Consider the following 44471-nt stretch of genomic DNA (forward strand, 5'->3'; position numbering starts at 1 on the left):
CCCCTCGGCACGGAGGGGACCGGGGCCGTCGTCGTAGGGGGATCAGGCCGCGGGGGCCACCGCGGCGGCCTGCGTCAGGCGGCCGTCGTTCATCGTCACCGTGCGGTCCATCCGCTCCAGGTGCGCGTGGTCGTGCGTGACGAGGACGGTCGCCGTCGCGCGCTCCCGGGTGAGGGTGACCAGCAGGTCGAGGACGGCCGCGCCGCGCTCGTGGTCCAGGGCGCTGGTCGGCTCGTCGACGAGGAGCACCGCGGGCTCGTTCATCAGGGCCCGGGCGATGTTGACGCGCTGGCGCTGGCCGCCGGAGAGCTGGTGCGGGCGCTTGTCGGCCTTGTCGGACAGGCCGACCGCCTCCAGCAGCTCCAGGGCCCGGCGGCGCAGCTGCCGCGAGGGCCGGCCCGAGAGGTGGGCCATCACCTGGAGCTGTTCGGCTGCGGTCAGCGAGGCCAGCAGGTTCGGCTGCTGGAAGACGATCCCGATCCGCTCGCGGCGCAGCCGCGCCTTGTCGGCGGCGCCGAGCGTCGCGGTGTCCTCCCCGGCCACCACGACCCTGCCGGAGTCCGGGGTGACCAGCGTGGCCGCCACCGCGAGCAGGCTGGACTTGCCGGAACCGGAGGGTCCGACCACCGCCGTGAGGGTGCCCGCGGGAACCTCCAGGTCGACCGCGTCGAGGGCGGTGAGCCGGGTGTCGCCGTCCGGGTAGGTGAGCGTGACGTCGTGCACGAGCAGGGTCATCGGGCGCTCCCGAGGGCGGTCAGCGGGTCGACGGCGGTGATCCGCCGGATGGACAGGGCCGCCCCGACCACGCCCAGCGCGATCATGACGGCGGCGGGCACCAGGACGGTGGTGATGTCGAGGACGAAGGGCACGGCGCCGCCGCTGATCAGCGCGCCGAAGCCGACGGCGAGCCCGCTGCCGAGGCCGGTGCCGAGGGCGAGCATGACGACGGCCTGGCCGAGCGCGTCCTTCAGCAGGTACGGCGTGGACGCGCCCAGGGCCTTGAGGACGGCGACGTCCCCGCTGCGCTGGATCGTCCAGACCGTGAAGAAGGCTCCTATGACGAGGGCCGAGATGGCGAAGAGGAATCCGCGCATCAGCTGGAGCGAGCCGTTCTCGGCCTGGTAGGAGCCGATGGCACCGAGTGCCTCGTCGATGGTCTGGCTCTTGCTGGCGGAGGCCTTGTCACCGGCCGCCCAGTCCACGCCGTCCCCGCCGTCGAGGGCGACGACGGTGGCGAGGGTGTCCAGGGACGTGCCGGGATTGCCGATGCGCTGCCAGTCGCCCAGGTCCATCCAGACGACCGGGGTGTGGCTGTAGGAGGCGGTCCCCGAGACGGCCCCGACGACGAGCTCCAGGGGGCCGATCTTGAGCTTGGAACCGGCGCGCAGGCCGCCGAGCTCCTCGGCGGCCTTCTCGCTCAGGACCACCCGGCCCTGCGTGAGGGCGTCGGCCCCGACGCCCTCCTTCGGGGCGAGCCGACCGGTCGGCTCGACGCCGAAGACCGAGACGGCGGCCGTGCGCCCGCCCGAGAGCGCGTTGGTGGTGCGGATGCCGAGCGGGTCGGCGGCCCGTACGCCGGGCTGCCCCCGCCAGGCCTTCCAGGCGCTCTCGGGGAGCTGGGAATTGGTGAAGGACACCTTCTGGTCACCGGCGGGCGCGGCGAAGGCGAGACGGGTGGCGGGCAGGCCGGTGATGGCCGAGATGTTCTCCCGGGCCAATCCGGCGGTGAGCCCCGACAGCAGGCCCACGAGCAGCGTGATCAGCACCACGACCGCACCCATCAGGGCGAAGCGGCCTCTGGCGAACCGTAGATCTCTCCATGCGACGAACATGCTTCCCACCTTGGTCTTCGGCGTGGACACAAGGCATCGCGCCACGGTAGCGATCCTCGTGTCGAAGGGCGGAAGGAGACATCAAACTTTTGGTTGACCGGGGCCGGGCGGCGGCGACCTACGCTGGTCTGGCCATGGAATCCGCCCGTACCACCCGCCGTTTCCGGCCTTCGCGGCCCGCGCCGACCGGCGCCGACGCCCCGACCGCCGCCACCGGCCGCTCGCTGACCCCCGTCTCGCGGGTGCTGCGCCTGTGCCTGCACGCCCTGCTGTTCGGGCTGCTCGCCCTGGCCGCCGGGCGCGCCGTGACCGGTTCCGCGCCCGGCGCGGGGTGGGTGGTCGCCGCCTGCGCGCTGCTGGCCGTCCTCTACGTCGCCGGGGTACGGGCGCCCGTCGTGCACCGCTCGCCCGGCGCCGGGGCGCTCTGGCTCGCCGGGCTCGGCGCGGCCTGGGCGGGGCTGCTCGTGGTCTCCCCCGACGGGCTCTGGATCGCCTTCCCGCTGTACTTCCTCGAACTGCACCTGCTGCGGCTGCGCTGGGGGGTCGCGGCCGTCGCGCTGACCGCGTGCGCGGCGATCGCGGGCTTCCTGGGCCACAGCAGCACGGTGACCCCCGGGGCGTTCCTGGGGCCGCTGATCGGGGGCGCCGTGGCGGTGGCGACCGTACTCGGCTACCAGGCGCTGTACCGGGAGAGCGAGCGGCGCCGCGAGCTGATCGAGGAGCTGATCACCACCCGGGCCGAACTGGCCGCGGCCGAGCGCGGCGCGGGCATCCTGGCCGAGCGCGAACGCCTGGCCCGGGAGATCCACGACACCCTCGCCCAGGGCCTGTCCTCCATCCAGCTGCTGCTCCGCGCGGCGGAGCGCTCCCTCGGCGAGGCCCCACCGCAGGCGGGGCGGGACGCGGACGAGGTGCGGGACGCGGGCGGGGGCCGGGACGCGGGCGGGGACGACGAGGGCCGGGCCGCGGCGCTCGGGCACATCGCCCGGGCCCGGGAGGCCGCGCAGGACAACCTGGCGGAGGCCCGGCGCTTCGTCCGGGCGCTGAGCCCGCCCGACCTGGAACACGGGTCGCTCGCCGCGGCCCTGGAGCGGCTGTGCGTCGGCGCCCCGGGGGTGCGGGCCCGGTTCTCGCCGAGCGGGAGCCCGACGGAGCTGCCGACCCCGTACGAGGTGGCCCTGTTGCGCATCGCCCAGTCCGCGCTGGCCAATGTGGTCCGGCACGCGGGCGCCGGCCGCGCCGAGATCACCCTCACCTTCATGGACGCCTCCGTGACCCTGGACATCGTCGACGACGGCCGGGGCTTCGACCCCGCCGCGACCGGGGGCGGCGGCGACGGGGGCGGCTTCGGGCTCCCCGCGATGCGTTCGCGCGCCGAGACCCTCGGCGGCACCTTCACCGTGGAGTCCGCGCCGGGCCAGGGCACCGCCGTGGCCGTCACCCTGCCCCTGCCCGTGGAGGCCCCCCGATGACCATCCGGCTGCTGCTCGCCGACGACCACCCGGTGGTGCGGGCCGGGCTGCGCGCGGTCCTGGACACCGAGCCCGGTTTCGCGGTCGTCGCGGAGGCCGCGACCGCCGAGCGGGCCGTGGAGCTGGCCGCTTCGGAGCCGGTGGACGTGGTGCTGATGGACCTCCAGTTCGGCCCCGGGATGCACGGATCTCAGGCCACGGCGCTGATCACGGCCCGGCCGGGCGGCCCGCGCGTGCTGGTCCTGACGACGTACGACACCGATGCGGACATCCTGGCCGCGGTCGAGGCGGGCGCCTGCGGCTACCTCCTCAAGGACGCGCCGCCGGAGGAGCTGGCCTCGGCCGTCCGCACGGCCGCGGCGGGCCAGTCGGCGCTGGCGCCCGCGGTGGCGCTGCGCCTGATGGACCGGATGCGGACCCCGGCCGAGGCACTGACCAAGCGGGAGCTGGAGGTGCTCCAGCTGGTCGCCGACGGGCTCTCGAACCAGCAGATCTCCAAGAAGCTGTTCCTGAGCCAGGCGACGGTGAAGTCCCACCTGGTGCACATCTACGCCAAGCTCGGCGTGGACTCGCGCACCTCGGCCGTGGCGGCGGCCGGCGCCCGCCGACTGATCCGCACGCCCTGATCCGCACGCCCTGCCCCGGGCGCCCTGCCCCGGGCGGCGGGCGGCGGGCGGCGGGCGGCGGCTCAGGCCACCCAGTGCGGGCGCTCGACCGCGGGGGCCAGCGGGACCCCGTCGTGCAGGGCCGTGGCCAGCCGCCGCACGGCCTCGTCCAGCCGGTCGGCGGGGAGCGTGTAGGGGATGCGCAGCCGGTGCTCGAAGGTGCCCGGGTCCACGCCGAAGCGGGCGCCGCGGCCGATGTGGACCCCACCGGCCCGGGCCCGTTCGGCGAGGGCGGAGCTGACCGGTTCGCCGAGGTCCACCCAGAGCGAGAGCCCGCCGGGCGGCAGCTGCCAGCTCCACTCCGGGGCGTGCCGCTGGAGCGAGGCGACCAGCGCGGCGCGCTGTTCGCGCAGCTGGTCGAGGCGCTCGGGCAGCGACCGGTGCAGTCCCTCCAGCAGCGGCAGCGCGACGAGCTGGTCGAGCACGGAGCCGGTCATGTCGGCGCAGACGCGTACGGCCGTCAGCTCGGCGATCAGCTTGGCGCTGGCCCGGATCCAGCCGACCCGGAGCCCGCCCCAGTGCGTCTTGCTGAGCGAGCCGATGGTGACCACGTGGTCGGCGCCGCCGCGCGGGGCGAGCGAGGCCAGCGGCCGCGGCGCCGGTACGTCGAGGGCGATGTCGGCGATGGTCTCGTCGACGACCAGCCAGGTGCCGGTGCGCCGGGTGGCGGCGAGCAGCCGCAGCCGCTGTTCCTCGGGCATCAGCGCCCCGGTGGGGTTCTGGAAGTCCGGGATGACGTAGGCCATGCGCGGCACGGTCTGGCGCAGGGTGGACTCGGCGATCTCCATGTCCCACCCGGCGTCGGAGACGGCGATCGCGGCCGTGCGCAGACCGGCGCGGCGCAGCGCGTCGAGGGCGTTGGCGTAGGTCGGGTTCTCGGTGACCACCCGGTCCCCGGCCCGGCACAGCAGGCTGGTGACCAGCGCGAAGGCCTGTTGGGCGCCCGAGGTCACCAGGATCTGTTCGGGGCGGGTCGCCAGGCCGCGGCGGGTGAAGCGGTCGGCGACGGCCGCGCGCAGGTCGGGCAGGCCGAAGGGGTGGTAGCCGGGGCTGCGGGCGAGGGCGGGCAGCCGGGGCGCGGCCCAGGCCAGGGCGTCCGCCAGGCTGCCGTCCGGCGCGCCCATGGCGGCGATGGCCAGGTCGATGCCGGGGTCGCCGTCGGCGCTGTAGCCGCCCCCGCCGAGGAGGGCGTGCGCGCCGACCGGGACGTGCCCCTCGGGCAGTTCGGTCCAGGTGCCGGAGCCGCGGCGGCTGCGCACGTACCCGCTCTCGCGCAGCAGGTCGTAGGCGCTGGAGACGGTGGCCCGACTGGCGGCGAGGGCCTCGGCGAGGTCGCGTTCGGCGGGCAGGCGCACGTGCAGGGCGATCCGGCCGTCGAGGATCAGGGTGCGCACGGCGTCGGCGAGGCCCCGGTAGCCGGGGCGGGCGCGGACGTCCGCGGGAAGCAGGGCGGCGAGCTGGCGGCTGCCGATGGCCCTGTCCGCCGTGTGGACCACTCGCTCGTTCGCCATGCCAACCTCCCCTGATTGGCTCTGCCTGCCAGGCCAATCGAAGTCCAGACTCTCGGTATTGGCCCCTGATTGGCAAGGACGTACCGAAAATGCTGACCGACCGTGACGAACGCGCGCTGCTCCTGGCCACCGAGGAGCGGATCTCGGCGCCCTTGCGGCTGCGGGCCGCGCTGGCCGCCGTACGCGCCCTCCTGCGCCCGACCCGCCGGGGCGCGGGGGGAGAATCGCAGGCATGTCAGACTCCCCCGCCTCCGCGGCCGTTCCGGCTCGCCCCGGCCCTTCGCCCCGCGCCGCGTCCCGCCCCGCGCCCCTCCGCCCACCGCTCGTCGACCCCGCAGGCCCGGTGATCGCGGGCCTGCTGCTCGCGGCGGGCGGCGGGCGGCGGCTCGGCGGGCGCCCCAAGGCCCTGCTGCCCCACCACGGCCGACCGCTGGTCGAGAACGCCGTGCGGGTGCTGCGCGAGGCGGGCTGCGCCCCGGTGCACGTGGTGCTGGGGGCCGCCGCGGACGAGGTCCGCGAGCGGGCCGACCTGAGCGGCTGCGTGGTGGTCGACAACCCCGACTGGGCGGAGGGCATGGGCTCCTCCCTGCGGGTCGGGCTGGCCTCGCTGGCCGGGACGGACGCGGTCGCGGCCCTGGTCTCCCTGGTGGACCAGCCGGGCATCGGCGCGGTCGCGGTGGCCCGGGTGCGCGCGGCGTACCGCTCCCCCGCGAGCCTGGTCGCGGCGGCGTACGCGGGCGAGCGCGGCCACCCGGTGCTCTTCGGGGCGGACCGGTGGGCGGACATCGCGGCGACGGCGACGGGCGACAAGGGCGCCCGGGTGCACCTGTCGCGACACGCCGACGAACTGGTTCTCGTGGAGTGTGCGGACGTGGCCGAGGCCTTCGACATCGACACGCCCCCCGACCTGGCACGTCTGGGTTGAGCGGGGCGTGACCGCCGTGGCACCGAGGGCCACCGGAGATCGGAATCTGTCGACCCGGAGAATCTCGACATCAACAAACCATTGAACTTCCACCATGAGGAAATTACTATCCACTGGTCAGAAGCGCCCTGAACCACAGACGGCGCCCGCGACCGTTTCACGGAACTCTCTCCAGTCCGCGGCACTGCGTGCCGCATGCGCGAGCATTCCCCCGCGGCCGCCAGGCACCGCCGCTGAAGGAGTGACAGTTATGTCCGCACCAGCGCCGTCCCCGCTGGCCATCGTCGACGCCGAGGTCCTGCCCCGGCAGGACGAGGTCCTCACCGAAGCGGCCCTCGCCTTCGTGGCCGAGCTGCACCGGCGGTTCACGCCCCGCCGCGACGAGCTGCTCGCCCGCCGCGCCGACCGGCGCGCCGAGATCGCCCGCACCTCCAGCCTCGACTTCCTCCCGGAGACCGCGGGGATCCGCGAGGGCGACTGGAAGGTCGCGCCGGCCCCGGCCGCGCTCAACGACCGCCGGGTGGAGATCACCGGTCCCACCGACCGGAAGATGACCATCAACGCCCTGAACTCGGGCGCCAAGGTCTGGCTCGCGGACTTCGAGGACGCCTCGGCTCCCACCTGGGAGAACGTCGTCACCGGCCAGCTCAACCTGATCGACGCCTACGAGCGGAAGATCGACTTCACCGACGCCCGCACGGGCAAGTCGTACGCCCTCAAGTCCGCGGAGCAGCTCGCGACGGTCGTCATGCGCCCCCGCGGCTGGCACCTCCAGGAGCGCCACCTCCAGATCGACGGCCGCCCGGTCCCCGGCGCCCTCGTGGACTTCGGCCTCTACTTCTTCCACAACGCCCAGCGGCTGATCGACCTCGGCAAGGGCCCCTTCTTCTACCTTCCGAAGACGGAGTCCCACCTGGAGGCGCGCCTCTGGAACGAGATCTTCGTCTTCGCGCAGGACTACGTCGGCATCCCGCAGGGCACGGTCCGCGCGACCGTCCTCATCGAGACGATCACCGCCGCGTACGAGATGGAGGAGATCCTCTACGAGCTGCGCGACCACGCGGCCGGCCTGAACGCGGGCCGCTGGGACTACCTCTTCTCGATCGTGAAGAACTTCCGCGACGGCGGCGGCAAGTTCGTCCTGCCGGACCGCAACGCGGTGACGATGACCGCCCCCTTCATGCGGGCGTACACCGAGCTGCTCGTGCGCACCTGCCACAAGCGCGGCGCGCACGCCATCGGCGGCATGGCCGCCTTCATCCCGTCCCGCAAGGACGCCGAGATCAACAAGGTCGCCTTCGAGAAGGTCAAGGCCGACAAGGACCGCGAGGCGGGCGACGGCTTCGACGGTTCCTGGGTCGCCCACCCCGACCTGGTGCCGATCGCGATGGCCTCCTTCGACGCGGTGCTCGGCGAGAAGCCGAACCAGAAGGACCGGCTGCGCGAGGACGTCTCGGTCGCGCCCGGCGAGCTGATCGCGATCGACTCCCTGGACGCGAAGCCGACGTACGAGGGCCTGCGCAACGCGGTCCAGGTCGGCATCCGCTACATCGAGGCGTGGCTGCGCGGCCTGGGCGCCGTCGGCATCTTCGGCCTGATGGAGGACGCCGCCACCGCCGAGATCTCGCGCTCGCAGATCTGGCAGTGGATCAACGCGGGCGTCGTCTTCGAGAACGGCACCCTGGCCACCGCCGACCTGGCCCGCGAGGTCGCGGCCGCCGAACTCACCGCGATCCGCGACGAGATCGGCGCCGAAGCCTTCGCGAACGGCAAGTGGCAGCAGGCCCACGACCTGCTCCTCCAGGTTTCCCTCGACGCCGACTACGCGGACTTCCTCACCCTCCCCGCGTACGACCAGCTCCAGGGCTGACCCACCCCGGCCTCGACCGAACTCGCACAGCGGCCGATTCCAGCAGCTCCGCCCCCTCCGCACGAGAGGGGGCGGAGCTGTTTTCGCGAGCGGCGCACGGGATTCAGCAGTACGGGGAAACCCGCCTCGGATATCATGGGGCGGCGCTCGACCCCTCCGCGTTCGTGGAGGGTGTGCACGTCGCGGTTCTCCGGAAACGGGACGGCCCCGGTTGGGGTCCCCCTTCCATCCGGCTCCTCAAGGAGATGCATCGCATGGAACCCGTCAAGCACATGCCCGCCCGGCGCACCTGGATCTGCGACCTCGCCATCGGCATCGCCGGTGGCCTGGCAACGGAACTGGTGCTCTGGGCCGGACACGTCGCGGCGTCGCTCGCCGGTCTCCGGTGAGCAAGGCGGCGGGCCCTCGAGGCCCGCCGCCTCATGATCCCTCAGAATCCGAAGAGATCCTTCTGATCGCCGTCCTCCAGGGCCCGCTGCCGCTTGGTCAGTTGCGCCTTGCGAGCCTTGACCATGCGCTCGAGACGCTCCTCCGCGGACAGTGCGGAGACGGAGGGCCTGAGCCCCTGATCGTCGACGGTGCCGACGAGTTCCCGCAGGTACTTCCGGGTGAGGCGGTCGGTGGAGTAGATCACCGTGCCGCGGCTCGCCCGGGTGAGCAGGACGTGGTAGGCGTTGCGCACCCGTCGGGCGAACTCGGCGGGGTCCGAGGGCAGGCGGGGATCCATCGAGCCCGGGCGCTTGGACACGCGCAGCCCGGTCTCCTTGTCCTTGGCCGAGGCCAGCCCCTTCGTGAACACCCAGGCGCCGTCGCGCCAGACCATGTCGTCGCCCATGATGACGCCGCACCAGTCCCACTCCAGGCCCTGCGCCGTGTAGACGCAGCCGACCTGACCGATCCCCTGCGGCCGTACGCCCCAGTACTTCGCGGGGGGTTCACCACCGGCGTACCTCGCCCGCTCCCCCTTCGCGTTCCAGGGGCGCTTCCACTCACCGATCCGGACGTCCTCGTGGAGTGCTCGGGTCTTCGGGTGCGGCTCGCTCCAGGGCCAGGCGTAACCGGCCACCATCCTCGCCGTGGCCCCGTAGTGCTCTTCCCTCAGGACGATGTCCTCGAGGGCCTCGACGCTGTCCGCCAGCTCGACGTGCATCAGCCCGTCCGGCGACCACAGTTGCGGTGAGTCTCCGGAGATGCCGAGCAGATCGAGCACCCAGTGTCGGTAGGTGTCACTGCCACCGCAGCGGAACTCGGTCTGCAGGTCGTAGATGTCGGGCACCACGTTGTTGCGCCGTGAAGCGTCCGCGATCAACGCGCTGTTGCCGACTTCGCCGCGCCGGAGCGACTGGTTCTCGTCGAGCAGGAAGACCGTGATCCGTGCCGCTTGGATCAACTCGTCCACCTGCGGCTTCTTCCCACGCTGCTCGGCCTTCCAGTGCTGGCGTTCCGACTTCGCCCGCATCCGGTGCGCCTCGTCGCAGATGAGCAGGTCGAGAGGCGGCTCCGGAGCGTCCACGAAGTTCAGGAAGTAGACGAGTTGCTCCTCCGTGAGCACGTCGTCCCTCTCGAAGAGCCCTCTCAGCGCTCCGTCGAAGGCGTAGGAACCGGTGGCGTAGCGAGCTTTCAGCCCCAGGCTCGTGAAGTGGCGCAGCAACTGCAGCCCGATGGCGCTCTTGCCGGTACCGGCCCCTCCCCGCACGAGGAACACCGCTTGGCCCGCACCCGTCTCGTTCGAATCCATCGCCCTTTGCACGGCACGAACGACATCGCGCCACACCGTCCGCTGCTCACCCCTCAACGTGAAGGTCGTATCGGTGCCCTCGGAGAGGGCCACCGCCTCCAGCAGCGGAGCGTTGCGCAAACCCATCGAACGAAGAAGGCGCTCGGCTGCCGGTGCCCCGCTCTCCCGGTCGAACCGGTCGCGCACCTCCTCCAGGAGGTCCTGGCGCGTCTCGTCCGTGAAATAGAGGGCGTGCGCACCCCGCGGTGTACCCGGGGCGAGTAGGGCGTTCACCGATTCGTCGCTCGCGTTGTGCAGGTAGGTGAGCCCGGCGTAGGAAATGCTGAGTTCCCGCTTCGCCGTGTCCGCGGAGAAGTAGTCGATGATCTGCCGCACCTGAGCACTCGGGTGCTTCTTGGCACTCTTGAATCCGGGAACGACGACCTTCTCCGAACCCTCGGCCGGGGATACCGAACTCCACCGCTTGAGCTCCACGACCAGCAGCGAATCCTCGCGGGTTTCGGGTCGCGTCCCCACCAGAATCACATCCGCGGGATCGGCCACTCCGTCCGGTCGGCATTCCACGAACATGTGGACTCCGCCGTATCCCGCTCCCACCAGTTCCTCGGCGAGCCTGACGAGGCTCTCCTTCCAGGCGGCCTGTTCTCCCGGGGACGCTTCCTTCTTCTGGAACTCGATCCAGCGGGCGGCCATGTGCGGAAGGAGCCGACCGCGGGCATGCAGTCGCAGCAGGTGGTCGGCGGAGAGTTGGAGCAGGAGCACGAGCAGGTCCCCCAGGGCACGAGAAATCCCGTGCGGTGGGAGCCTGTCCGAATCCGGAAGCCCGTCGGTCCGCGATGACCCGGCGATCATAGAACGGCCCGTGCTGCCGGCGACCCGGCATCCCTCATTCCGGGGATCAGGCACCGCGATAGTCTTGACACCGACATCCACGCGGCCCGCCGGGCTTCCGCTCCGCGCTCTCGGAGTTCCGAGGGCGCCAGGAGTTCCGAAGGACATGCCCCCACCCGCACGACCACTTCGTGCTGCCTGGGGGCTTCCTTGCTGTTCCGCGACTCTGCTGCCGCGGTGGCTGCCGAGATTCTCGCAAGCTCGCTGTATTTCCGGCTGACCGAGCAGTTCGTCCACGTCCACGGCCACAAGCCGGGCGCCGGTGAGATCCGATCGTGGGAGCGCAGCATTCCGACGGTCGTCAACGCGCTCAACGACGCCGGGCTCGGCCAAGTGGAAGTGCTGATCGAGTACGGACTGCCGCTCACCAGCAAGCGCGCCGACATCGTCTTGGCGGGACGACACCCGAAGACCGGTGAGCCCTCGTACCTGGTGGTCGAGCTCAAACAGTGGAGTCAAGTCGCGCCCGATGACGACGACCCGATGCTCTGCCACGTCGACGCCTACCGGCAGCCCCAGCTCAATCCCATCGAGCAGGTCCGCCGGTACTGCCGATACCTGACGGACTTCAACGGCGCGCTTTCCGGGCACCCCGAGCGTCTCCAGGGCATCGCGTACCTGCACAACGCCAGCGAATTCGGGGCAGCGGGCCTGACCGAAGTGGGCGAGGACCCGTACGGACGGCTCTTCACCGGTGAACGCCGGGGCGCCCTTCTCGCCCACCTGCGCGCCAGCTTTTCACCCGCATCGGGAGCTTCGGCCGCTGACGAACTCCTCGCGGGTCGGATCCAGCCGTCGACCCAACTGATGCGGGTCGCCGCCGAGGAGGTCCGCGAGCGCGAGCGGTTCGTCCTCCTGGACGAACAGCAGATCGCCTACCGCACCGTGCTCGGCGCCGTGGAACGGGCGAAGCGGTCCGATCACAAAGAAGTGGTCGTCGTCACGGGTGGCCCCGGTACGGGAAAGAGCGTGATCGCGCTCTCGGTCCTGGGAGAAATGTACCGACGTGGCTTCACCGCTCTCCACGCCACCGGTTCGCAGTCGTTCACGAAGACGATGCGAAAGGTGGCCGGGGCCAGGAAGCGGGAGGTTCAGGAACTCTTCAAGTACTTCAACAGCTTCATGACCGCCGAGAAGAACAGCCTGGACGTCCTCGTCTGCGACGAGGCACACCGCATCCGGGAGACGTCCGCGAATCGCTACACCCGTGCCGAGCACCGGAGCGGGCGCCCGCAAGTGGCCGAGTTGATCGATGTGGCACGGGTGCCGGTCTTCCTGCTCGACGAGCATCAGGTCGTACGCCCGGGCGAGATGGGGACCGTCGAGGAGATCCGTGCGGCAGCCGGGGCCAAGGGGTTGAAGTGCCGCGTCGTCTCGTTGGACAGTCAGTTCCGCTGCGGCGGCAGCGATGCCTACCTCCAGTGGGTGGTACGGCTGCTGGGCCTCGAACCGGGTGGCCCCGTCCGTTGGGAACCCGATGACAAGATGCGCTTGCTGGTGGCCGAGACTCCGCAGGAGATGGAGTCGTTCCTCGCCGCACGACGTACGGAGGGCTACGGCGCACGGATGTCCGCCGGATACTGCTGGAGATGGACCACGAAGACGGTACCCGGGCAGCCCCTGCCCGCGGACGTGGTCATCGGCGACTGGGCACGCCCGTGGAACGTGTACGGGGACCGGTCCGTCGACGGTGCGCCGCCTGCCGCACTGTGGGCGACCGACCCCGCTGGATTCGGGCAGGTCGGCTGCGTCTACACCGCGCAGGGCTTCGAGTACGACTGGAGCGGAGTCATCATCGGGCCGGACCTGGTGTGGCGCGGGGATCGTTGGATCACCGACCGGTCGGGCTCGAAGGATCCGGTCTTCAAGAGGGCCACGCCCGATGGAGATGTCGACCGCCTGATCCGCAACACGTACAAGGTCCTCCTCACCCGGGGCATGATCGGGACGATCGTCTACTCCACCGATGCCGAGACCCGGGCCCGGCTCCACGCACTGGCCGGGTCTGCGATCACCTTCGCCAACGCATAGCCAACGCCGTGCGGCGTGCCCCCGGAAGTTCCGGCTCCGGGGGCATGCCCACACCCGCCGACCAAACGTACGGTCGGGCGTTACCTCATCGTAATATGCGGCTACCTAGCGGTAACAACGTGTGGCGTGTCACCTTTCCGGTTGCCACCGGCCGGCGGTACCCCCACTTACGCAGCCATACACCGGAGTTGTTCCCGACTTCGGCGTGGCCGACCGCAGGAGTTCCGCAGTGATCGGATTCCGCACCGTCAGCAAGAACCCGACCGGGAGTCGTGTGCGACGACTCGCCGGGGCCTCGCTCGTCCTTCCGCTCGCCGTCGGCGCGCTGTTGGCCGGTGGAGCCGGTACCTCCGTCGCCAGCCCCGGGGCCGGGCCGACCGCCGTGGTCTCCATGGGCGACAGCTACATCTCCGGCGAGGCCGGGCGCTGGAAGGGCAACAGCCTGACCAACAGCGGCAGTCGGACCGGCACCGACCGCGCCTGGGTCAGCGGCAGCAGCTACGACCCGGCGAAGGTGTACGGCGCCACCGCCGGCGGGTGCGACCGTTCGGACTCGGCCGAGGTCCGCAGCGCGGGCCCGATCGCCGACGTGGCGGTCAACCTGGCCTGTTCGGGGGCGGTCACCGACAACGTGTTCCGCGCCTCCAACGGCGGCGTGCCCTTCAAGGGCGAGGCCCCGCAGGCCGATCAGCTCGCCGGGGTGGCCCGGACCAACGACGTCAAGGTGATCGCGCTGTCCGTGGGCGGCAACGACCTCGGTTTCGCCGACATCATCAAGGAGTGCGCGTACGACTTCGTGCTCTGGGGCTCCTACTGCTACGACGACCAGCAGGAGGTGGTCAACGGGCAGATGGACGCCGTCATGGCGAAGGTCGGCAAGTCCGTCGACGAGATCCGTGCGGTGATGCGCACCGCCGGGTACGCCGACTCCTCGTACCGGATCGTGCTGCAGTCCTACCCGTCGCCGATCCCGCGCGGCGCCGAGAACCGCTACACCCAGAGCGACTGGAGCCGGCTGAACACCGGCGGCTGCCCCTTCTGGAACAAGGACTCCGACTGGGCGCGCGACTCGCTCGTACCGCAGATCGCGGGCCGCCTCAAGGCCGTCGCCGCCGCCAAGGGCGCGCAGTTCCTCGACCTGCGGGACATGATGCAGGGCCGCGAGGTCTGCGCCAAGGCGAGCAAGCAGGTGACCACGGCGGCGCCCGCCTCGGCGAAGACGAGCGAATGGGCGCGCTGGATCGACAGCAGCGAGACGCAGGGTCCCATCCAGGAGGACATGCACCCGAACTACTTCGGGCAGTTGGCCGCCGGACGCTGCCTCGCGCTGGTCTACGCGCAGCCCGCGAGCGGCAACTTCGGCTGCCGCAACACCGCCGGGGGCGACCAGAGCGGGATGTACCTGACCCCGGCCTCCTGAGCCGCGGTTCCCTGAGCCTGGGCCTCCGGAGCCGCTCACGCATACGGCGGTGCGCACGCCACACCCGCAGTGGGTGGCGTGCGCACCGCCGTACGTCCGCTCAATGCGCCGGGACCGCTTCCGGGGCCGCGGCGTGCGCCACGCCCTTCTTGTTGCCCAGGTGATTGAAGGCCAGGTTGAGCGCGATGGCCACCACGCAGCCCGTGCTGATCCCGGAGTCGAGGACGACCAACAGGTCCTTGGGGAAGGCGTGGTAGAAGGTCGGGGCCGCGATCGGGATCAGGCCGATCCCGAGGGAGGCGGCGACGATCAGGGCGTTCTCGCCCTTCTCCATGGCCGCGCCCGCCAGGGTCTGGATGCCGCTGGCCGCGACCGAACCGAAGAGGACGATGCCCGCGCCGCCGAGCACCGGCAGCGGGACCAGGGCGATGACGGACGCCGCCATCGGACACAGGCCCAGCAGGATCAGGATGCCGCCGCCGGCCGCGACGACGAACCGGCTGCGCACCTTGGTCATGGCGACCAGCCCGATGTTCTGGGCGAAGGCGCTGCACATGAAGCCGTTGAAGAGCGGGCTGATGGCGCTGCCGAGGGTGTCGGCGCGCAGTCCGCCCTCGATGGTCCTCGCGTCGGCGGGGCGCCCCACGATCTTGCCCAGGGCCAGGATGTCGGCGGTGGACTCGGTCATGCAGACCAGCATGACGATGCACATCGAGATGATGGCGGCGACCTGGAACTGCGGGGCCCCGAAGTGGAACGGGGAGGGGAAGCCGACCAGGTCGGCGTTCTTGATGGGGGCGAAGTCGGTCATGCCGAGCGGGATCGCGATCAGCGTGCCGACGACCAGGCCGAGCAGGATGGCGATCTGCTGGAGGAAGCCGCGCAGGAACTTGCGCATCAGCAGGACGATCACCAGGGTGGCCGCGGCCATCCCGATGTTCTCCATCGAGCCGTAGTCGGTGGCGGTGCGGTTGCCGCCCTGGGACCAGTTGAAGGCCACGGGCAGCAGCGATACGCCGATGAGGGTGATCACCGTGCCGGTGACGACCGGCGGGAAGAAGCGGACCAGCTTCCCGAAGTAGGGGGCCGCGAAGAAGCCCAGCAGACCGGCGACCATGATCGCGCCGAATATGACGGGTATGGCGTCCGCGCCCTCCCCCTTGCCGATCGCGATCATCGGGGTCACACCGGCGAAGGAGACGCCGTTGACGAAGGGGAGTTTGGCGCCGATCTTCCAGAACCCGAGGGTCTGGAGGAGGGTGGCGAGTCCTGCGGTGAAGAGCGAGGCGCCCATCAGGAAGGCCGTCTCGGTCGGGGAGAGCCCGACGGCCGGACCGACGATCATCGGCGGGGCGACCACGCCGGCGTACATGGCGGCCACGTGCTGGAGACCGCTCGTGAACATCTTCAGCGGAGGCAGGGTCTCGTCGACCGGGTGCTTCTCCTCCGCTACTGCGACTGCGTCTTTGCGAAACCTGGGCATTGCGGCCACGGCTTCCTCCGGTCGGTTAAACACGTCGGCAGGGACGTGGGTGTCTTGGAGGTGGTGCGAAAGCTGTGCGAGTCGAGCCTGTGAACCTGTGTGGAGTTGTGGGGGGGGTGGCGTGGCGGAGGGCTGGAGGTGCCGTGGCAGTGGCGCGGGGTGCGCGCGGTGGGGAGAGCGGAGCGAGTGGCACGAGTCACCGTCCCCGGGGGCGCCGAAAAGAGAAGGCGGCACCACCCGGGAGCGGCTGCCGCGGACCCCGCTCGGGTCCGCGGCGACCGGTCGGGGGCCGTCCCCCCCGACCGGACTCCGTGGGATCAGGCCTGCGCGGAGATCCGCGCGAGGCGCTGCGCCTCTTCACGGGTGGACACCGCGATGGCGTCCTCGTCCGCGAAGAGCAGTCGGTTGTTCTCGACGATCTGCTTGCCGTTGACGAACGAAGCCGTCACCGGGGCCGCGGCGCCGAAGACCAGCGCGGTGACCGGGTCGGCGATCGAGGAGTGCAGGAAGGTGCTGAGGTTCCACATCACCAGGTCGGCGCACTTGCCGACCTCCAGCGAACCGATGTTGTCGGCGCGGCCGAGGACCTGGGCGCCACCGTAGGTACCGAGGCGCAGGGCCTGGCGCGCGTTGAGGGCGCGCTCGCGGTGGACGGTGTTCAGGCGGTTGATGAGGAGCGCGTTGCGCAGCTCGGTGTGCAGCTCGCCCGACTCGTTGGAGGCGGTGCCGTCCACGCCGAGGCCGACCGGAACACCGGCGGCGAGCATGTCCGGGACGCGGGCGATGCCCGCGGCCAGGCGCGCGTTGGAGGACGGGCAGTGCGCCACACCGGTCTTGGTACGGGCGAAGGCGGCGATGTCGGAGTCGTTCATGTGGACGCTGTGCGCCATCCACACGTCCTCGCCGAGCCAGCCGGTCGACTCGAAGTAGTCGGTCGGGCCCATGCCGAACAGTTCCTTGCAGAACTGCTCCTCCTCGACGGTCTCCGAGCCGTGCGTGTGCATGCGCACGCCCAGGCGGCGGGCCAGCTCGGCGCCCTGCTTCAGCAGCTCGGTGGAGACCGAGAAGGGGGAGCAGGGGGCGACGGCGACCTGGGTCATCGCGTCGAAGGAGGCGTCGTGGTACTTCTTCACGGTCGCCTCGGTGTCGGCGAGCGCGCCTTCGAGGGTCTCGACCGCGTGGTCCGGCGGCAGGCCGCCGTCCTTCTCGCTGCGGTCCATCGAGCCGCGGGCGAGGGTGAAGCGGACGCCCATCTCGGACGCGGCGCGGATGATCGAGCCGGAGAGGTCGCCGGAGCCCTTGGGGAACACGTAGTGGTGGTCCATGGCGGTGGTGACGCCGCCCTTGGCCATCGCGGCGAGGGAGCCCTGCGCGGCCGTGTACGTCATCTGCTCGTCGATGCGCGCCCAGGTCGGGTACAGCGCGACGAGCCAGTTGAAGAGGTTGTGGTCGGTGGCCAGACCACGCGTGATCCACTGGTAGAAGTGGTGGTGCGTGTTGACCAGACCGGGGGTCACGAGGTGCCCGGTGCCGTCGATCCGACGGACGACGTTCTCGAGGTTCTCGGGGGCCTTGCCCGCGCCGATGGACTCGATCTTGTTGCCGGCGACGACGACGTGGCCCGAGGCGTACTCGGTGTCCTTCGCGTCGACGGTCGCGATCGCACAGTTCTCGATGACGATGCGCTCTACCGCGCCGTCAATGGCTGCCGATGCTGCCATGGGACTTCCTCGTGCTTTCAGTGGCGGTACGGGCACGGCAAAGCCCAGGGTTTTGAGTGCCGGAGCCGGGGGCCTTGACAGCTGACAGTACTGCCGCCCCGTGTGGTGCGTCCGGGTGCCGATTCAGGAAGTTGAAGGGTGTCGCGCGGTCCCGGGGCCACTGCGGAGCCCCGGGACGCGCGTGCCGCGTCAGAGGTTGGTCATGTCCACGGGGATGCGGGCGTCGACGCCGTCCCGGAGGACCGTCGCCTCGATCAGACCGTACGGGCGGTCCGCGGCGAAGTAGACCTCGTTGTCGTTCTTGAGGCCGAAGGGCTCCAGGTCGACGAGGAAGTGGTGCTTGTTCGGGAGCGAGAAGCGGACCTCGTCGATCTCCGAACGGTGGTTGATGATGCGCGAACCCATCTGGTACAGGGTCTGCTGCAGCGACAGGGAGTAGGTCTCCGCGAAGGCCTGCAGCATGTGCTTGCGGGCCTCGGCGTAGGACTTCTCCCAGTTGGGCATCCGCTGCTCGTCGTCCGACCAGTTGAAGCGCCAGCGGGCGGACACCTGGGTCGCCAGGATCCGGTCGTAGGCTTCCTTGAGGGTCGTGTACTTGTCCTTCACGTAACCCCAGAACTCGGAGTTCGTGGAGTTCATGACGACCAGGTCCTTGAGGCCGGAGATGACCTCCCAGTTCTGACCGTCGTACGTGATCTGGGTGACCCGGGTCTCCTGGCCCTCACGGACGAAGGAGTGGTTCACCTCGTCGGAGCCGATGAACTTCGAGTTGGCGTCCGAGGTGGCGATCCGGCTCCAGGAGTACTCCTCGATCCGGATCCGGGCCTTCTTGATCGGCTCCTGGCTGTTGACGAACCAGCGCGCCAGGTGGATGCCGAACTGCTCGGCGGACTCGATGCCGTACTCCTTGGCGAACGCGTACACCGTGTTCTTGGTGGTGTCCGTCGGAAGCACGTTGGCGTTCGAGCCGGAGTAGTGGACGTCGTCCATGTCGCCCGAGAGGGCGACCGAGACGTTCAGGTCCTTGATGTGGTGGGTGTCGCCGTCCCGCGTGATCTTGACGACGCGGTTCTCTGCTTTGCCGTACTGGTTCTGGCCCAGAATCGTGGCCATGACTAGCTCCCTCGGTAAACGGAGTAGCCGAACGGGTTGAGCAGCAGCGGTACGTGATAGTGCTCGCCCGGGTTGACCGCGAACGTGATGGTCACCTCGGGGAAGAACGCACCGCTGTCCCTTACGCGGGGGGCGTCCTGCTGCGCCTCGGCTTGCTTCTTTGCGAAGTACGTCTCGGTCTCGAAATCGAGGCGTACGTGGGTGGTGCCCTCCGGCAGAGCCGGCAGGTCCTTGCAGCGGCCGTCCGCGTCGGTGGCGGAACCGCCCAGGGCGGTCCACGCGCCGTCGAGGCCCGTGCGGGCCGACAGGGCGATGGCCACGCCTTCGGCGGGGCGGCCGATGCTCGTGTCCAGGATGTGCGTGGACACGGAAGCGGTGGTGTCGGTGCTCATGCGCTCTCTTCCTCGGCGAGTCGGGTCAGGCGGATCCGGTTGATCTTCACCAGTTCGCCGCGGGCGATCTCTCGCTCCTGCTCCGGCGAGTTGGCGATCCGGGTCTTGACCGCGTCCCGCATGAACTCACCGGTCGCACCGGTGGCGCAGATGAGGAAGACGTGTCCGAACTTCTCCTGGTAGGCCAGGTTCAGTTCGAGCAGCTCGGTCTTCAGCTCTTCGGAAGCTCCGGCCATCCCCCGCTGTTCGCGGGCGGAGGTCGGGTCACCAGGCTTCGGCCGGCCGATCGGCGCGTGTCCACCCATCGCCTCGCCCAGGTCCTCGGCGGTCAGCTCCGCCATGGCGGACTCGTTGGCCGAGAAGAGGGTGTCGACGGTGGCGAAGGGGCGCTGGGCGAGCATCTTGCTCCCCCAGGCCGAGCTGGCGCACACCTCGTGCAGCTCAGCCGTGGCCGCGCTGTCGTCCAAGGTGTTGATCCGGGTGAGACCCGGGGTCGGACTCGAAGTCACGGTAGGCCTCCGTGGCCTTGTTGCTTAACGGGCTGGGCATAGCTAACGCCCTCGACAACACGGCGTCAACACTTTGTTGAAACTTCCCGTACACAAAAGCCGCCGCCCGGGTGAATAGGGCGGCGGCTCGTCACCGTGGGTCAGGCGACGTTCACTCCGGGGTCGGCTTGCCGGCCGCTTTGGGAGGGTTCGACTCCCTGTTCAAGTAGTTGTAGACGGTGAAGCGGCTGACCCCGAGGGCGCCCGCGACCGTCTCCACGCCGTGCCGGACCGAGAAGGCGCCCCGCGCCTCCAGTATCCGCACGACGTCCTGCTTGGTCTTGCGGTCCAGCTGCGCCAACGGTACGCCGTGCCGGCGCTCCAGCGCCGACAGGATGTGGTCCAGCGAGTCGGACAGCTGCGGGAGCCGTACGGCGAGCAGCTCCCGGCCCTCCCAGGCGAGCACGACGTCGTCGGGCTGGGCCAGGGCGGGATCCATCAGCTCGCCCCCCATCGCGTCCACCAGCGGCTTGACCGCGGCGACGAACGGGTGGTCACGGGGTTCGGTCACGGCGTTCCCTCCCCGATGACATTGACCTGGAGGGACACCCGGGTGGCCCCGGCGCCGAGCGCGTCGCGCAGCAGCGCGGCGACCGCGTCGAGCACGGCGTCCGACTCCCCCTCGGCGGTGTTGCCGAAGGGACCGACGTCCATCGCGTCCAGATGCGCCCGCCGCATGACCTCGCGAGCGGCCACGGCATGGGCAGGAGCCTCTTCGAGGTCGAAGGGCTCGGTCGTGAACTCCACTCTCAATCGCACGCGGTCAAGCTACCCCGCACTCGGGATTTTTCGGGAGTCCGCACTTGACAGCCACGCGAACCTCGATGCAGTCTTCCATCAAGCAGAAAACAACTTCCGCAATACGGAAGGAGCGCACACCCCTCATGGGATACACGGACCAGCGCTTCGATGTGAACCTCTCGATCCTCTTCACGGAACTCCCGCTCCTGGAGCGTCCCGCGGCTGCCGCCGCGGCCGGCTTCACCGCGGTCGAGCTGTGGTGGCCCTGGATCGAAACCCCCACTCCCGCCCAGTCGGAGCTGGACGCCCTCAAGAAGGCTCTTGAGGACGCCGGCACCCAGCTGGTGGGCCTGAACTTCTACGCCGGTCAGCTGCCCGGGCCGGACCGCGGTGCGGTGTCCGTGCCGGGCGAGGAGTCGGACCGCTTCAACGCCAACATCAACGTGGCCGCGGACTTCGCCGCCTCGGTCGGCTGCAAGGCCCTGAACGCCCTCTACGGCAACCGCGTCGAGGGCGTGGACCCCGCGGTCCAGGACGAGCTGGCCCTGGAGAACCTGGTCGTGGCCGCCCGCGCCGCCGACCGGGTCGGAGCGATCCTCCTGATCGAGACGCTCAACAAGCCGGAGTCGCCGCTCTACCCGCTGGTGAGCGCCCCCGCCGGCATCGCGGTGGTGGACAAGGTGAACGAGGCCACCGGCCTCGGCAACGCCAAGTTCCTGCTCGACCTGTACCACCTGGCGATGAACGATGAGGACCTCTCGGAGGTCATCGAAAAGTACGCCGCCAAGACCGGGCACGTCCAGATCGCGGACAAGCCGGGACGCGGCGCCCCGGGCACCGGTGAGCTTCCCCTGGAGGAGCTCCTGGACCAGCTGAAGAAGGCCGGATACGAGGGCTACGTAGGCCTCGAGTACAAGGCCGCCGACGCCGCCGCGTCCTTCGAGTGGCTGGCCGCCGAGGCCCGCGCCGCGAAGTAGGCGGACAAAGTCCGGGCGATCAGCCAGGCACGCCACACACTTTTCGTACAAAGCATTAAGAGAAGGACCCTCATCATGAGCAACCTCCCCAAGCTCGCCTGGATCGGCCTCGGAATCATGGGCTCCCCCATGGCCGAGAACCTCCTGAAGGCCGGTTACTCGGTCACCGGCTTCACGCTGGAGCAGGACAAGCTGGACCGCCTGGCCGCCGCCGGTGGCAACGCCGCCGGCTCGATCGTCGAGGCCGTCAAGGACGCCGACGTCATCATCACGATGGTGCCCGCCTCCCCGCAGGTCGAGGCCATCTCCTACGGTGCGAACGGCATCCTCGAGAACGCCAAGTCCGGCGCGCTGATCATCGACATGTCGTCGATCACCCCGCAGACCTCGGTCGACCTGGCGAAGAACGCTGCCGAGAAGGGCATCCGCGTCATCGACGCGCCCGTCTCCGGCGGCGAGGCCGGCGCCATCGAGGCCGTACTGTCGATCATGGTCGGCGGCGAGCAGGCCGACTTCGACGAGGCGCTCCCGGTCCTGGAGGCCCTCGGCAAGACCATCGTGCTCTGCGGCCCGCACGGCTCCGGCCAGACGGTCAAGGCCGCGAACCAGCTCATCGTCGCGGTGAACATCCAGGCGTGCGCCGAGGCCGTCGTCTTCCTCGAGAAGTCCGGCGTGAACCTCCAGGCCGCCCTGGACGTCCTCAACGGCGGTCTGGCCGGCTCCACGGTCCTGACCCGCAAGAAGGACAACTTCCTGAACCGCGACTTCAAGCCCGGTTTCCGGATCGACCTGCACCACAAGGACATGGGCATCGTCACCGACGCCGCCCGCAACGTCGGTGCGGCCCTCCCGGTCGGCGCGGTCGTCGCCCAGCTGGTCGCCTCGCTGCGCGCCCAGGGTGACGGCGGCCTGGACCACTCCGCGCTGCTGCGCGCGGTCGAGCGCCTCTCCGGCGCCCAGATCTGAGCCCGCGGCCCGCACGCCGGGCCGCCGCTCCCTCCCCTCCGGGGGACCTGAGTTTCCGGATGGTGCCGGTGCTGACACCTGTCCTGTCGCGCCCAAGCGCCGGCACCGTCCGGATCACCTCACCTCCAGCCTTTCTTCATCTTTCTTCAACAAACTGTTGACGTTGAGTTCTCGCCGAAATTAGGCTCCTCCGCATGACGGAAGACTCTTTCCGCCAGCAGTTACCCGTACGGAAGGTCACCATGTCGAAGCGCACGCTGACGACCGAGTCCGGCGCCCCGGTCGCCGACAACCAGAACTCCGCCACCGCCGGCGTCGGTGGCCCGCTCCTGATTCAGGACCAGCAGCTCCTTGAGAAGCTCGCCCGCTTCAACCGCGAGCGCATCCCGGAGCGCGTGGTGCACGCCCGCGGCAGCGCCGCGTACGGCCACTTCGAGGTGACGGACGACGTCACCGCGTACACCAGCGCCGCGTTCCTGAACACGGTCGGCAAGAAGACCGAGACCTTCCTGCGGTTCTCCACCGTGGCCGACTCGCTCGGCGGCGCGGACGCCGTGCGCGACCCCCGCGGTTTCGCCCTGAAGTTCTACACCGAAGAGGGCAACTACGACCTCGTCGGCAACAACACCCCGGTGTTCTTCATCAAGGACCCGATCAAGTTCCCCGACTTCATCCACTCCCAGAAGCGCGACCCCTTCACGGGCAAGCAGGAGCCGGACAACGTCTGGGACTTCTGGGCGCACGCCCCCGAGGCGACGCACCAGATCACCTGGCTGATGGGTGACCGCGGCATCCCGGCGTCCTACCGCCACATGAACGGCTACGGCTCCCACACGTACCAGTGGACCAACGCCCAGGGCGAGTCCTTCTTCGTCAAGTACCACTTCAAGACGAACCAGGGCATCCGCTGCCTTTCGGGCGAGCAGGCCGCCGAGCTCGTCGGCTCGGACGCGAACTCGCACCAGACCGACCTGCTCCAGGCGATCGAGCGCGGCGTGAACCCGAGCTGGACCCTCTACGTCCAGATCATGCCGGCCGCCGAGGCCGCGGACTACCGCTTCAACCCCTTCGACCTCACCAAGGTGTGGCCGCACAGCGACTACCCGCTGCAGCGCGTGGGCCGCCTGGTCCTCGACCGCAACCCGGACAACGTCTTCGCCGAGGTCGAGCAGTCGGCGTTCTCCCCGAACAACTTCGTCCCGGGCATCACCGCCTCGCCGGACAAGATGCTCCAGGGCCGCCTCTTCGCCTACGCCGACGCCCAGCGCTACCGCCTCGGTGTGAACCACACCCTGCTGCCGGTCAACGCTCCGAAGGCGGGCAAGGCCGACAACTACGGCCGCGACGGCGTCATGGCGCTGCGCAACGGCTCGCGCCACGACAAGAACTACGAGCCCAACTCGCACCAGGGTCCGGCCGAGACCGGTCTGGCGCTCGGCGCTCCGCTCGCGGTCAGCGGCTACACGGGCACGCACGAGGCCCCGGCCCACACCAAGGACGACGACTTCTTCCAGGCCGGCGAGCTCTACCGGCTGATGTCCGAGGACGCCAAGCAGCGTCTGGTGGCGAACATCGCCGGTGGCCTCTCGCAGGTCACGCTGGAGGACGTCATCGAGAAGAACCTGGCTCACTTCCACGCTGCGGACGCCGACTACGGCAAGCGCGTCGAGGAGGCCGTTCGCGCCCTGCGCGAAGGCTAGGAGCCCACAGGCTGCGTCCGGAATTTGACGGGAGGTCAGATTCCGGGTGCTGAGCCCGCACCGCGAACCCGGATGAGGGGTGGTACGCGGTGAGGGCAGGACGAGGACCGCGGTGGTGTCGAGCCAGTGCGGTGGTAAAGGCCCAGCGGCTTGTCTCTTGACCTGAGGGAGACGAAGCCAAGGTGTCCTGTCGCCACCACCGCGGTCCCAGCCACTCCTCTCCTTCTCCTTATATATAGGGGGCCACGCACAGTGCCCCCTGTGGACCACGGAGAACGAGCAGGACCACCTCCCCCACGAACCCCGCCCGGCGGGTGCGAATGTCCTGTCGCGCCAGCCTCGTCCCGTCGGGCGGTAACAGACCAGAGCGCCGAGTCACGGACGGTCCCGTGACTCGGCGCTTTGTCGTGTCCGTACCGGCCGCCCCGCACGGGCGGCCGGTACGGGTGCTCAGCCGGTGCGCTCGGTGAGCTGGCCGTAGAGCTCCGGGCGCCGGGTCTGCATCAGGCCGAACTCCAGCCAGTCCCGGCGCTGGTCGAGGTCGAGGTCGGCGACCAGGACGGCGGGGCGATCGCGCGGGGCGCGGAGCACGACCCGGCCGTAGGGGTCGGAGATGAACGAGGACCCGTAGAAGGTGGAGCGGCCCTCGGTGCCGATGCGGTTCGGCACGATCATGAAGAGCGCGTTGGCCAGGCCGTTCGCGCTGATCGCGTGCTCCCACATGGGCCGGGTGTCGAAGTCCGGGAGGTCCACCTCCGAGCCGATGGCCGTGGGGTGCACCAGGATCTCCGCCCCGTGCAGGCCGTAGGCCCGGGCCAGCTCGGGGAACCACTCGTCCCAGCAGGTGGGGAAGCCGAAGCGGGCCCCTTCGAGGCCGACCACCGGGAATCCGCTGTCGCCGGGCCGGAAGCACAGGTCCTCGCGGTAGCCGGGGAAGGCCGGGATGTGGTTCTTGCGGGTACGGGCGACCAGCTTGCCGTCCGGATCCACGCAGACCGCGGTGTTGTAGCCGAGGCCGCCGTCCTCGGCCCGCTCGTAGAGCGAGGCGTGCACGGTGATGCCCAGGCCGGTGGCCAGTTCGGTGATCAGCCGGACGGTCGGGCCGTCCTCGACGTCCTCCAGGTAGCGGGCGGCGCCGTCGGCCATGGGGTCGTCGGTGTTGCAGAAGTAGGGGCTGCGGGTCAGCTCGGGCAGGCAGACCACCTTCGCGCCCTCGGAGGCGGCCAGCGCCACGCCCTCGCGCAGCCGCTCGTCGTGCTCGGCCTCGTCGGCGTACCAGCGCGTCTGGACCAGCCCGACGCGCAGCGCGGGGCGCTCGGCGGGCTGGAACCGGGCCGGGGAGCCGAGCGGGGAGCCGTAGCAGGTGTGCAGCTCGTACCCGTCGGCGGAGGCCGTGGCGGTGACGGTGCCCGCACCCGTGGCGGGGGCGTCGGCGGTGCTCACGCGGTGAGGTCCTTCGGGATCTGCTGCGTGATGCAGTGGACGCCGCCGCCGCCGTACGCGAGGACCGGGGCCGGTACGCCGACCACCTTGCGGCCGGGCAGGGCCGCGGCGATGACGGCGAGGGCCGCCTCGTCGGCCGCCGTGCCGCCGACCGGGACCACGCAGCCGCCGTTGGCCAGGTAGAAGTTGAGGTAGCAGACCTCGACCGGGGCGCCGTCCACCTCGCCGTAGACGGTCTGCGGGACCTTGACGATCTCCAGCGCGCGGCCGCGGGCGTCCGTACTGGCCTCCAGGACGGCGAGGTTGGCGCGCATCCGGGCGTAGTCGGGGTGCGCCGGGTCCTCCGGGAGGGAGACGACGACCCGGGCGGGCGCGGCGAAGGCGGCGACGCCGTCGACGTGTCCGTCGGTCTCGGTGTCCTCCAGGCCCCCGTAGGGCAGCCAGATCACCTTCTCGACGCCGAGCCGGCGCTTCAGCTCGTCCTCGATCTCGGCGCGACTCATCCGCGGGTTGCGGTTGGGGTGGAGCAGGCACTGCTCGGTGGTGATCAGGGTGCCCTCGCCGTCCACGGTGAAGGCACCGCCCTCCAGGATCATCGAGGAGTGCACGCGCGGGATGCCGAGGCGGTCCAGCAGCAGCCCCGAGAGCTTGTCGTCGGCGGCCCAGGGGTGGTGCTTCTCGCCCCAGGCGTTGAAGCGGAAGTCGACGCCGACCCGGGCGCCGTGCTCGTCGTAGGCGAAGATCGGGGCGGAGTCGCGGAGCCAGGAGTCGTCGATCGGCAGCTCGGTGACCTCGATGCCGGGATCGTCGCCGCAGTAGGCGCGGGCCTCGTCGGCGCGGCCGGGCGCGGCGATCATGATGACCGGCTCGAAGGCGGCGATGGCGCGGGCCACGGCGGCGTACTCGTGCTTGGCGGCCTCGAAGGCGGGGCCCCACAGGGACGGACGGGTCGGCCAGGCCATCAGGCAGGCTTCGTGCTCGGCCCACTCGGCGGGCATGCGCGGGTTCATCGGAGTACTCCCTCGGTACGGCGGGCCCCGGCTCCATACGGCTGACTAAATTTTCAGTCAGAACGATTCGCCTGAAAGGCGGGTCAGGAAGGCCGGTGAGGGCTATCGTGATACCTGACTGAAAGGTCAGTCAAGGGGTTACCGACCGGAAGGTGCGATCCGCGTGGCAGATCGTCAAGTGCTGATCCTCGAAGCAGCGGTACGGGTCATCGCGCGCAGCGGCGTGCGGGGCCTGCGCGTCGAGGAGCTGGCGGCCGAGGCCGACGTCTCGACCGCGCTGATCTACTACCACTTCAAGGACCGCGCGGGCCTGATCCGGCGCACCCTCGACTTCATCAGCGCCCGTGCCACCGGATACACCGACGAGGCGCACAGCAGCGCGCGGGACCCCCGCGCGCTCCTCCTCCAGCTGCTGCTCGGCGAGCTCCAGGACACCGCCCGGGTGCGCGAGAACAGCATCGCGTGGGGCGAGCTGCGGGCCAGCGCCATCTTCGACGACGACCTGCGCGAGACCCTGGCGCGCTCCACGCGCACCTGGTGCCGGGACACCGCCGACTCCGTCGCCGACGCCCAGGCGGCCGGTCTGGCCGACCTGCGGGCCGACCCGGAGGACGTCGCGGAGCGGCTCACGGCGCTGGTGGAGGGGCTCAGCGAGCGCTGGCTGAGCGGCTCGCTGACCGTCGAGCGGGCGCGCGCCCTGCTCGCGGGCGCGGTGGACGCGGAGCTGGGCCCGCGGCCGACCGAGCCCGCCTGAGAACCGGGCCGCACGGTGGAACGGGGTCCGGGACCTGTGGCCCGGATGTGACGCGGAACGGCCCCCGTCCCTCCTGGAGGAGGGACGGGGGCCGCTGCGTGGTGCTAGACCAGCCAGGTGGAAAGAGGCGGACTAGGCGGAGATCGGGCGGATCGCGGTCGGGGCGTGACCCGGCTCGGTCGCGAGCTCTTCGAACTCGGTGACGTCGCTCATGTCGACCGTCTTGCTCATCGCGATGTTGGTGACGCGCTCCAGGATGGCCTCGACGACGACCGGGACGCTGTACTCGGCGGCCAGCTTCTTGGCCTCCTCGAGAGCGGCACCCAGCTCGTTCGGGTCCGTGACGCGGATGGCCTTGCAGCCGAGACCCTCGACGACCTTGACGTGGTCGACGCCGTAGACGCCCAGCTCGGGGGCGTTGATGTTCTCGAATTCGAGGTTGACCTCGAAGTTGATGCCGAGACCGCCCTGCGCCTGACGGATCAGGCCCAGGTAGGCGTTGTTCACCAGGACGTGGACGTACGGGATCTTGTGCTGCGCACCGACGGCCAGCTCCTCCAGCATGAACTGGAAGTCGTAGTCGCCGGACAGGGCGACGACGGGGGTCTGCGGGTCGGCGGTGGCGACGCCCAGCGCGGCCGGGATGGTCCAGCCGAGCGGACCGGCCTGGCCGCAGTTGATCCAGTGGCGCGGCTTGAAGACGTGCAGCATCTGCGCACCGGCGATCTGGGACAGACCGATGGTGGTGACGTAGCGGGTCTCCGGGCCGAAGGCCTTGTTCATCTCCTCGTAGACGCGCTGCGGCTTCATGGGGATGTTGTCGAAGTGCGTGCGGCGCTGCAGCGAGCCCTTGCGCTCCAGGTGCGAGGCGACCCAGGCGCTGTAGTCGGGCAGCTTGCCCTCGGCCTTGAGCTCCTTGGCGACCTCGATGAAGATCGTCAGCGCGGCCTTGGCGTCGGAGACGATGCCCAGGTCCGGGGCGAAGATCTTGCCGATCTGGGTCGGCTCGATGTCGACGTGGACGAACTTGCGGTCGCCGCGGTAGGCGTCCAGGTTGTAACCGGTGTGGCGGTTGGCCCAGCGGTTGCCGACGCCCAGGACGAAGTCCGACTCCAGGAACGTCGCGTTGCCGTAGCGGTGCGAGGTCTGGACGCCGACCATGCCGGCGGCCAGCTCGTGGTCGTCCGGGATGGTGCCCCAGCCCATGAGGGTGGAGATGACCGGGACGCCGACCAGCTCGGCGAACTCGACCAGCAGGTCCGAGGCGTCGGCGTTGATGATGCCGCCACCGGCGACGATCAGCGGGCGCTCGGAGGCGAGCAGGTACTGGATCGCGCGCTCGGCCTGCTTGCGGGTCGCGGCCGGCTTGTGCACGGGCAGCGGCTCGTACAGGTCGGGGTCGAACTCGATCTCGGTCAGCTGGACGTCGATCGGGAGGTCGATGAGGACCGGGCCCGGACGGCCGGAGCGCATCAGGTAGAAGGCCTCCTGGAACACGCCGGGGACCTGCGCGGCCTCCAGGACCGTGGTGGCCTTCTTGGTGACCGGCTTGGCGATCGACGCGATGTCGACGGCCTGGAAGTCTTCCTTGTGGAGCTTGGAGACCGGGGCCTGACCGGTGATGCACAGGATCGGGATCGAGTCCGCGATGGCCGAGTACAGGCCGGTGATCATGTCGGTACCGGCGGGGCCGGACGTACCGATGCAGACGCCGATGTTGCCCGGGGTCGTGCGGGTGTAGCCCTCGGCCATGTGCGAGGCGCCCTCGACGTGGCGGGCGAGGGTGTGGGCGATGCCGCCCACGTTCTTGAGCTCGCGGTAGAACGGGTTGATCGCAGCGCCGGGCACGCCGAACGCTTGCGAAACGCCCTCGCGCTTGAGGATCTCCACTGCAGCGGCGGCGGCTGTCATACGAGGCATCGAGTTCTCCTGCGGGTCTGACGGTCAGGCTTTTCCGTAATCCGGAAGTTTTGTTCTGCTATACGGAACAAGCTAAGCGGCGGCTTCGCGCACGTCAAGGCGGTGGGGAACCCCGGAAAGCACCAAAAGCCGCGATCTTCTCGGTGAGTTGCACTAATGACCGGGTCCGCGGGCACCGCGGTGGTGGAGCATGGACCCACCCGCGCGGGGGCGCACGGCGACGGAGGGGGACACACGGCCATGGCGGAATCGGTACCGGTGCGCTGCCCGGCGTGCCTGCGCGAGAACGGTTACACCGCCCCTTCCTTCCCGTGCGCCTGCGGGAGCCCGGTCACGCCCCCGCTGGACCGCTCGGCGGCGCCCCGGCCGCTGACCCGGCGCACCTGGTCGGAGGCCTGGGTCGCGGTGCGGTGCGGGGCCTGCGGGCGGGTGGGCGAGTGGCCGCACCCCGAGGTGGGCTGCGGGTCGTGCGGGACGGTGTGCCGGGTGCCGGTGCACCCGGTGGACGACGCGGGTCACGGGGGTCCGGGGCACCCGGCGGATCCGCGGGCCGCGCACGCCGCGCCGCCGAGCGCGCCCGCGCCGCGGCCCGCCTTCCGGCCGGTGACCATCCGTACGGCCCGGGACGCGGTGTCGACGGCCGCCCTCTACCTGCGCTGGCTGGGCTTCACGGACGTGCGCCAGCCCGACGGGCCGGTGGCGCCCGCCGCGGCGGTGGACCTGCGGGCGCCCGGACTGGTCGCCCAGGTGGATCCGACGACGGCGCCGACGGGGCTGCGCGCGGTGGAGTGCGTCTGGCTGAACGGCCTGACCGCGTCCTCGTCCTGCGCCTACTTCTCGCTGGCCGGGTACACGCAGGACGCGCGGGAGCGCGCGGACGACCTCGGGATACCGCTCTTCGTGATGGACCTGACCGGAATGCCCCAGCCGATCAACGACCCGGCGGACGAGCTGGCGGGGACGGGGGCCCGGGGCTGAGCCCGGGGGGACCGCCTAGGGTCGGACGGAACGCGTGGCGCGGGGCGGAACACCTCGTTCGCGCGCGTTGTTGCTCCGTCTGTCAGTCCTGCCCTTCCGAGGAGAGCGCCTTGAGCCTGTACGACATCCCCCTGACCACCCTGTCCGACGAGCCCACCAGCCTCGCGGCGCACAAGGGCAAGGCGATCCTGCTGGTGAACACCGCTTCCCAGTGCGGGCTGACCCCCCAGTACTCGGGCCTGGCCCGCCTCCAGTTCGCGTACGCCGACAAGGGCTTCACCGTCATCGGCGTGCCGTGCAACCAGTTCGGCGGCCAGGAGCCCGGCACGGCGGACGACATCCAGACGTTCTGCGCCACCGGTTTCGGCGTCACCTTCCCCATGCTGGAGAAGTCCGAGGTCAACGGTGAGAACCGACACCCGCTGTACACGGAGCTGGTGAAGACCGCCGACGCCGAGGGCGAGGCGGGCGACATCCAGTGGAACTTCGAGAAGTTCCTGATCTCCCCCGAGGGCGAGGTCGTCGGCCGCTTCCGTCCGCGCACCGAGCCGGAGGCCCCCGAGCTCGTTGCCGCCATCGAGGCGCTGCTCCCCGCCTGACCCGCGGCAGGTGGCCCGGCCGGGTCCGTCCCGGCCGGGCCGGGGGTCCGCGGGTCGCGGGGCCGTGCGGGGCGCCGTAACCGGCTGAAACCCGCCCCTTCCCGGGCAGGTCGGTCGTAGCCTCGCGTCATGACCACTCCCTTGCAGACCCCCGACACCGACGGCGCGGCCTACGCGCTCCGGGCCGCCCGGCCCGAGGACACCGAGGCCATCGAGGCGCTCGACGGGTCCTTCACCACCGCGAGCGTCTTCCGGGTGGCCGTCACCGCCGACGGCTTCGCCCTGCGCGAGGTCCCGGTGGATCCGCCCCTGACCAAGGTCTTCCCCGAGGACGACGGCAGCGGCGAGGAGGACGGTGCGCAGGACGGCGACCACACCGTGGTGGCCATCGGCGCCGACGGCGCCCTCGCCGGCTTCGTCACCGTCTCCTACAACCCGTGGAACCGCCGACTGACCATCGAGGACATCGAGGTCGCCCCGGAGCACCGGGGCCGGGGCGTGGGCCGGGCCCTGATGGGGCGTGCGCGGGACGTCGCGGCCGAGCACGGCGCCGGGCACGTCTGGCTGGAGGTCACCAACGTCAACGCCCCGGCCGTGCACGCCTACCGGCGGATGGGCTTCGCCTTCTGCGGCCTGGACACCGCCCTCTACCTGGGCACCGAGTCGGAGGGCGAGCACGCGCTCTACATGAGCGCCCCCTGCCCCTGAGCCGCGAGCAGCCGGTGGACCCCGGGGGCGGCGCCGTCGCCCGGCGCCACCTCGACGGTCAGCAGCCAGGCGGCGGCGTCCGGGCCGCCGGTCGGCGCGTACCACTCGACGCGCGCGTCGAGCAGGCGGTCGCCGTCCCCGAGGCGCCGTGCGTACCACTGCCGGAACTCCGCGCTGCGCCACACCGCCAGCGGTACGCAGCGCTCCGCTCCGGCCCGCTCCTCCCCCGGTCCGGCGACGCGCAGGGCCGCGGCGGCCGCGCCCGCGACGGTGCGTTCCACCGGGACGCCGAGCGCCTCGGCGAAGTGCAGCAGGTACGCCATGCGCTCGGCCTGCGGCGGCGCGCCGAGCACGGCGCGGCCGGAGCCGCACCAGGTGCCCCACTTGATGTTCGAGACCAGGCCGGGGAGGCGCTCCATGTCCCGGGGGATCCAGAAGAGGATCGCGTCCGAGCGGCGCATGGCCTCCTCCTCCCAGGCGATCTGGTCCGCGTACGGGGGGTAGCCGCCGCCGGGCACCGGCTCGGGCAGGAAGACCGCCAGCCCGCCGGTGCCCGTCCACGCGGCCCGCAGCGCGGCCACGGCGTCCGGGCGCCAGGAGGGCTCGGCGGGGTCGACGGGGGTGGGGCCGCACAGGTACACGGCCGCGGCCCAGGAGGCGGGCGCCTCCTGACCGACGTACACGACGTCGACGACGGGCGCGGTGGCGCTCGGCGCGGGGGCGGGGTCGGTCGCGGGGGCCGTTTCAGTGGACACGGGCTGCTCCGGGGTCGGTCGGGGTCAGGGTGGCGAGGAAGTCCAGCAGGAGGGCGTTGAAGGCGGCGGGCCGTTCCAGGAAGCCGAGGTGGCCGGTGTCGGGCAGCTCCGTCCAGCGGGCGCCGGGGATCGCCCCCGCCACCTCCCGGCCGAGCGGCGCGGGCGCCAGCAGGTCGTCGGCGAAGCCCACGACCCGCACCGGTGCGGTGATCCGGGCGCAGTCGGCCAGCCGGTCGCGGTCGGGCGCGGCCGGGCCGTGGGCGCTGGTGGCTCCGGTCAGGGCGGCGATCTCGAACAGGTCGAGCCATTCCTCGACCGCGCCCCCGTCGGCCAGGGTCCGCGGCGAGAGGTTCTGTCCCAGGCGGACGAAGGCCTCGTACGCGGGCGGCAGGCGGCCGCCCGCGTCGGCGAGGGCGGCTTCGGCGCGCGCCATCGCCCGACCGACCGGGTCGGGCCGGCCCCGGGTCGCGGCGAGCAGCGCGCCACTGGCCAGCCGCGGCTCCTCCAGGAGCAGCTCCTGGACGGCGAGGGCGCCGAGGGAGTGGCCGACCAGGGGGCAGGGCGGCAGCGCGAGGAAGGTCACCAGCTCGCTCACCGCGCGGGCGAGCGCGACCGGTCCGGTCGCCCCGGGCGGGTGGTCGAAGGTCACCGCCCGATGCCCGGCCGCGGTCAGGGCGGGCACCTGGTGGTGCTCCCAGATCCGCCCGCTGCCGCCCGCCCCGGCGACCAGCACCACCGGTGCGCCCGCGGCACCGGCCGGGGAGTGGAGGGTGTACGCCGCTCCCCCGGGCGTGCGGCCCGTCGTACGGTCCGCCCCGCGGTCCGGCTCCGCGCCGGTGGGGCCGGTCACGGCGCCATCCTGGTCAGCGCCGTGCGCACCCAGGCGGGGCGGCCGGTGTCCAGGCCGCGCAGGGCCACGTGCACCCACAGGAACGAGGCGCGCGCGAGGATGTGCGCCCGCATGCCGGCGGGGACCTCGCCGCCCGCCGCCCGGTAGGCGTCCAGGAGGCCGTCGAGGACCTCGGTCCCGCCCGCGTAGAGCATGTCGACGAAGTCGGCCGCCGGGTCGCCCACGGCGGCGTTGGCCCAGTCCAGCAGCCCGGACAGGACCGGCGGTCCGGCCGGTGGGCGGACCACGAGGGTGTGCCCGGGGTGCACGTCGCCGTGGACGAGCGTCAGTCGGCGCGGCCACAGGCCGTCGTCGTCGAGCCAGCTCTCCCAGCGCCGGATCCCCTCGGCGGGGAGCGGCAGTTCGGCCCGGGCCCGGGCGAGCCGGGCCGCGATCGCGGCGCGTACGGCGTCGGGTCCGGCCGGGGCCGGGCCGGGCAGGAGCGGGGCGCCGTCGGCTCCTTCGAGTGCGGTGGCGTGCACCGCGACGAGGGTGCGGGCGAGCGGCTCCAGGTAGCCGGTCGGGTGGGCGAGCGGGTCGGTCGACCAGCCGTAGACCAGGGTGTCGGGGTCCTCGCTCCCGGCCGGTTCGCCGGGCAGGCGGGGATAGGCGACCAGGTCCGGGGCGTGCAGGCGCCAGTCGGGCACCGGGACCGGGACGCGGTCGCGCACGGCGGCCAGTACGGCTCCCTCGACGGCGAGTTGGCGCGCGGCCTCGGGCCGCCGCGGGCTGCGCAGGATCCACGGGGTTCCGTCGGCGGCCCGGATGTGGGTGACCCGGAAGTCCCAGCCCGTTTCGTCGGGTCGGGCGCTCGCCGGGTCGAGTTCCACGCCGAGGTGCCGGGAGGCGCGGGCGGCGAGGGCGGCCGTGTCCTTCGCGGCGTCGGTGCCGGGCCGTCCGTCCGGGGCGGCGGCCTTCCGGGCGGGGGCGGCGGTCATCGGGTCGCTCCCGCGGTCGGTACGTGCCGGTCACGGGTGGCGTCGCGGTCCACCTTGCCGGTGTGCGTCCGTTCCAGCTCGGCGACCGGCACGAGGAGGCTCGGTACGAGGTGCGGGGGCGCGGTGCGGGCCAGCCGGGCGCGGACCGCCGCCGCGACGGCGGTCGGGTCGTGGTCCGGCAGCGGTACGAAGAACGCGGCCAGCGTGCTGTGTTCGGCCCGTTCCACCCGGGCGGCGGCGACGGCCAGCACCCCCTCGCAGTCGCCGACGAGGGCCTCCACCGCGATCAGGTCCACCCGGTGGCCGCGGATCTTGACCTGGTGGTCGGAGCGGCCCCGGAAGACCACGGCGCCGTCGGCCGTCTCGGACACCAGGTCGCCGGTGCGGTACCAGCGGGTTCCGTCGCGCTCGGCGAACCGGGCGGCGGTGCCCGCCGGGTCGCCGTGGTAGCCGAGGGCCAACCCCGGTCCGGACACGTGCAGTTCGCCGGTGGCGGCGTCGACGTACTGCCCGATGTGCGGCAGCGGCCGCCCCACGGGCAGGTCCCCGTCGGGGTCGGCGAGTGCGGGTGCGCCCGGCCCGGCCAACTGCACCGCGTGCGTCACCAGCGCGGTCTCGGTGGACCCGTAGGTGTTGAGCAGCCGCACGCCGGACGCGCCGAGGCGCTGCCAGCGCCGGAGCATGTCGGCGCGCACGGCCTCGCCGCCGATCACCACCGTGCGCAGGGACGCGGGGAGTCGGGCGCCCCGGTGGAGCAGGTCGCCGGTGAGGGCGTACCAGAAGCCGGTGGGCAGGACGGCGACGGAGACCTCCTGGTCCTCGACGACCTCGGCGAAGCGCTCGCGCGCCGCGTCGTCGATGACGAGGGTCGCACCGGCGGTCAGGGTCGGGAGGATCTCCTCCAGGCTGGTGTCGCCGCCCGCGCCGTGGAAGTGCAGCACGCTCTCGCCCGGTCCGACGCCGTAGAGGTCGCGCAGCAGCGGCACCACGGCCGCCGGAGCCCGGTGCGGCACCACCACGCCCTTGGGCTCGCCGGTGGAGCCCGAGGTGAACAGCACGTACGCGGGGTCCTCGGGGCCCGCGCCGGAGCGGGGGTGCACGGCCGCCCGCGCGGGGGTCACCGGCGCGGGCGTCCAGCGCGGGCGGTGCACCACGGGGACGGGGGGCTGCCAGCCGGTGTCCGCGGTGGCGACGGCCTCGTGGACGCCGAGCCGGTCCAGGACCGCCTCCAGCCGGGCCCCGGGGTGGTCGGCCTCCAGCGGTACGTAGGCGCGGCCCGCCGCGAGCACGCCCAGGACGGCCGCCACGTCCCGGGCCGAGTGGTGCGCGACGATCCCCACGGGGGGCTGCGGCCGCCCGGTGCGCGGGGCGAGGGAGCCGGCCACCTCCAGTGCCCAGGCGGCGAGGGTGCCGTAGCCGACGGCGAGCCCGTTGTCGACGACGGCGGGGCGGGCCGGATCGGCGCGGGCCGTCGCGAAGAAGGGTTCCAGAAAATCGATTCCGGCGGACTGCATTGTGATCGTCCTCGTCCTGTTGGAATATGAGCGGGTGCGAATATCGATAGAACACGACGTGAAAATACCCCTGCGGGACGGCACGTTATCGAGCGCCGACCTCTACCTCCCCGAATCGACCGGACCGGTCCCGGTCCTGATCCGCCGGACCCCCTACGGGAAATCCGGAGCACCCGGCGGGGCCTCCGTCGACGGGCTGCGCCTGGTGCGCCACGGCTACGCGCTGCTGGTGCAGGACGTGCGCGGCCGGTTCGGCTCCGGCGGCGCCTTCGAGCCGTACTGGAACGAGGCGGCGGACGGCGCGGACACCGTGGCCTGGGCGCTCGGCCAGCCGTGGTGCGACGGCACGGCCGGGCTGTTCGGCCGCTCGTACGAGGCGATGGCGGCGCTGCTCGCGGCCGGTGAACGCCCGCCCGGCCTGGGCGCGGTCGTCCCGCACGTCGCCGGATCCGGCTTCGACGAGGGCTGGACCCGCCAGGGCGGCGCCTTCCAGCTGGGCTTCCTCCTCTACTGGGTGCTGTACGACCTGCTGCTCGACGGGGCCGCTCTGGCGCCGGCCGACCTCGCCGAGGTGGCCGGGGCGGTGGACCGGATCGACGAGCTGTACCGCGATCCGGAGGCCGCCGCGGAGTTGCTGGACCGGCTGGCCCCGTACTGGCGGCAGTGGCGCGAGCACCCCGGCGGCGACCCGTACTGGCGGCGCGCCCCCCGGGACGCGTACGCGGCGATCGAGGTCCCCGCGCTGCACCTGACGGGCTGGTACGACATCTTCCTGAACGGCGCCCTGGAGAATTACCGGGGAATTCGAGAATTCGGCACGGATTCCCGACTGGTGGTCGGCCCGTGGTCCCACTGCGTGACCGACGGAATCTTCCCGCAGCGCCGCTACGGATTGGCCGCGGACGAAAGTCGGCTCGATGTCACCGGGCTCCACCTGGAGCATTTCGACCGGCACCTGCGGGGTCGGGGCGGCCCGCCCGCACCGGACCCCGTACGGCTCTTCGTGACCGGCGCGGACGCGTGGCGCACCTTCCCCGACTGGCCGGTCCCGGGCACCGAGGACCTCGTCCTGCACCTCGACGGCCGGGCCCTGCGGCCGGGTCCCGCGCCGGTCCGCGCCGGCGCCGACCCGCTGCACCACGATCCGGGCGACCCGGTGCCGACCACCGGCGGGGCGACCGCGCTGCCCGGCCAGTACACCGGCGGGGACTGCGGGCCGCTCGACCAGCGGGAGGTGGAGCGGCGCGCCGACGTGCTGTGCTTCACCGGCGAGCCGCTCACCGCCGCGCTGACCGTGCTCGGGGACACGGTCCTCACCGTGTACGTCACCCCGGACGCCGCGGGGGCGGACGTGACGGGCAAGCTCGTCGACGTCCACCCGGACGGCCGGGCCGAGCTGTTGTGCGACGGCATCCGGCGGCTGGATCCGGCGGCGACCGGGGCGGTCGAGGTCACCGTGCGGTTGGGCGCCGTCGGGCACGTGTTCCGCCCGGGGCACCGCGTCCGCGTCGAGGTCGCGGCGAGCAACGCGCCGCGCTTCGACGTGCATCCGCCGGTCCCCGCGCACCACACCGTCCACCACGGCGGTGACCTTCCCTCACGCCTGCTGCTGCCGCGCCTCGCCGACTGACGGCGCGGCGGGGCCCGGGCCGGCGGCATCGGGGTGGAAGACCGTCAGGTCGGCCACCTTCTCGATCCGCCGGCCCGCCTCCCAGTGCGCCCGCCGCAGCCGCCTGGCCTGGGCGCCGGTCAGCTTGGTGCTGTGCTGCGGGATCGACATCACCAGCCGGGCCCGCTTGGCCGACGCGGGGTAGCGGTCGCGCACCCGGTAGGGGTCGTTGAGCAGGTGGTGCGCGGTGCCGACGTGGAAGGCCGCCTTGAGCAGGGCGTAGTAGGCGGCCGCGCCGACGCCCTTGTCCCGGGCGCAGTGCACCAGGGTCCGGGACGCCTCGAAGAGCCGCCACACGACGGGCACGGCCGGTGTGGTGAAGACGCCGGTCTCCTGCGCGATGCCCTCGCCGACGCCGTAGCGGAAGTAGCTGCGCATGTTGGCGAAGCCGTGCTGGGCGTCGTGGAAGATGCGCGCCTGCGGCAGGTAGACCACGGGGATCCCGGCCAGCTGGAGCCGGAAGTCGAACTCCCGGTCCTCGCACCAGTGGATCAGCTCGTCGAAGTGGTAGCCGCCGATGTGGTCGACGATGTCGCGGTTGTAGATCAGCGGCGGGGACAGCGCGCTGACGTAGTCCCCCTCGTCGAACTCCCGCACGCGTGCGGTCAGTTGGCTGAGGGTGCCGTCCGACTCCCCGTACACGACCTGCCCCTTGACCACCGGGTCGGTGAGCACGGCGCGGACCATGTCGCGTACGACGCCCGGGGCGAAGGTGCAGTCGGAGTCCATCAGCAGCAGGTACTGGCGGTCGGTGGCGGCCGCCCCCGCGTTGTAGGCGGCGCCGAGGTTGCCGACGTCCTCGATCTCGGTGACCGTCAGCGGCCGGGGGTGTTCGGCGATCAGCTTCAGCACCGCGTCGCTGGGACCGTTGAGCGCGAGGACGATCTCCACGTCCTCGTCGATCGAGGCGATGCAGTCGGCGATCCGCAGGTCGTCGCGCAGGGCGATGATCACGCTGGTCCGGGCGATGCCCTTGTCGACCGCGCCCTCGTCCACCGGGTCGGTGGTCATCCCGTTCTCCCTTGTCTCGGTCGTGCCGTGCTTCGTGGCGCCGTGGTTCGTGGTGCCGTGGTTCGTGGTGCCGTGCGTCGTGGTGCCGTGGTTCTTCGCGTCGTACGGGGACATCAGGCCGGGGCCTTCAGGCGCAGGGGCAGGGCGCGCAGGGCGCGTTCGGCGACGGCCTCGGCCTCGGCCGGTAGTTCCGCGTGGGCGATCACCCCGGCCAGGACGTCGGCGCCGCCCCGGTAGGACGGCAGCACGGTGCCGGGGGCCAGGTCCAGGCCCCAGAACACGTCGTGCACCCCGGCCCGGCGGGCGACGTCGCGGGGGTTGCCGGCCCACTCGACCACGCCCCCGTCCGCCGGCAGGAACCGCTGGACCACGGCCCTGCTGTGGCGGGGCTCCAGCTCGGTGAGGTCCAGGGGTCGGCCGAGGGCGAGGCGGACCACGTTGGGCAGCGGGTCCACGCCGGTCGCCAGCCGCATCACCTCGGTGGCGATCCGGGCGCCCGTCAGCCGGGCGGTGATCTCCAGCAGGACGACCCGGCCGTCCCGGGTGCGCAGGATGTCGGTGTTGATCACCGCCGGGTCCAGCCGCAGGGCGCGTGCGCCGCGCCGGACCGTTTCGGTGACCTCCTCGATCTGCTCGGCGTCCAGCAGGCTGGGCAGGGTGTCGCCGCCCTCGAAGAAGTGCGGGGCGAACTCCTCCTTGCGTCCGTACTCGCGGTCCGCGAAGCCGAACCGGTGCAGCTCCCCGTCGACCATGAACGCGGCGAGGGTGTGCTCGGTGCCCTCCAGGAACTCCTCGATCACGATGCGGCCGCCGGGGCTGAGCCGCAGCGCCTCCTCGGCCAGGGGCCGCACCCGGTCGGCGCGGTCCACCTTCAGCACGCCCAGCGAACCGGTCTGGTCGCTGGGCTTGATGACCGCGGGCAGGCCGATCTCCGCGACGGCCCGCACCGCCTCGGCGACGCTCCCGGCGGTCGTGAAGCGGGGCAGGTCCAGCCCGGCCGCACGCAGGATCGCCAGGCGCCGGTCCTTGAGCGTGCAGTCGAGCGCGGTCTCCAGGGGCAGCCCCGGGCAGCCGAAGCGCCGCGCGAGGGTGCTGATCACCGGCGGGTTGTCGGCGCCCAGCGAGAACACCCCGTCGATCCGGTCGACGCCCGCCACCGACAGCTCGGCGAGGACGGCGACGGCGTCGTTCGGGTCGCAGACCACCAGTACGTCCGCGGCGGCCCGGACCCGCTCGGTGGGCCGGTCGGTGACCACGACGAGCGTGCGCCGCGGGGAGCGCAGTTCGGTGAGCGAGCGGTCCATGCCGGAGCCGATCCCGCACACCAGGAGGCGGTCAGTCATGGCCGCCCCCCGCCGCACCGGCCGGACCGGCCGCCCCGGGAGCCGTCCCCGCACCGGCGCCGGTGCGCAGCGCGGCATGGGCACCGGTCAGGCCGAGCACCTGGAACACCTCCGCGTGCCCGGAGCCGGTCGTGACCGCGCCCCGGTAGCGGGCCAGGCCGCGGATGCCCTCGTCCCAGGCGGCGTGCCGCAGTTGGGAGACGTACGCGCGCATCGCCTCGACCTTGGTCTCGATCTGGCCGTCGATGTCCTCGGCGTACTGGAAGCGGGCCATCGGCGCCCACACCTCGTAGCCGAGCACCAGCCGGGGGGCGGGCATCGGCTGCGCGCCCGCCTCCTGGAAGAACTCCGACTGCGCCATCCACAGCGCCTCGGTGGTCAGTTGGTGGACCATGCGGTGCTCGACGTCGTCGTCGTTGTCGTGCGGCAGGTAGACCACCTGGGGGCGCACCTCGCGCAGGATGCGCACGAGGTCGAGGTGGACCCGCCGACTCGGCTGGAAGTCCCGCGAGGGCTCGTCGAGTCGGATGCAGCGGTGGACGCCGAGGGCCTTGGCGGCGGCCTCCGTCTCGGCGGCGAACTCGGCTTCGGTGACGGCGTCGTCGAGCGCGCTGCGCTCGCGGCCGATGACGATGACGACGGTGACCCGGGCGCCGTCGCGGACGTGCTTGGCGATGGAGCCCCCGCAGCCGATGACGTCGTCGTCGGGGTGCGGGGCGACGACGAGGACGTCGGTGACGGCGCTCACGCCCCGGCCCCCGGCAGCTCGCCGGCCCAGCCGGCCCACTGGCCGGTCAGGGCGATGCCGTCGGCGAAGGGGACCCGGGCCGTGAAACCGAGGACCTCGCGGGCCTTGGCGTGGTCGGCGCGGGCGGTGGCGCGGTAGAGGTCCAGCTCCCACTCCTCGACCGGTTCCCCCGCCTCGATGGCGGCCGGGTCGCCCGCGCCCCGCAGGGCGCGGATCGCGTCGAAGAAGGTGCCCCAGCCCAGCTCTTCGGCGTGCCCGACGAGGAAGCGCTCGCCCGCCGCGGCCGCGGTGTCCACGGCGAGGAGCACGGCGTCGGCCAGGTCGTCCACGTACACGGCGTTGCAGACGCCCGCGCCCGGACCGGCCGGGAGCTGCGCGAAGTCGCTCTCGGCGCGCCGCAGTTGGGCGGTGGTCCACTGGCCGCCCCACGGCCCGTAGACCACTCCGGGCTGGAGCACCACGGTCTCCGGTCCGCCGTCGCGGGCGTGGGCGTCGAGCACGAGCCGCTCGGCGGCGAGCTTCTGCTGCTCGTACTCGCGGTCCTCGGCGTCGGCCGGCCGCGCCGGGGACTCCTCGGTCAGCGCGCCGGTGACGGCCGGGTCGTAGACGTCGATGGTGCTGAGGTGCACCACGCGGCGCACACCGGCGGCGCGGGCGGCGGCCAGGACGTTCGCGGTGCCCTCGACGGAGGCGGCCCAGCGTCCGTCCTCGTCGCCGGAGCTGCCGAAGGCGCAGTGCACGACGGTGTCGCAGCCCTCGAAGGCCGCGCGCAGGGAGTCGGTGTCCAGCAGGTCCCCCTGCTGGAAGGCGATCCGGTCCTGCGGCAGGACCGAGAGGCGGGCCGCCCGGCCGAAGCCCCGGACGACGGGCCGGATCCGGGCCTCGGTGCCGAGGGCCAGGCGCTCCACGATCCGGCCGCCGATGAAGCCGCTGGCTCCGGTGACCGCGACGGTGTGCCCGGCGAGCGCCGGCAGGCCCGCGCCGTCGCCGGCCTCCTCGCCCGTGCCCCGCGTGGTCCAGGGCTGGGCGGACCGCTCGCGGGCGGGGCCGCCGTAGCACTCCTGGATCAGCTCGACGACGCGCACGCCGTCCTCGGGGGTGGAGTGGGCGGGGGCGGTTCCGCGGACGGCCGCGGCGAAGTTGCCGAGCTGCTCGGTGAAGAGCAGCTCCCACTCGTCCTGCGCGGGGGCGACGGCGTCCACGTCGCCGCGGTGCAGCACCTCGCCGTCGGCCGTGGTCAGGACGCACTCCCCCGCCGGGAAGTCGGTGCCGATGCTGACGGACGCCTTGGTGCCGGTGACCTTGCAGGAGATGCCGAGGTCGCGCAGCCGACTGAAGTCGCAGTGCACGTCGACGGAGCCGAAGCGCAGGTGGGCGGTGGCGTCGGTCTCCACCCCACCGAGCGAGTTGTCCTCGGACCGGACGACGCGCACGTCGGGTCCGAGCCACCAGAGCAGCGTGTCGAAGACGTGCGAGGCGGTGTCGGTGAGCACCCCGCCACCGGCGAGGCGCCGGTCGAACATCGACCAGGAGACCGGCTCGTGGGCGTAGGGGTGGCCCTCCGACCAGTCGACGCGCAGCACGTCACCGAGGTCGCCGCCGTCGATCAGTCGCTTGACCCAGGCGTAGGCGGGGAAGAGGCGCCGGGGGTGGGCCATGGCCAGCACGGGGGCGCCGTCGGCGGCCGCGGTCGCGGCGAGGCGCCGGGCGTCCTCGGTCGAGGTGGTCATCGGCTTCTCCAGCAGGACGTGCTTGCCCGCGGCCAGCAGCGCCTCGACGATCGGCGTGTGCAGGGTGTGCGGGGCGACCACCACGGCGGCGTCGAAGGCGTCGGCGACCTCGGCCGCGTCGGTGGCGATCACCACCTGGTCGGCGTCGGCACCGCCCAGTTCGCGGTAGAGGGCGAGGGCGGCCTCGGCCTGGCGCGGGTCACGGTCGACGAGGGCGGTCAGCCGGACGTCTCCCTTGAGCGGGGGCAGGGCGGGCAGGTGGCAGCCGCGGGCGGCGGCGCCGCACCCGACGATCGCGAGGCGTACGGCGGTCATGGTCTCTCCAGGGTTCGTCGGAAGGGGACGTGGGGGACGTGGGGGACGTGCGCGGAGGTGCGGGAGGGGACGGGTGCGGGGGCGCGGGTCCGCGCCGGTCGGCTCACGGCCCGGCGTCGACCGGGTGGTGGACCCACACGTTCGGCTCGGCGTACGTACCGTGGCCGTCGTCGGTGACGCGCAGCGGGACGAGGCCGCCGGGGAGCGGGTGGTCCCCCGGGCCCGGCAGCGGGTATCCGAGGAACTCCGCCCAGCGCGCGACGGGCTGACGGATCACCAGGGACCGCTGCGCGATGCCCAGTTGCCGCGCGCCGAGGTCGAGGTGGGTGCGCAGCCAGGGGTCGAAGCAGCGCCCGTCGGGGCGGCGCCAGGCCGCGTACTCGGCGATCGGTACGAGCGGGTAGCGGGGCTTGCGGGTGGGCCGGACCGGAATGATCACGCCGCGCGGGGCCCGGCCCGCGGCGCGCCGCCGGACCTCGGTGAGCAACCTCTCGGCGTGTCCGGCCGCCCGCCGCGCCGGGTCCACGGAGACCGACAGCATGCACACCGCGTCGGGCCGTTCGGGCGGCTCCCGGTCCACGGCCTCCACCAGCACCTCGTCGCTGCCGGCTGGCAGGGACGCGGCGAGGCCGTCCCAGCGGACCGGCAGCCCGTTGGCCGCCGCCACCAGGCGCCCGCCCTCGTCCACCAGGCAGAGCTGGTGGGCCGGGTAGCGGTCGTACATGCCGTGCCAGCGCCAGTTGCCGGGTGACTCCCAGCTCATGAACTCCGGCATGTTCGCGCCGATCAGGGCGTCCACCTCGGGCAACAGCCAGGGGTCCCGGGCCAGATCGGTCAGGGTGAGGGTGGACGCGGCGGCGGGGGTGGGGGCGGACACGGCGCCTCAGCCCAGCAGCCGGGTCTCGGCCGTGGCCCGCATCTCGCGGGAGCGCCGCAGGTCGGCGGTGACGCACACCCGCTTCAACCAGCGGTCGGTGCCGTCGTAGCGGGCCCGGAAGGGGAGCCGTCCGTGCACGGCGCGGTGGTTGTCGATGAAGAGCACGTCGCCCTGGTCGGCGACGACCTCCCGCATCCCGGCGTCCACCACCTTGAACAGCGCGTCGTAGGCGCGCCGGGCGTCGGTGTCGTCCTCCGGCACGGAGGTGAAGTACGGGTCGAGGCGCATGTACGGGTCCTGCCGCGAGCCGTACAGGAGCGGGCCCAGGGGGCGCTCGTCGATCATCTTCTGGATGGCGGCGAAGCGGGCCGCCTCCTCGTCGGAGTCGATCGTGTTGTTCTTCGGCAGGTGCGACTCGTCGGGGGCGATGTAGAACCGGGGCTCGAAGAGGATGTCGATGTCCTCGACGGACAGCGAGGACAGGTCCAGCTCGCCGACGGTGGTGGGGACGTGGTCCGGGTTGCGCAGGGCGCCGAGGACGAGGTAGTCGCTGCGGTGGGGGTGGAAGGCGTCCTCGGTGTGCCAGGTCAGCAACTCGGCGCTGCCCATGCCGAGTTGGTCGTTCTCGTGCTGGCGGATCGGGAAGATGTCGTGCACCAGGTGGCCGTCCTGCTGGGTGGCCCACCCGAAGGGCTCGCCGAGGAGCGCCGAGTACAGCATCAGCAGGAGCTCCTCGGGGAACTCCGAGCCCGGCCGGGTGCGGCCCCGCCAGTGGTCGGGGGTGGGGCCGATGCGCCGCTGGTCGAAGTCGTGCCCTTGGATCACGACGTGGCCGCGACGGTCGGACAGCTTGAACTCGCGCAGGAAGCGCTGGACTCCCTCCGGCAGCCCGGCCGCGAGCCGCGGCAGGTCGCGCAGCAGGGCGGGGTCGCCGAAGGACGGGTAGGTGACGGCCAGTTCGAGGCAGAGCTCCGCGATGGCGGAGGCCTCGTCGGCCGTGAGGGCGTAGCCGGGCGTGGACTGGTCGGTGAGGTTCGACATGCCAACTCTCGCTGAGTGGTCGGGGATGCTTACTGCCCGCGGGCGGCCGGTATGCGGGGCCGCGGGCCCTCGGGGGCGGTACGGGTACGGACATGGCCGGTGCCGATGCCGGGGCCGGGGCCTTGGCTCGCGCCTCGGCCGGTGCCTCGGCCGTCTGCTCCGGAGCGCGCCGGTCCCTCGGCCTGTCCTCCGGGGGCGCCTCGAACGACGGCGGGGGCGGAACTTTCCAGCCC

At 72.0% G+C, this 44471-nt stretch carries 40 protein-coding genes; 16 read left to right on the top strand and 24 right to left on the bottom strand.

Features of this window, described 5'->3' with window-relative positions:
- Positions 1–42: 42 nt before the first annotated feature.
- Both ACFWAR_RS30075 and ACFWAR_RS30080 read right to left on the bottom strand, forming a co-directional pair.
- The gene (locus ACFWAR_RS30075) at positions 43–735 is read right to left on the bottom strand and encodes an ABC transporter ATP-binding protein (protein WP_385783769.1); all 693 of its coding nucleotides are present in this window, start codon (positions 733–735) and stop codon (positions 43–45) included.
- Positions 732–1832, bottom strand: a complete 1101-nt coding sequence (locus ACFWAR_RS30080) for an ABC transporter permease (RefSeq protein WP_385783772.1) — start codon at positions 1830–1832, stop codon at positions 732–734. Before ACFWAR_RS30080 ends, ACFWAR_RS30075 begins: the two co-directional genes overlap by 4 nt.
- A 134-nt stretch (positions 1833–1966) precedes the next feature.
- On the opposite strand from ACFWAR_RS30080, the gene ACFWAR_RS30085 reads away from it, so the two are divergent.
- Both ACFWAR_RS30085 and ACFWAR_RS30090 read left to right on the top strand, forming a co-directional pair.
- Positions 1967–3304, top strand: a complete 1338-nt coding sequence (locus tag ACFWAR_RS30085; RefSeq protein WP_385783775.1) for a sensor histidine kinase — start codon at positions 1967–1969, stop codon at positions 3302–3304.
- Positions 3301–3930 carry a response regulator gene (locus tag ACFWAR_RS30090; RefSeq protein ID WP_385783778.1) on the top strand — a complete coding sequence of 210 codons (630 nt, stop codon included), beginning with the start codon at positions 3301–3303 and terminating at the stop codon, positions 3928–3930. Before ACFWAR_RS30085 ends, ACFWAR_RS30090 begins: the two co-directional genes overlap by 4 nt.
- A 62-nt stretch (positions 3931–3992) precedes the next feature.
- Here the strand turns inward: ACFWAR_RS30090 and ACFWAR_RS30095 are convergent, their stop codons facing one another.
- On the bottom strand, positions 3993–5480 hold the full coding sequence (locus tag ACFWAR_RS30095; RefSeq protein WP_385783781.1) for a PLP-dependent aminotransferase family protein: 1488 nt from the start codon (positions 5478–5480) through the stop codon (positions 3993–3995).
- Positions 5481–5569: 89 nt separating this feature from the next.
- Between ACFWAR_RS30095 and ACFWAR_RS30100 the strand changes: the two genes are divergently transcribed.
- The 4 genes from ACFWAR_RS30100 to ACFWAR_RS30115 all read left to right on the top strand — a co-directional run bounded on the left by ACFWAR_RS30100 (position 5570) and on the right by ACFWAR_RS30115 (position 8664).
- Positions 5570–5827, top strand: coding sequence for a hypothetical protein (locus ACFWAR_RS30100; RefSeq protein ID WP_385783783.1), 258 nt, complete (start codon positions 5570–5572; stop codon positions 5825–5827).
- A complete protein-coding gene (locus ACFWAR_RS30105) occupies positions 5824–6405 on the top strand; it encodes a nucleotidyltransferase family protein (RefSeq protein ID WP_354383180.1) in 582 nt (193 codons plus the stop codon). Before ACFWAR_RS30100 ends, ACFWAR_RS30105 begins: the two co-directional genes overlap by 4 nt.
- Before the next feature lie 250 nt (positions 6406–6655).
- Positions 6656–8275 carry a malate synthase A gene (aceB, locus tag ACFWAR_RS30110; RefSeq protein WP_385783787.1) on the top strand — a complete coding sequence of 540 codons (1620 nt, stop codon included), beginning with the start codon at positions 6656–6658 and terminating at the stop codon, positions 8273–8275.
- Between the two features lie 254 nt (positions 8276–8529).
- Entirely contained in the window at positions 8530–8664 is a 135-nt protein-coding gene (locus tag ACFWAR_RS30115) for a DUF6408 family protein (protein ID WP_385783790.1), read from the top strand.
- Between the two features lie 41 nt (positions 8665–8705).
- Here the strand turns inward: ACFWAR_RS30115 and ACFWAR_RS30120 are convergent, their stop codons facing one another.
- The gene (locus ACFWAR_RS30120) at positions 8706–10706 is read right to left on the bottom strand and encodes a DUF2075 domain-containing protein (RefSeq protein WP_385783793.1); all 2001 of its coding nucleotides are present in this window, start codon (positions 10704–10706) and stop codon (positions 8706–8708) included.
- Positions 10707–11054: 348 nt separating this feature from the next.
- Here ACFWAR_RS30120 and ACFWAR_RS30125 point away from each other — a divergent pair, with 348 nt between their 5' ends.
- Positions 11055–12935 carry a DNA/RNA helicase domain-containing protein gene (locus ACFWAR_RS30125; RefSeq protein WP_385783796.1) on the top strand — a complete coding sequence of 627 codons (1881 nt, stop codon included), beginning with the start codon at positions 11055–11057 and terminating at the stop codon, positions 12933–12935.
- A 229-nt stretch (positions 12936–13164) separates the two neighbouring features.
- Entirely contained in the window at positions 13165–14355 is a 1191-nt protein-coding gene (locus ACFWAR_RS30130; RefSeq protein WP_385783798.1) for a hypothetical protein, read from the top strand.
- 100 nt (positions 14356–14455) lie between these two features.
- On the opposite strand, the gene ACFWAR_RS30135 is transcribed toward ACFWAR_RS30130, so the two are convergent.
- The 7 genes from ACFWAR_RS30135 to ACFWAR_RS30165 form a co-directional block, all read right to left on the bottom strand.
- Complete coding sequence (locus tag ACFWAR_RS30135) at positions 14456–15847, bottom strand: nucleobase:cation symporter-2 family protein (RefSeq protein ID WP_385783801.1); 1392 nt, start codon at positions 15845–15847, stop codon at positions 14456–14458.
- A gap of 308 nt (positions 15848–16155) precedes the next feature.
- Positions 16156–17559 (bottom strand): 8-oxoguanine deaminase, encoded by a 1404-nt coding sequence (locus tag ACFWAR_RS30140; protein ID WP_354383876.1) that lies wholly within the window; start codon positions 17557–17559, stop codon positions 16156–16158.
- Positions 17560–17748: 189 nt separating this feature from the next.
- Positions 17749–18672 carry a factor-independent urate hydroxylase gene (pucL, locus tag ACFWAR_RS30145; RefSeq protein WP_385783805.1) on the bottom strand — a complete coding sequence of 308 codons (924 nt, stop codon included), beginning with the start codon at positions 18670–18672 and terminating at the stop codon, positions 17749–17751.
- 2 nt (positions 18673–18674) lie between these two features.
- Complete coding sequence (gene uraH, locus ACFWAR_RS30150) at positions 18675–19064, bottom strand: hydroxyisourate hydrolase (RefSeq protein WP_330333425.1); 390 nt, start codon at positions 19062–19064, stop codon at positions 18675–18677.
- A complete protein-coding gene (gene uraD / locus ACFWAR_RS30155; RefSeq protein WP_385783809.1) occupies positions 19061–19573 on the bottom strand; it encodes a 2-oxo-4-hydroxy-4-carboxy-5-ureidoimidazoline decarboxylase in 513 nt (170 codons plus the stop codon). The genes uraH and uraD overlap by 4 nt, the downstream gene beginning before the upstream one ends.
- A 151-nt stretch (positions 19574–19724) precedes the next feature.
- Positions 19725–20123: a helix-turn-helix domain-containing protein gene (locus ACFWAR_RS30160; protein ID WP_385783812.1), complete on the bottom strand. Its 399-nt coding sequence runs from the start codon at positions 20121–20123 to the stop codon at positions 19725–19727.
- The gene (locus ACFWAR_RS30165) at positions 20120–20371 is read right to left on the bottom strand and encodes a hypothetical protein (RefSeq protein WP_385783815.1); all 252 of its coding nucleotides are present in this window, start codon (positions 20369–20371) and stop codon (positions 20120–20122) included. Before ACFWAR_RS30165 ends, ACFWAR_RS30160 begins: the two co-directional genes overlap by 4 nt.
- Before the next feature lie 125 nt (positions 20372–20496).
- Between ACFWAR_RS30165 and ACFWAR_RS30170 the strand changes: the two genes are divergently transcribed.
- The 3 genes from ACFWAR_RS30170 to ACFWAR_RS30180 all read left to right on the top strand — a co-directional run bounded on the left by ACFWAR_RS30170 (position 20497) and on the right by ACFWAR_RS30180 (position 23996).
- The gene (locus tag ACFWAR_RS30170) at positions 20497–21330 is read left to right on the top strand and encodes a TIM barrel protein (protein ID WP_385783817.1); all 834 of its coding nucleotides are present in this window, start codon (positions 20497–20499) and stop codon (positions 21328–21330) included.
- 75 nt (positions 21331–21405) lie between these two features.
- Positions 21406–22296, top strand: a complete 891-nt coding sequence (locus ACFWAR_RS30175; protein ID WP_385783820.1) for a 2-hydroxy-3-oxopropionate reductase — start codon at positions 21406–21408, stop codon at positions 22294–22296.
- Between the two features lie 242 nt (positions 22297–22538).
- Positions 22539–23996: a catalase gene (locus ACFWAR_RS30180; RefSeq protein ID WP_385783874.1), complete on the top strand. Its 1458-nt coding sequence runs from the start codon at positions 22539–22541 to the stop codon at positions 23994–23996.
- A gap of 450 nt (positions 23997–24446) precedes the next feature.
- Here ACFWAR_RS30180 and ACFWAR_RS30185 read toward each other — a convergent pair whose 3' ends face one another.
- Positions 24447–25439, bottom strand: a complete 993-nt coding sequence (locus tag ACFWAR_RS30185) for a nitrilase-related carbon-nitrogen hydrolase (protein WP_385783822.1) — start codon at positions 25437–25439, stop codon at positions 24447–24449.
- Positions 25436–26449 (bottom strand): agmatine/peptidylarginine deiminase, encoded by a 1014-nt coding sequence (locus ACFWAR_RS30190; protein WP_385783825.1) that lies wholly within the window; start codon positions 26447–26449, stop codon positions 25436–25438. The genes ACFWAR_RS30185 and ACFWAR_RS30190 overlap by 4 nt, the downstream gene beginning before the upstream one ends.
- A 163-nt stretch (positions 26450–26612) precedes the next feature.
- Here ACFWAR_RS30190 and ACFWAR_RS30195 point away from each other — a divergent pair, with 163 nt between their 5' ends.
- Positions 26613–27203 (top strand): TetR/AcrR family transcriptional regulator, encoded by a 591-nt coding sequence (locus tag ACFWAR_RS30195; RefSeq protein WP_385783828.1) that lies wholly within the window; start codon positions 26613–26615, stop codon positions 27201–27203.
- Positions 27204–27335: 132 nt separating this feature from the next.
- Here ACFWAR_RS30195 and gcl read toward each other — a convergent pair whose 3' ends face one another.
- Entirely contained in the window at positions 27336–29123 is a 1788-nt protein-coding gene (gcl, locus tag ACFWAR_RS30200; protein ID WP_385783831.1) for a glyoxylate carboligase, read from the bottom strand.
- Positions 29124–29363: 240 nt separating this feature from the next.
- Between gcl and ACFWAR_RS30205 the strand changes: the two genes are divergently transcribed.
- The 3 genes from ACFWAR_RS30205 (at position 29364) to ACFWAR_RS30215 (ending at position 31408) form a co-directional block, all read left to right on the top strand.
- Positions 29364–30101: a hypothetical protein gene (locus tag ACFWAR_RS30205; RefSeq protein WP_385783834.1), complete on the top strand. Its 738-nt coding sequence runs from the start codon at positions 29364–29366 to the stop codon at positions 30099–30101.
- A 110-nt stretch (positions 30102–30211) separates the two neighbouring features.
- Complete coding sequence (locus tag ACFWAR_RS30210; RefSeq protein WP_385783837.1) at positions 30212–30700, top strand: glutathione peroxidase; 489 nt, start codon at positions 30212–30214, stop codon at positions 30698–30700.
- A 129-nt stretch (positions 30701–30829) separates the two neighbouring features.
- Positions 30830–31408: a GNAT family N-acetyltransferase gene (locus ACFWAR_RS30215; RefSeq protein WP_385783840.1), complete on the top strand. Its 579-nt coding sequence runs from the start codon at positions 30830–30832 to the stop codon at positions 31406–31408.
- Here the strand turns inward: ACFWAR_RS30215 and ACFWAR_RS30220 are convergent.
- Genes ACFWAR_RS30220 through ACFWAR_RS30235 form a run of 4 tightly spaced genes read right to left on the bottom strand, consistent with a single transcriptional unit; the run spans position 31384 to position 35504 of the window.
- On the bottom strand, positions 31384–32163 hold the full coding sequence (locus tag ACFWAR_RS30220) for a nucleoside 2-deoxyribosyltransferase domain-containing protein (protein WP_385783842.1): 780 nt from the start codon (positions 32161–32163) through the stop codon (positions 31384–31386). The genes ACFWAR_RS30215 and ACFWAR_RS30220 overlap by 25 nt on opposite strands.
- Positions 32153–33013, bottom strand: a complete 861-nt coding sequence (locus ACFWAR_RS30225) for an alpha/beta fold hydrolase (protein WP_385783845.1) — start codon at positions 33011–33013, stop codon at positions 32153–32155. Before ACFWAR_RS30225 ends, ACFWAR_RS30220 begins: the two co-directional genes overlap by 11 nt.
- Positions 33010–33990, bottom strand: a complete 981-nt coding sequence (locus ACFWAR_RS30230; RefSeq protein WP_385783847.1) for a macrolide 2'-phosphotransferase — start codon at positions 33988–33990, stop codon at positions 33010–33012. The genes ACFWAR_RS30225 and ACFWAR_RS30230 overlap by 4 nt, the downstream gene beginning before the upstream one ends.
- Positions 33987–35504, bottom strand: coding sequence for an AMP-binding protein (locus ACFWAR_RS30235; RefSeq protein ID WP_385783850.1), 1518 nt, complete (start codon positions 35502–35504; stop codon positions 33987–33989). Before ACFWAR_RS30235 ends, ACFWAR_RS30230 begins: the two co-directional genes overlap by 4 nt.
- 58 nt (positions 35505–35562) lie before the next feature.
- Here ACFWAR_RS30235 and ACFWAR_RS30240 point away from each other — a divergent pair, with 58 nt between their 5' ends.
- Entirely contained in the window at positions 35563–37134 is a 1572-nt protein-coding gene (locus ACFWAR_RS30240) for a CocE/NonD family hydrolase (RefSeq protein WP_385783853.1), read from the top strand.
- On the opposite strand, the gene ACFWAR_RS30245 is transcribed toward ACFWAR_RS30240, so the two are convergent.
- The 6 genes from ACFWAR_RS30245 to vioC all read right to left on the bottom strand — a co-directional run bounded on the left by ACFWAR_RS30245 (position 37102) and on the right by vioC (position 44238).
- The gene (locus ACFWAR_RS30245; RefSeq protein ID WP_385783856.1) at positions 37102–38298 is read right to left on the bottom strand and encodes a glycosyltransferase; all 1197 of its coding nucleotides are present in this window, start codon (positions 38296–38298) and stop codon (positions 37102–37104) included. The genes ACFWAR_RS30240 and ACFWAR_RS30245 overlap by 33 nt on opposite strands.
- Positions 38298–39527, bottom strand: coding sequence for an acetyl-CoA carboxylase biotin carboxylase subunit family protein (locus ACFWAR_RS30250; protein ID WP_385783859.1), 1230 nt, complete (start codon positions 39525–39527; stop codon positions 38298–38300). The genes ACFWAR_RS30245 and ACFWAR_RS30250 overlap by 1 nt, the downstream gene beginning before the upstream one ends.
- On the bottom strand, positions 39520–40275 hold the full coding sequence (locus tag ACFWAR_RS30255; protein WP_385783862.1) for a PIG-L deacetylase family protein: 756 nt from the start codon (positions 40273–40275) through the stop codon (positions 39520–39522). The genes ACFWAR_RS30250 and ACFWAR_RS30255 overlap by 8 nt, the downstream gene beginning before the upstream one ends.
- On the bottom strand, positions 40272–42320 hold the full coding sequence (locus ACFWAR_RS30260) for an NAD-dependent epimerase/dehydratase family protein (RefSeq protein ID WP_385783865.1): 2049 nt from the start codon (positions 42318–42320) through the stop codon (positions 40272–40274). The genes ACFWAR_RS30255 and ACFWAR_RS30260 overlap by 4 nt, the downstream gene beginning before the upstream one ends.
- 103 nt (positions 42321–42423) lie before the next feature.
- The gene (locus ACFWAR_RS30265; RefSeq protein WP_385783868.1) at positions 42424–43197 is read right to left on the bottom strand and encodes a hypothetical protein; all 774 of its coding nucleotides are present in this window, start codon (positions 43195–43197) and stop codon (positions 42424–42426) included.
- A 6-nt stretch (positions 43198–43203) separates the two neighbouring features.
- Entirely contained in the window at positions 43204–44238 is a 1035-nt protein-coding gene (gene vioC, locus ACFWAR_RS30270; RefSeq protein ID WP_385783871.1) for an arginine beta-hydroxylase, Fe(II)/alpha-ketoglutarate-dependent, read from the bottom strand.
- Positions 44239–44471: the final 233 nt, after the last annotated feature.

This window comes from Streptomyces sp. NPDC059917 (assembly GCF_042730635.1).
Lineage (GTDB): Bacteria > Actinomycetota > Actinomycetes > Streptomycetales > Streptomycetaceae > Streptomyces.

What these genes read in the sequence shown, in the direction of transcription:
- ACFWAR_RS30075 (WP_385783769.1), bottom strand. Translation starts at nt 735, where the DNA reads ATGACCCTGCTCGTGCACGACGTCACGCTCACCTACCCGGACGGCGAC.
- ACFWAR_RS30080 (WP_385783772.1), bottom strand. Translation starts at nt 1,832, where the DNA reads ATGTTCGTCGCATGGAGAGATCTACGGTTCGCCAGAGGCCGCTTCGCC.
- ACFWAR_RS30085 (WP_385783775.1), top strand. Translation starts at nt 1,967, where the DNA reads ATGGAATCCGCCCGTACCACCCGCCGTTTCCGGCCTTCGCGGCCCGCG.
- ACFWAR_RS30090 (WP_385783778.1), top strand. Translation starts at nt 3,301, where the DNA reads ATGACCATCCGGCTGCTGCTCGCCGACGACCACCCGGTGGTGCGGGCC.
- ACFWAR_RS30095 (WP_385783781.1), bottom strand. Translation starts at nt 5,480, where the DNA reads ATGGCGAACGAGCGAGTGGTCCACACGGCGGACAGGGCCATCGGCAGC.
- ACFWAR_RS30100 (WP_385783783.1), top strand. Translation starts at nt 5,570, where the DNA reads ATGCTGACCGACCGTGACGAACGCGCGCTGCTCCTGGCCACCGAGGAG.
- aceB (WP_385783787.1), top strand. Translation starts at nt 6,656, where the DNA reads ATGTCCGCACCAGCGCCGTCCCCGCTGGCCATCGTCGACGCCGAGGTC.
- ACFWAR_RS30115 (WP_385783790.1), top strand. Translation starts at nt 8,530, where the DNA reads ATGGAACCCGTCAAGCACATGCCCGCCCGGCGCACCTGGATCTGCGAC.
- ACFWAR_RS30120 (WP_385783793.1), bottom strand. Translation starts at nt 10,706, where the DNA reads ATGGCCGCCCGCTGGATCGAGTTCCAGAAGAAGGAAGCGTCCCCGGGA.
- ACFWAR_RS30140 (WP_354383876.1), bottom strand. Translation starts at nt 17,559, where the DNA reads ATGGCAGCATCGGCAGCCATTGACGGCGCGGTAGAGCGCATCGTCATC.
- pucL (WP_385783805.1), bottom strand. Translation starts at nt 18,672, where the DNA reads ATGGCCACGATTCTGGGCCAGAACCAGTACGGCAAAGCAGAGAACCGC.
- uraH (WP_330333425.1), bottom strand. Translation starts at nt 19,064, where the DNA reads ATGAGCACCGACACCACCGCTTCCGTGTCCACGCACATCCTGGACACG.
- ACFWAR_RS30170 (WP_385783817.1), top strand. Translation starts at nt 20,497, where the DNA reads ATGGGATACACGGACCAGCGCTTCGATGTGAACCTCTCGATCCTCTTC.
- ACFWAR_RS30175 (WP_385783820.1), top strand. Translation starts at nt 21,406, where the DNA reads ATGAGCAACCTCCCCAAGCTCGCCTGGATCGGCCTCGGAATCATGGGC.
- ACFWAR_RS30180 (WP_385783874.1), top strand. Translation starts at nt 22,539, where the DNA reads ATGTCGAAGCGCACGCTGACGACCGAGTCCGGCGCCCCGGTCGCCGAC.
- ACFWAR_RS30190 (WP_385783825.1), bottom strand. Translation starts at nt 26,449, where the DNA reads ATGAACCCGCGCATGCCCGCCGAGTGGGCCGAGCACGAAGCCTGCCTG.
- gcl (WP_385783831.1), bottom strand. Translation starts at nt 29,123, where the DNA reads ATGCCTCGTATGACAGCCGCCGCCGCTGCAGTGGAGATCCTCAAGCGC.
- ACFWAR_RS30205 (WP_385783834.1), top strand. Translation starts at nt 29,364, where the DNA reads ATGGCGGAATCGGTACCGGTGCGCTGCCCGGCGTGCCTGCGCGAGAAC.
- ACFWAR_RS30215 (WP_385783840.1), top strand. Translation starts at nt 30,830, where the DNA reads ATGACCACTCCCTTGCAGACCCCCGACACCGACGGCGCGGCCTACGCG.
- ACFWAR_RS30230 (WP_385783847.1), bottom strand. Translation starts at nt 33,990, where the DNA reads ATGACCGCCGCCCCCGCCCGGAAGGCCGCCGCCCCGGACGGACGGCCC.
- ACFWAR_RS30235 (WP_385783850.1), bottom strand. Translation starts at nt 35,504, where the DNA reads ATGCAGTCCGCCGGAATCGATTTTCTGGAACCCTTCTTCGCGACGGCC.
- ACFWAR_RS30245 (WP_385783856.1), bottom strand. Translation starts at nt 38,298, where the DNA reads ATGTCCCCGTACGACGCGAAGAACCACGGCACCACGACGCACGGCACC.
- ACFWAR_RS30250 (WP_385783859.1), bottom strand. Translation starts at nt 39,527, where the DNA reads ATGACTGACCGCCTCCTGGTGTGCGGGATCGGCTCCGGCATGGACCGC.
- ACFWAR_RS30260 (WP_385783865.1), bottom strand. Translation starts at nt 42,320, where the DNA reads ATGACCGCCGTACGCCTCGCGATCGTCGGGTGCGGCGCCGCCGCCCGC.
- vioC (WP_385783871.1), bottom strand. Translation starts at nt 44,238, where the DNA reads ATGTCGAACCTCACCGACCAGTCCACGCCCGGCTACGCCCTCACGGCC.